37 protein-coding genes and 1 pseudogene are annotated in these 50,165 nt (G+C 64.9%); 17 read left to right on the plus strand and 21 right to left on the minus strand.

Translation table 11 applies throughout. From position 1 onward, the window contains the following. Both K8I61_10085 and K8I61_10090 read right to left on the minus strand, forming a co-directional pair. A partial coding sequence (locus K8I61_10085; GenBank protein MBZ0272376.1) for a transglycosylase domain-containing protein occupies nt 1-2,149 on the minus strand: 2,149 nt, incomplete at its 3' end. 30 nt (nt 2,150-2,179) lie between these two features. Beyond that, nucleotides 2,180-2,674, minus strand: a complete 495-nt coding sequence (locus K8I61_10090) for a hypothetical protein (GenBank protein ID MBZ0272377.1) — start codon at nt 2,672-2,674, stop codon at nt 2,180-2,182. 209 nt (nt 2,675-2,883) lie between these two features. On the opposite strand from K8I61_10090, the gene K8I61_10095 reads away from it, so the two are divergent. Beyond that, nucleotides 2,884-5,847 carry a histidine kinase gene (locus tag K8I61_10095; GenBank protein ID MBZ0272378.1) on the plus strand — a complete coding sequence of 988 codons (2,964 nt, stop codon included), beginning with the start codon at nt 2,884-2,886 and terminating at the stop codon, nt 5,845-5,847. Between the two features lie 94 nt (nt 5,848-5,941). Here the strand turns inward: K8I61_10095 and K8I61_10100 are convergent, their stop codons facing one another. The 4 genes from K8I61_10100 to K8I61_10115 form a co-directional block, all read right to left on the minus strand. Further along, nucleotides 5,942-8,467, minus strand: a complete 2,526-nt coding sequence (locus K8I61_10100) for a thioredoxin family protein (protein ID MBZ0272379.1) — start codon at nt 8,465-8,467, stop codon at nt 5,942-5,944. Between the two features lie 132 nt (nt 8,468-8,599). Continuing rightward, a complete protein-coding gene (locus tag K8I61_10105; GenBank protein ID MBZ0272380.1) occupies nt 8,600-10,942 on the minus strand; it encodes a polysaccharide biosynthesis tyrosine autokinase in 2,343 nt (780 codons plus the stop codon). A 1-nt stretch (nt 10,943) separates the two neighbouring features. Beyond that, entirely contained in the window at nt 10,944-11,966 is a 1,023-nt protein-coding gene (locus K8I61_10110) for an SLBB domain-containing protein (protein ID MBZ0272381.1), read from the minus strand. Nucleotides 11,967-12,091: 125 nt separating this feature from the next. After that, on the minus strand, nt 12,092-13,168 hold the full coding sequence (locus K8I61_10115) for a hypothetical protein (protein MBZ0272382.1): 1,077 nt from the start codon (nt 13,166-13,168) through the stop codon (nt 12,092-12,094). A 263-nt stretch (nt 13,169-13,431) separates the two neighbouring features. Here K8I61_10115 and K8I61_10120 point away from each other — a divergent pair, with 263 nt between their 5' ends. Together K8I61_10120 and K8I61_10125 are read left to right on the plus strand one after the other, a co-directional pair. Next, nucleotides 13,432-14,349 (plus strand): hypothetical protein, encoded by a 918-nt coding sequence (locus K8I61_10120; protein MBZ0272383.1) that lies wholly within the window; start codon nt 13,432-13,434, stop codon nt 14,347-14,349. Continuing rightward, a complete protein-coding gene (locus K8I61_10125; protein ID MBZ0272384.1) occupies nt 14,339-14,707 on the plus strand; it encodes a hypothetical protein in 369 nt (122 codons plus the stop codon). The genes K8I61_10120 and K8I61_10125 overlap by 11 nt, the downstream gene beginning before the upstream one ends. Nucleotides 14,708-14,959: 252 nt before the next feature. Here K8I61_10125 and K8I61_10130 read toward each other — a convergent pair. After that, a pseudogene (locus K8I61_10130) lies at nt 14,960-15,085 on the minus strand (helix-turn-helix domain-containing protein). Nucleotides 15,086-15,176: 91 nt separating this feature from the next. Here K8I61_10130 and K8I61_10135 point away from each other — a divergent pair. From K8I61_10135 to K8I61_10145, 3 genes are read left to right on the plus strand one after another with little or no spacing between them, the layout of a single operon-like run. Further along, nucleotides 15,177-15,569, plus strand: coding sequence for a hypothetical protein (locus tag K8I61_10135; GenBank protein ID MBZ0272385.1), 393 nt, complete (start codon nt 15,177-15,179; stop codon nt 15,567-15,569). Continuing rightward, entirely contained in the window at nt 15,556-16,332 is a 777-nt protein-coding gene (locus K8I61_10140; GenBank protein ID MBZ0272386.1) for a hypothetical protein, read from the plus strand. Before K8I61_10135 ends, K8I61_10140 begins: the two co-directional genes overlap by 14 nt. Nucleotides 16,333-16,367: 35 nt before the next feature. After that, nucleotides 16,368-16,697 carry a hypothetical protein gene (locus K8I61_10145; protein MBZ0272387.1) on the plus strand — a complete coding sequence of 110 codons (330 nt, stop codon included), beginning with the start codon at nt 16,368-16,370 and terminating at the stop codon, nt 16,695-16,697. A gap of 123 nt (nt 16,698-16,820) precedes the next feature. Here the strand turns inward: K8I61_10145 and K8I61_10150 are convergent, their stop codons facing one another. The 10 genes from K8I61_10150 to K8I61_10195 form a co-directional block, all read right to left on the minus strand. Further along, complete coding sequence (locus K8I61_10150; GenBank protein ID MBZ0272388.1) at nt 16,821-18,176, minus strand: sigma-54 dependent transcriptional regulator; 1,356 nt, start codon at nt 18,174-18,176, stop codon at nt 16,821-16,823. Further along, nucleotides 18,173-20,053 carry a PAS domain-containing protein gene (locus K8I61_10155; GenBank protein MBZ0272389.1) on the minus strand — a complete coding sequence of 627 codons (1,881 nt, stop codon included), beginning with the start codon at nt 20,051-20,053 and terminating at the stop codon, nt 18,173-18,175. Before K8I61_10155 ends, K8I61_10150 begins: the two co-directional genes overlap by 4 nt. Before the next feature lie 91 nt (nt 20,054-20,144). Further along, nucleotides 20,145-21,404: a polysulfide reductase NrfD gene (gene nrfD, locus K8I61_10160; protein MBZ0272390.1), complete on the minus strand. Its 1,260-nt coding sequence runs from the start codon at nt 21,402-21,404 to the stop codon at nt 20,145-20,147. An 8-nt stretch (nt 21,405-21,412) separates the two neighbouring features. After that, nucleotides 21,413-22,336, minus strand: a complete 924-nt coding sequence (locus tag K8I61_10165) for a 4Fe-4S dicluster domain-containing protein (GenBank protein ID MBZ0272391.1) — start codon at nt 22,334-22,336, stop codon at nt 21,413-21,415. Then, nucleotides 22,333-22,947: a hypothetical protein gene (locus K8I61_10170; protein MBZ0272392.1), complete on the minus strand. Its 615-nt coding sequence runs from the start codon at nt 22,945-22,947 to the stop codon at nt 22,333-22,335. Before K8I61_10170 ends, K8I61_10165 begins: the two co-directional genes overlap by 4 nt. Continuing rightward, the gene (locus K8I61_10175) at nt 22,944-23,429 is read right to left on the minus strand and encodes a cyclic nucleotide-binding domain-containing protein (protein ID MBZ0272393.1); all 486 of its coding nucleotides are present in this window, start codon (nt 23,427-23,429) and stop codon (nt 22,944-22,946) included. Before K8I61_10175 ends, K8I61_10170 begins: the two co-directional genes overlap by 4 nt. Nucleotides 23,430-23,443: 14 nt before the next feature. Then, on the minus strand, nt 23,444-23,752 hold the full coding sequence (locus K8I61_10180) for a hypothetical protein (protein MBZ0272394.1): 309 nt from the start codon (nt 23,750-23,752) through the stop codon (nt 23,444-23,446). A gap of 222 nt (nt 23,753-23,974) precedes the next feature. Beyond that, nucleotides 23,975-25,465 carry a hypothetical protein gene (locus K8I61_10185; GenBank protein ID MBZ0272395.1) on the minus strand — a complete coding sequence of 497 codons (1,491 nt, stop codon included), beginning with the start codon at nt 25,463-25,465 and terminating at the stop codon, nt 23,975-23,977. After that, entirely contained in the window at nt 25,462-26,841 is a 1,380-nt protein-coding gene (locus K8I61_10190; protein MBZ0272396.1) for an oxidoreductase, read from the minus strand. The genes K8I61_10185 and K8I61_10190 overlap by 4 nt, the downstream gene beginning before the upstream one ends. Next, a complete protein-coding gene (locus K8I61_10195; GenBank protein MBZ0272397.1) occupies nt 26,838-29,924 on the minus strand; it encodes a DUF2309 domain-containing protein in 3,087 nt (1,028 codons plus the stop codon). Before K8I61_10195 ends, K8I61_10190 begins: the two co-directional genes overlap by 4 nt. Before the next feature lie 326 nt (nt 29,925-30,250). Between K8I61_10195 and K8I61_10200 the strand changes: the two genes are divergently transcribed. From K8I61_10200 to pdxA, 7 genes are all read left to right on the plus strand, one after another. Next, nucleotides 30,251-30,583 (plus strand): hypothetical protein, encoded by a 333-nt coding sequence (locus K8I61_10200; GenBank protein ID MBZ0272398.1) that lies wholly within the window; start codon nt 30,251-30,253, stop codon nt 30,581-30,583. A 285-nt stretch (nt 30,584-30,868) separates the two neighbouring features. Beyond that, nucleotides 30,869-34,327 carry a glycosyltransferase family 39 protein gene (locus K8I61_10205; GenBank protein ID MBZ0272399.1) on the plus strand — a complete coding sequence of 1,153 codons (3,459 nt, stop codon included), beginning with the start codon at nt 30,869-30,871 and terminating at the stop codon, nt 34,325-34,327. A 99-nt stretch (nt 34,328-34,426) separates the two neighbouring features. Next, nucleotides 34,427-35,209 carry a glycosyltransferase family 2 protein gene (locus K8I61_10210; GenBank protein ID MBZ0272400.1) on the plus strand — a complete coding sequence of 261 codons (783 nt, stop codon included), beginning with the start codon at nt 34,427-34,429 and terminating at the stop codon, nt 35,207-35,209. A gap of 127 nt (nt 35,210-35,336) precedes the next feature. Continuing rightward, complete coding sequence (locus K8I61_10215) at nt 35,337-36,164, plus strand: ChbG/HpnK family deacetylase (protein MBZ0272401.1); 828 nt, start codon at nt 35,337-35,339, stop codon at nt 36,162-36,164. A 625-nt stretch (nt 36,165-36,789) separates the two neighbouring features. Beyond that, the gene (locus tag K8I61_10220) at nt 36,790-38,121 is read left to right on the plus strand and encodes an AAA family ATPase (GenBank protein MBZ0272402.1); all 1,332 of its coding nucleotides are present in this window, start codon (nt 36,790-36,792) and stop codon (nt 38,119-38,121) included. A gap of 99 nt (nt 38,122-38,220) precedes the next feature. Beyond that, the gene (locus tag K8I61_10225) at nt 38,221-39,225 is read left to right on the plus strand and encodes a SurA N-terminal domain-containing protein (protein MBZ0272403.1); all 1,005 of its coding nucleotides are present in this window, start codon (nt 38,221-38,223) and stop codon (nt 39,223-39,225) included. Nucleotides 39,226-39,438: 213 nt separating this feature from the next. After that, complete coding sequence (pdxA, locus tag K8I61_10230; protein MBZ0272404.1) at nt 39,439-40,416, plus strand: 4-hydroxythreonine-4-phosphate dehydrogenase PdxA; 978 nt, start codon at nt 39,439-39,441, stop codon at nt 40,414-40,416. Between the two features lie 249 nt (nt 40,417-40,665). On the opposite strand, the gene K8I61_10235 is transcribed toward pdxA, so the two are convergent. After that, nucleotides 40,666-40,953 carry a hypothetical protein gene (locus tag K8I61_10235; protein ID MBZ0272405.1) on the minus strand — a complete coding sequence of 96 codons (288 nt, stop codon included), beginning with the start codon at nt 40,951-40,953 and terminating at the stop codon, nt 40,666-40,668. Between the two features lie 181 nt (nt 40,954-41,134). On the opposite strand from K8I61_10235, the gene K8I61_10240 reads away from it, so the two are divergent. From K8I61_10240 to gyrB, 3 genes are all read left to right on the plus strand, one after another. Further along, entirely contained in the window at nt 41,135-41,557 is a 423-nt protein-coding gene (locus tag K8I61_10240) for a hypothetical protein (protein MBZ0272406.1), read from the plus strand. Between the two features lie 112 nt (nt 41,558-41,669). Beyond that, nucleotides 41,670-42,191, plus strand: coding sequence for a hypothetical protein (locus K8I61_10245; protein ID MBZ0272407.1), 522 nt, complete (start codon nt 41,670-41,672; stop codon nt 42,189-42,191). Nucleotides 42,192-42,419: 228 nt separating this feature from the next. Then, nucleotides 42,420-44,903, plus strand: a complete 2,484-nt coding sequence (gene gyrB / locus K8I61_10250; GenBank protein MBZ0272408.1) for a DNA topoisomerase (ATP-hydrolyzing) subunit B — start codon at nt 42,420-42,422, stop codon at nt 44,901-44,903. A gap of 175 nt (nt 44,904-45,078) precedes the next feature. On the opposite strand, the gene K8I61_10255 is transcribed toward gyrB, so the two are convergent. From K8I61_10255 to K8I61_10265, 3 genes are read right to left on the minus strand one after another with little or no spacing between them, the layout of a single operon-like run. Continuing rightward, nucleotides 45,079-45,732 carry a hemolysin III family protein gene (locus K8I61_10255; GenBank protein ID MBZ0272409.1) on the minus strand — a complete coding sequence of 218 codons (654 nt, stop codon included), beginning with the start codon at nt 45,730-45,732 and terminating at the stop codon, nt 45,079-45,081. A gap of 47 nt (nt 45,733-45,779) precedes the next feature. Then, on the minus strand, nt 45,780-48,104 hold the full coding sequence (locus K8I61_10260; GenBank protein MBZ0272410.1) for a DUF2961 domain-containing protein: 2,325 nt from the start codon (nt 48,102-48,104) through the stop codon (nt 45,780-45,782). A gap of 17 nt (nt 48,105-48,121) precedes the next feature. After that, nucleotides 48,122-49,645, minus strand: coding sequence for an AAA family ATPase (locus K8I61_10265; protein MBZ0272411.1), 1,524 nt, complete (start codon nt 49,643-49,645; stop codon nt 48,122-48,124). A 159-nt stretch (nt 49,646-49,804) separates the two neighbouring features. On the opposite strand from K8I61_10265, the gene K8I61_10270 reads away from it, so the two are divergent. Further along, nucleotides 49,805-50,165: hypothetical protein (locus K8I61_10270; GenBank protein ID MBZ0272412.1), on the plus strand; the 361-nt coding region annotated here is incomplete at its 3' end.

A 50,165-nucleotide genomic window follows, 5' to 3' on the forward strand; every position in this document is an offset into this window, starting at 1 on the left:
GGGGCGGCGGGATGAGCTTGACGGGATCTCGTGGCGCGGCCGGCGGCGCACTCTCGCCAGGCGACAGGACGACGGGTTGGTCCTTCGGAGCGCCGTCCGCGCCGGCGACGGTCTTTTCGAGCGCTTCCTGTTCGGCGAGGATCGCGGCCTGGCGTTCCTCCCAATCCTCCGGCTTGACGCATCCGCCCGGCGCGGGCTTGCCGTCTTTCGAAAACACCGGCTGATACGGCTCGCACCAGGCGGCGATGTCGGCGGTGATCGTGCCGCGTTCGGCCATCTTGCCGAGGATGAACGCGAGCAGCGTCGAGTGCCCGCCGACGTAGCCGCGATCGTAGAAGCGGTGGAAATAGACGGGGTTCGAGATGATGCTGCCGAGAAACGCGGCTTGCAGCGCCGACAGATCGGACGGGTGCTTGCCGAAATAGTGCCTGGCGGCGGGGCCGATTCCGTAGATTCCCGGACCCCATTCGATGATGTTCAGGTAAATTTCGAGGATCCGCTCCTTGGGAATTTCCTCTTCCATCCACCAGGTCAGCAGCATTTCCTGAAATTTGCGCGACGCGGTTTTTTCTTGCGAGAGAAAAAGGTTTTTTGTCGTCTGCATGGACACGGTGCTGGCGCCGCGCGCGAAGCGCTCCTTTTTCAGATTCGTGACGATGCTGTCTTGCACGTGTTTGAGCACGAATCCGTGGTGGCGGAAGAAGCGGCCGTCCTCGCAGGTCAGCACCGCGCCGACGACGGTGCGGCCGATCGATTCGTAGGGCACGAAGTCGGGATTCTCCGGACCGACGACAAACGTCTTGACCGCCTGGCCCTTCTTGAACGCGGTGTGCGTGAACGGTCCCTTGAGTTTGAAAACGTTCGCCTCGCCGGGCGGCGTCGTCACGCGGAAATTGCGCACCTCGACCGCGGGCGTGATGCGCGCGGTGCGGGGATTCGCGAAATCCAGAAACAGCGCAAGGCTCGCGTCGATCGCGCCGTCGGCGCGCGCGCCCACGATCTTCGGCGCGAAATCGCGCGGCAGGGCGTCCAATAGCGCTTGAACCGGCAAGGCGTCGGCGCGCGCGGTGATATCGACAACCGGCTTTTCGCCCTGGGGCAGGGACGCGGAGCCGGCCAGGTCCATGAACGCGGGGCCAAGGTAAACGCGCGCGCCGGGAATCTCGACGCGGCGGGTGGCGTGATCGACGCGCAAATCGCCGGTCGCCTTCAGGCGCACGCCGGTGATCGGCCGCGGGGCGAGACGCGGGTCTTCCACGGTGAGGTTTCGCAATTCGCCGTCGAACCGGACGGGCAGGACGGCGTCGCCGTTGCGGCGGGTGACGGTCACATCGCCGTCGAGGCGGCTGTCGTCGCCGACGCGGACGCCTTCGGGAAGATACGGCGCGAGGAACGCAAGCGAGAGGCCGCGTCCGGACAGTTCCACGCGCTGCGCGTCGCCCGACGCGGACATCACGATCTCAAACGATCCCCCGTCCGGCCCGACGCCGCCTACCGCGCGGCCGGTGACGCGCCGGCCGACGAGATCAACGAATACGCCGGCGTCGACGTTGTTCATCGTGACGCGGCCGGGCGGCGTGCGCGCGAAACGCTCGTCCACGAATTCGACGCGCCCGCGCTTGATCGCCAGCTCCACGCCCATAAGCGAGCCGAGGATGCGATCGGCGACGGAATCGCCGGCGGGCGTTTCCGGCGATTTGTTCACGCGCACATTCCCCGATTCGGAGAGCAGCTCCAGGGGAATATTCGGCTTGCCGCCGGAGTCGATCGCGAGTCGAATGTCGGTGTCCTCGAGCGATACGCCGGTCAGCTTTACCGGAACGGCGAGCGACGGAGCGAGTTCGAACGTAAGCTGTGCGTTCGCCGCGCGGAGGATTTCCGGACCGCCGCCCGAGGGCGACAGGCGCAGATCGGTCAGGCGGACATTGGTCGTCATGTCCGTCGTGATCGCGCCGTAGCTGAAGGTCAGGCCGGCGCGCCGGGCGAGCGCCGCGCGGCCGGCATCGATTTTCGCGGCGAGGTAGCCGTCGCGCGCCTCGCGCAGGCGATCGAAAGCGAAGCCCGCGCCGACACCGACGGCGACGAGGACGAGAAGAACGATGCGCGCGCGCCGTTTGCGTCGCCGGATGATTTCGAGATCGAGTGCCATGGCGGGCGCGCCATCGCCGCGCGCGGCGGACTAAACCCGCGCGCGGGGCGTCGCGAGATCGCCGCCGGGGGGCGTCAGCCGGGAAGCGGCCTGCGTCGTGTCGTCGTCGGCATCATCATCCGCGATGGTGTCGTCGTCATCCGCCGTGTCGTCGTCGGAAGTGTCGTCGTCCGCCGAATCGTCGTCGAGGCCTTGTTCCTCGGGCGTCCAGAAACCGTGGTCGGGCAGACATTCGACGAACTCGTCGCAACTGTCTTCGACGTACCGAAACTTCTTGTAGCAGCGGTACATCTCGCGCCAGAGATTTCCCTTGGCGAACTGGCAGGACTCGTAGGCGTCGGCGCCGGAGGTCTCGGACTTGTCGTCGAGCGAAATGAGGACGCCGCACTCGGCGACGCGTTCGAGCACGGGCCGGCAGTTGAACCAATGAACCTCGTCGCCTCCGGTGTCGCCGGCGCAGGATACCGCGACGGCGCCCATCGCGGCGGCGGCCGTAAGCAACGCAAACACAATCACGCGACGCATCGTCAAATTATCCCCCGAACGCACGCGCGGTTATAGGCGGGAGGGGAAAGGCGTGTCAACGCAATGGAGAAACGTCCGGAAGTCCGGAAGTCCGGAAGGTCATCGCATTCCACGACGCATCGCGCCATGGCCTTCCTGCCTTACGTCTATTTGGTCGGGCATGGGCACGGGCGCGGGATGCGAGTCGATATCGGGTACAATCGAAATCGATGTCCGAGCGCTTTCCCCGCAAGCTCGCCGCGCTGTCGCCGTTTCGCGTGCGCGACATCCTGCTCGTATCGACGCCGTACGACGCGTTCATGATCGAGGAGGACGGCCCGCTGTTCGAGCGATTGTGGGCCGAGTTCATGAAGCGCGATCTCACGGCGCCGCCGCGGCTGACGCACGCGCGCACGGGCGAGGAGGCGCTGGCGCAGCTTGGCAAGCGGCGGTTCGACCTCGTGCTGACGATGGCGCGTTTATCCGACATGGAGCTTTCGCGCTTCGCGCGCGAGAAGGCGAAGGTGGCGCCGGATGTGCCGCTCGTGTTGCTCGCGTCGGACATCACGCGGACGGGCGGCGAGGAGGAGGCGCGCCGGCCCGAGGGCGTGGATGACCTTTTTTTGTGGCGCGGCGACGCGAGGATCCTCGTGCCGATCATCCACCTCGTCGAGGACCGGCGGAACGTCGAGCACGACGTGGCGCTCGCGGGGGTGCGCGTCATCATCGTCGCGGAGGATTCCGCGGCGTTCGCCTCGACGCTTTTGGTCGCGGTGTACGAGGAACTGGCGCGACAGGCGGCCGCCCTTTTCGCCGAGGGCGCGAACGTCGGCGAGCGCATCCTCGCGACGCAGACGCGCCCCAAGATGCTTCACGCCACGAGCTATGAAGCGGCGTGGGCGCTGTACGAACGCTATCGCGCGAACGTGCTCGCCGTCATCAGCGACATCGCGATGCCTCGCGGCGGGCGGGTCGATCCGCGCGCGGGATTCGCGCTCGCCGAGGCGGTGCGCGAGACCGATCCGCTGGTGCCGATGTTGCTGACCTCGAGCGAGACGGAAAACGAGGCCGAGGCGGATCGCGCGCGCCTGCACTTTGTAGACAAGAACTCGCCGCGATTCGCCGAAGCGCTTCGCGAATTCATGCTCGAAGAGTTGGGATTCGGCGATTTCGTTTTCCGCACGCCCGATGGACAGGTGGTCGGCCGCGCGCGGGAGCTTCGCCGGCTCGCCGGCGTCATCGAGAAAATGCCGGACGAGTCGATCGTCTTCCACGCGCGCCGAAATCATTTTTCCAACTGGCTCATGGCCCGAAGCGAATTCGCGCTCGCCGAGCGCCTGCGCCCCCGGCGCATCGAGGAATTCGCGGACGCCGCGGAACTGCGGCGCTTTCTCGTCGAGACGCTGCGCGCGGCACGCACCGCCGCGAGCGCCGGCGTCATCATGGATTATTCGCCGGAGGATTTTTCGCGCCACCGCTTCGTGCGGCTGTCGTCCGGTTCCATCGGCGGCAAGGCTCGCGGCCTCGCGTTCCTGAACCAGATGCTCGCCGAGCGCGGCGACGACGTGTTTGGGGGGCTCACCGTGCGCCTGCCGCAAACGTTCGCGCTCGGCATCGAGACGTATGACGAATTTCTCGCGGCTAACCATCTGCACGACCTGGTCGACGATCCGCCGGACGACGACGAGATCGCGAAGCGGTTTTACCGCGCGTCGCTGCCGGCCGATCTGCGCCGCCGGCTCCTTGCGATCGTCGAGGCGATCGAGCGGCCGATCGCCGTGCGTTCATCGAGCCTGCTCGAGGACTCGCTGTATCACCCCTTCGCGGGCGTGTACCTGACACACGTCGTGCCAAACGCCGGCGCGTCCGCGCCGCGCCGCGCGGCGGCGCTCGAGGGCGCGATTCGCCTGGTGTACGCGTCGGCGCTATCGCAACACGCGCGCGACTACTACGAGGCGTCGGGTTTGTCGGGCGAACGCGAGCGCATGGGCATCGTCATCCAGCCCCTTGTCGGACGCGCGCGGGGCGAGCGGTTTTATCCGACGGCGTCCGGCGTCGCGCAGTCGTTCAATCATTATTCCACCGGCCGGCAAAAGCCCGAGGAAGGCGCCGCAAACATCGCGCTTGGCCTGGGGCGCCTGGTGATGGAGGGCGGCGCGGGGTTGCGCTTTTCGCCGCGTCACCCGGACGCGCTCGTTGAATTCGCGTCGCCCGAGGCGATCGTCGAGCGAACGCAACGGGAGTTCTACGCGGTCGATCTGGCCGCGAAAATCAAGCGCCGCGAGGACTTCGATCGCATCGTGCGGCGGTTCGCGCTCGAGGCCGCGGAGGCCGACGGGGTGCTCCCGCTTGTCGGCGGCGTGTACGACGCGGACGATCGGCGCATCCGCGCGGATTTTTCGCGGGCCGGCGCGCGCGTGGTGGATTTCGAGAACATCCTTCGACATCGCGCGATACCGCTGGCGGACGCGTTGTGCGAGCTGCTGGAGCTTGCGCGCCGGGGAACGGGCACGGACGTGGAGATCGAATTCGCGATGGAGATGGGCGATTTCGGCCGCATGACGCCGCCGGGCGAGGAGCGCCGGCCGCCGATCCTGTATCTCACGCAGCTTCGCCCGCAGGCGGCCGCGCCGGGACTCGACGACATCGGCGCGCGGCTTCCGGCGCGCGAGCGGTGCGTCGTGGCGAGCGACGCCGCGCTTGGACATGGCGTGCTGCGCGACATCGGCGATGTCATTTTCGTCGATCCGGTCGCGTGGTCGGCCGGCGCGCACAAGGAGATCGCGAAGGAACTTGGCGCGTTGAACGACGATCTCGCGAGCGAAAATCGGCCGTACATTCTGATCGGCCCGGGCCGCTGGGGTTCGCGCGATCCGTGGCTCGGCATTCCCGTTCGTTTTCGGGAGATTTCGATGGCGCGCGTCATCGTGGAGGCATCGCCCGCGGGCTACGACGTGGAGCCGTCGCAGGGCACGCACTTTTTTCAGAACCTCGTCGCCTTGAAAATCGGCTACCTGTTCCTGCCGCCGGGCACGGGGCCGGACAATGATGCGTCGAATCGCCTCGATTGGCCGTGGCTGCTCGAACAAACGCCGCTCAAACGCACGCCACACCTGCGCAGCCTGCGTTTTGAATCGCCGCTCAAGGTGACGCTGGACGGGCGGGCGAGGCGGGGGTTCGTGGAGAAGACGTGAGCGCGGCTTGTGATTTCAGTGCCGCAGATGTAGCCAAGCGGAGTGCGCGGGTGGCCCTTTTCGCCGATCTTGCGATCGGCGGTCCCAGCACCTCTTACGACGCGCTTTCGGCCGCGCGTTTCACCGCCTCGACCACCATGTCGCGCGTGACGATCTCCGGCAGCAGCACGGGCGCGTCGGCGCGGCCGGGCGCGATGACGACGTAAAGCGGCACGCCGGCCTTGCCGTGGCGCTTGAGATACGCGGTGATCGCGGGATCGCGGCTTGTCCAGTCGCCTTTCACCGCCGCGACGTTGTAGGTCTTGAACGCCTCGCGAATCTCGTCGGTGTTGATCACGGCGCCTTCGTTGACCTTGCACGTCCAGCACCACGCGGCGGTGAAGTCGATGAAAACCGTCCGGCCGGAGTCGGCCAGCTCGCGCACGCGATCCTCGGAAAACGCCTCCCACGCGTGTCCGCCCGACTGATCGACCCCGGCGGCGCTCGCGGGCGCGGGGGTGAAGCGCAGCGTCATCGCGGCTCCGGCAAGAGCGATGATCAGCGCGACGGTGTAGGCGACGGCGCGCACGCGCGCCGCGCGCATGATGCTTCCGAAGCGGCCGGCGATGAACGCGGCGACCGCGAGGACGCCGAGGAAGATCAGCATGCGCGTCAGCCCCGCGGCGCCGACCTGTTGGCCGAGGACATCCAGCAGCCAGATGACCGTCGCGACAAGCAAAAAGCCCATGATCGCGCGGAAGGTGTCCATCCAGTCGCCGGGCTTCGGCAAGGAGCGCGCCCACGCGGGCACGAACGCCAGCGCCAGAAACGGAAACGCGAGGCCAAGGCCGATCGTCATGAAGACGAGCAACGTCGTGATCAATGGTTGCGAAAACGCGAATCCGAGCGCGGTGCCGAGAAAAGGCGCGGTGCACGGCGTGGCCAATAGCGTGGCGAACGCGCCGCTCGCGAGCGACCCCGCGATGCCCTCGCGCGAGGAGGCCTCGGCGAACAGGCCGCTCGACGGCGCCTGAATTTCGAACACGCCGAACAGCGAGAGCGCGAAGACGAACACCACCGCCGCGAGCAGCGATACGAAAAGCGGCGACTGAAACTGAAATCCCCAGCCGACCGCCTCGCCGCCGGCCTTCAGGACGCCGACGAGCCCCGCCAGAAGCGCGAAGCTCGCCACGATGCCGACGGTGTACGCGACGCCGTGGACGCGGATCTGGCGCGGCGTCAATTCCGCGTGGCGCATCAGCGTCATGATCTTGATCGACACGACCGGCAGAACGCACGGCATGAAATTCAGGATGACGCCGCCGAAAAATCCGAACACGAGCATCAGCAAAAACGGCGGCGCCGCGGCGGGCGTGCCGAGCGCGCCTTTCATGGGATCGGGTCCGGCCGATCCGCGCGAAATGTCCGTGGACGACAGCGCGTTTTTGGTGACCGCGGCACCGGCGGGCACGCGCGGCAGCGCCGTTTCAAACGACACGGCCAGCGGCGTCGATTCCTCGCCGCGCACGAGCGATAGCTGAAAGACGCCGCCGACCTTCTCCGATGCGGCGTCGCCCGGGAAAGTGCGCCCGGTCAGTTTCACGGCGAGCTCCTCGGCCGGGCCCGCCTCGAGCGTCGTGACCGAATCGACCTCGTAGTTTTGCGGCGCGGACGGGATCAACAACGGCATGTGCGCATCGCGGCGCGCGGCGATCTTCGAATCGCCCGCCGCGCGCACGACAAACAGCGCCGTGAATTCCTCCTCCGGGCGCACGGCGCTTGCCGACAGCGTCGCGGCGACATTCACCTGCGTCGCATCGGCGTCGGACACGGGGACGAGCGCCGCGTATCGATCGAAAAGGCTCGCGTGAACGCCCGCGGTTTCCGCCGGATGCACGGGCAAGGTCAGCGAAAGCTCCTTGTCGCCCGGGATGCACTTTTCTCGGCAGACCAGCCACGCCGCCTTCGCGGTGAACGTCACGTCCCCGGGGGCGAGATCGTCGGGCGCGCGCACGTCGGCGAAAAGCAGCACCTCTTTCTCGTATCCGTACCCCGACAGCTCCTCGCCGGTTCCGCCGAAGCGGATTGGCGCGGGGTATTGCGTTTCGGAGACGGTGAAGCCCTCGGGCGCGCCCCATTCGACGGTGGTCGGAATGCCCGCGTCGCCGGGATTGGTCCAGTAGACATGCCAGCGGTCGACGAGCTTGAAACGCACGCCGACGCGGAACTCCTCGCCTGGGCCGGCGGAGCCCTGGCTTGCGATCAGTTCCGTCACGACAAGCTGGTGGACGTCCTCGCTTTCGTCGTCTTGCGCGAGCGCGGACGCCGCGAAAAGCACGATGAGCACGGCCGCGGCGGCGGCAACCCAGGGACGTTTCAAGGCGTGCGGGCGCGCGGCGGGCGCCGTGATCGCGAAATAGCGCCCCGCGACGGCGCGCGGCCAGGCGGCAATCGCGAGCGTGGCCGCATCGAGACGGCGCGCGATCGACCGGGCCGGGGCGCATTTCAGTACGCGATGGCGAAGGAGCGCGCGCGCCTCGTGGCGGACATACGCCCGCACCACGCGCGGATGCAGCAGCACGCGCCGCGCCAACGGTCTGCGCAAAAGGCGGAGGAATCGCCGGCGAACGGCGGATTTCATGCGGGCGTCAAACGACAATGGCTTTCTCGCTGGTTCCGGCGTCCACGAATCCGGACGCAAACGTACCGCGTGGGGATACGCCTGTCACGCGGGGAGCGTTGCGGGGCCAGGCGATTCCGAACCCGTCCTTCGTCAGTACCCGTACCGTCCGCGGCGGCGTTTTCGGCGCTTTTTCTCCTGGCCGTCGCCGCCGTAATAATAATAGTACTGGTAGTAGCCGTAGTCGTAGCGATAGCCGGCGGAGATGTTGTTGGTGACGAGGCCGAGCAGGTTGGCGTTGACCTTGTCGAGCAGGTCGATCGCGCGGTTGACGCCGGAGGCGCGCGAGCGGCCGAGTTCGACGACAAGCAGCGTCGCGCGGACGAAGCTTGCCAGGATCGCGGCGTCGGTCACGGGCACGACAGGCGGCGAGTCGAGCAGCACCATGTCGAATTCCGCGCGCAGGGTGTCGACAAGCTCTTTCATCGCGTTCGACGACAGCATCTCCGTGGGGTTCGGCGGAATCGGCCCGGAGGGGATCACCCACATATTTTCGATGGCCGTCGGCCGCGCGACCTCGCTCCAGGGCGTGTCTCCCGAAAGGATCGTGGTGACGCCCGGGTCGCGCGAGACGTCGAAGAAATTGTGCACGTTCGGCTTGCGCAGGTCGCAATCGACGATAACGGTCCTTTTGCCCGTGTTGGCGAACGTCAGCGCGAGGTTCGAGACGATCGTGCTTTTTCCCTCCGACGGCCCGGCGCTCGTGACGAGAATTTCGCGGATCGAGTGATCCGGATCGGCGAAGTGGATGTTCGTGCGCAGCGTGCGGAACGCCTCGGAGATCGGCGATTTCGGCGCGTGGTGCGTTACGAGGTTCGCGGAAATCGGCGTCGGCGGCGCCTCCGGCTCGGGCGCGCGCTTTTCGGGGATGCGCGGGATGATCCCGTAGATCGGCCGGGTGATGAACCGCTCGACCTCCTCGGTCGATTTCAGCGAATCGTCGATGAACTCCAGGAAAAACGCGACGGCGATGGCGAGCAGGATTCCGGAAACGAAGCCGAGCATCAGGTTCAGGCGCACGTTGGGCTTGATCGGGCGCAGCGGCATCTCGGCGTCGTCGATGACGCGGATGTTGCCGATGGTCGCCGCCTCGGTGATGCGCGCCTCTTCCCGCTTTTGCAGCAGGAAGGTGTAGATTTCCTGGTTCACCTCGCGCGCGCGGATCAGCTCCGCGAGGCGCCGCTCCTTGTCGGGCAGCGCTTTCAGCTCCTCGCCGAGGTCATCGAGCACGCGGTCGATCTCGCCCTTGCGCGCCGCGAGCGTCTTGAGCGTGTTTTGCACGACCTCGCGGATTTTTTCGCCGAGCTCCTCGATCTGCGTCCGCACGGTGACGACCGCGGGGTGACTCTCGGTGTATTGCGAAAGCAGTTCCTGCTTTTTCGTCTGCAATTCCGAAAGACGCAGGCCGAGGTTGGCGAGCATCGTGTTTTCCATGTTGAGCGACGGCAGGCCGAACGCGGGTTCGCTGCCGCCCGTGAGCGCGGCGAGGATCGCCTGGTATTGCCGCTCATCGATCTCGATGCGGCTGCGCTCGAGCGCGAACTGCGCGTACGTGTCGATGAGCGCGCTCGTTTCCTCGCCGAGGCTCGTCGTGTTCTCGCCCATCTTGTAGTCGCGAAGATTCTCCTCGGCGCCGGTGAGATTTTCCTGCACGAGCGAAAGTTGCGAGTTGATGAACTTCAGCGTCTCGCGCGCCTCCTTCGCGTTTTCGTCGATGTTGCGCGTCTGATAGGTCTCGACGACCGCGTTGACGACCTCGCGGGCGACCCAGGGGCTCGGGTCGACGTAATACACGCGCAGGATCTGCGTCTTGTCGCCGACCTGCGCGACGTCCGTCTTGGTCATGACGTTCTGCACGGCGAGGCGGAAGGGCTGTTGCGCGAAGCGGAAATACGCGCCCTTCACGTATCCCTTGCCCGTCAGAAGGAACGCGACGCGGCGCTTTTCGTCGTCCTCGTCCGCGGCGAACGGTTTGCCGACCTGCCCCGTGCCGAGCGCGCCGTCCTTCGAGCTGACCTCGAACGCGCCGTCGTCGCCGGTGATGGTGACGGTGAAGACGTTGCCCTGCCGCCCGGCGCCGACGTCGGCGTCCTTGAACTTGAGGCCGACGCCGTAAGGAAAGCCCATCAGCACGGTATCGAGACGCAGATTCCTGACGACCTGTTCGGCCACCGAGCGGCTCTTGATGATCTCGATCTCCGCGGCGACGGTGTTGGTCTGGTCGAGCTGCACGAGCTCCGAGAGCAGGCTCTTTTTGGTCTGGTCCTTGATCTGGATCGTCGAGGACGCCTGGTAGATCGGCGTCGCGAGGAAGGTGTGGATCGCGACGGAGACGAATACGGCCAGGAACGCGAGCAGCGCGACGAACCGCCGCCGGTAGAGGATGGAGAGGTAGTCCCCGATGTGGATTTCGTCGGAGCGCTGCGGTACGGGCATTTCAGCGGGACATCGCGTCGATCGCGGCGGCGTCCACCACGATACGGGAGAGGTTCGGCAGGATCTGGTTCAACGCGCGGTCCCACTTGGCAAGGCCCGTCGCGGGAACGAACACGATATCGCCGGCCTCGAGCGCGGGCCCGGCGTTTTCCCCCTTCAGCACGTCGGCGTAGTTCACCTCGACGGCGCGCGCGGCGCCAAGCCCGCCGCGGATGATCTTGATCGCGCGCTTGTTGGCGGTGATCTCGTTGAAGCCGCCGGCCTCGGCGATCGCCTGCGCGAGCGGAATGCGCCCGCGGCGCACCGGCACCGCCGTCGGCCGCAGCACCTCGCCGAGCACGTACACGCGCGCGAGATTGATGTTCGGCACGTAGAGCAGGTCGCCGTCGGAAAGCGGCAGGTTTTGCGCCATGCGCCCCTGCGTGAACAGGGCGATGAAGTCGATCGGCACCACCGCGCCGTCGCGCACGAGATACGCGCCGGCGAGGTTCGCATCCGGTGTCATGCCGCCGGCGTAGCCCATCGCTTCAAGCACGGTGGTCGTCCCCTTGATGGGATAGGCGCCGGGCGTGCGGAATTCGCCGTTGGCGAAAAACACCTGGCTGCGATATTCGACGATCTCGAGCCCCACCTGCGGATCGCGCACGAAGCCCGCGAGCGCGTCGCGCACGGCGTCCTGGGCGCCGGCGACGGATTTCCCGCCCACCGGCACGTTGCCCGCCAGCGGCACAAAGAAGGTGCCGTCGTCGCGCACGACGCCTTCCTTGGAGATGTCGTCGCGCTGCCAGACGGAAACGCGCAGCAGATCGTCCGGCCCGATGAGGTAGGTGTAGCGCTCGCGCCGGGCCTGCATCACCACGCTGTCGAGATTGGCGGCGAGGTCTTCGTCAAACGCGGGGCGCGGCAGTTCCAGAACGGCGGGGTCCTCGACGGCCTCGGCCTTCGAACGAGCGCAGCCGCTTGCGGCCGCGAGGGCAAGCGCAATCGCGCCTATCGCGGCGGCGGTTCGAATGGTCAAGGACATGCGTGCGCTCGGACCCCGGAAAATCAAGGCGGGAAATGTTAGGAAGATTCGCAACTTCGGGCAAGGCGCCCCGGTATCCGGAAAAAGGCGCACCTTCGGCCAGCCGTCGGCCGGGAAAGGTGTGCTCAATCGGCGGCCAAACCCGGCGCGTAGAAACCGAACGGATAAACCGCTCCGGGGCCGGGAGTGGGCGCCTCGTCGATCACCACGCCGCCGAGCGCGTCGAAGATGATGTCGGCGTAAACCTGCGCGCCGAGCGGCGAGGGATGCACCTCGTCGATCAGGTAGTCGTCGAGCCACACCCAGGACAGCGCGCCGAGCGTGTCGGCGACGATGATGTCATCGAGCGCCGCGGAGCGCTCGCGCAGCCAGTCCATCGCGCCGGCGCCCCACCAGGCGATCATGGGGCCAAGGCCAAGCGCCGGGCCGTACCAGTAATTGCTGTATGGGAAGTTGGGATAGACGATGTACACGATGTCGGCCTGGGGCGCGGCGTCGCGCACGGCGTCGAGCACCTGAACGACGCGGTCGGGGATTTCGAGCGCGTACTCCGGATGCGCGAAGAAGTTTTTCAGGATTCCGATGACGTCGTAGGGGTCGTCGGGGGGCAGAAAGACCTGCATGTCGTTGCCGCCGATCGTCACGGTGATGAGATCGGCGTCCGCGGCCAGGGGCAAGAACCGGTCTTCGAAGTGCCCGCGCTCGGAGCCGGGCAGCCAGTCGAAGGTCGTGCTCCCGCCATAATGGATGTTGTGCAACGTCACGTCCGCGAGCCCGGACAGGTGCGCGGCGAGGCGATCGGGATACGGCGGCGATCCTTCGCGGCCGATCGAATCGCCAAGCGAGACGACCGTCACGTGCCCCTCGCGCACCGCCTCCGGAAGGCGGCGCGGGCGGTTGTTGGTCGTCGATTCGTACACGCGATCAAGCGAGGTTTCGAGCAGGTACGTGCCCGGGGGCGCGACGAAGGCGAACGAGCCGTCCGCGACGGTGAATTCCACCGGCAGGCCCGCGCCAAGAAGACGCACGGCCGCGCCGCCGATCGGTGCGTCGCTTGCGTCGATGGCCTGCTTGAAAGCGGTGCGCGAGCTTTTGTCCGCGTCGTGATAGACGACGCCGGTCACGCTCGCGCCCGACGCGGGCGCGACGAATAGCGCCGCGACGACGGACAGCGCCGTCGGTATTCGAGCGAATTTCCCCATCGAGATCTCAGAAGTTCGCGTACAAAAACGACAGGTCCGACGCGGAGGCCAGCGCGAGCGCGAGTGCCGCGATCGCGAACAACAAGGCGCCTTTCGCCGCCGTCACGAGAAAGCGTTGCACGTCGCGCATTGTAGCGCGCGCCTGGCGCGCGGGAAAAGGGGGCGGCGGCGGATTGCTTCTTGTCCGATGTGAACGAAGATTTCCGGTCTCTGAAATTGGTGAAATCGGTGTAATCTGTGGATCCCGTTGTGACGGAGGCGTGATGGCCGGTCTGTCCGATAACGCGCGGGCGCTTTTGGTGGCGCTTTGCGTGGAGCGGCCGCTTGTGCCGCTTGCCGCGCGGATCGCCGCCGAGGACGGCGGGCGCGTGTGGCTTGTCGGCGGCGCGGTGCGCGATGCGTGCCTGGGCCGCCCGCGGACGGACGCCGATCTTGCCTGTACCGGCGACGCGCGCGATCTGGCGCGCAAGATCGCGGACGCCTCGGGCGGGCGTTTCGTGCCGCTTCACGACGATCCGCCGACGGCGCGCGTCGTGCTCGAAGGCGGCGAGCACGACATCACCACGCTGCGCGCGCCGACGATCGAGGAAGACCTCGCGGCACGCGACCTTGCGCTGAATTCCCTGGCCGTCGCGGTGTTCGACGACGGTCTGGGCGATCTGATCGACCCGGCCGGCGGCCTTGCGGATATCGACGCGCGTCTTATCCGCACCGTCGGCGCGGAAAATCTACGTTCCGATCCGCTTCGCGCGCTGCGGGTGTATCGGTTCGCCGCGGAGCTCGATTTTTCCATCGACGCGGCGACGCGCGACTGGGCGGGCATCGCGGCAGCCGGCCTTTCGCGCGTGGCGGGCGAGCGCGTGTTTACCGAGATGACGCGCCTTTTGGAGACACCGCGCGCCGCCGCGGCGATGCGGCTCGCGCTCGACGATGGTGCGCTCGCGCCTGTCGCGCGGGAGATCGTTGAGGCCGGGGCGGAGGCGACCGAACGCGCAGGCCGGCGACGCGGTGTCGGAAAAATTCGCCGCGTTGTTTTGCGCGTTGAGCACCGACGACGACGGCCGCGCGCCCGCGCTGACGGCGCTGCTGTCGCGCTTGAAGGCGCCGACGCGCGTGTCGCGCAAGGCGTCGGCAACGATCGCGCATCGTTTCGAGTCGGAATCGGCTCGTGTGCGCGTTGATGCCGGCGGCGATTTCGCGCGCATCGTCGCGAGCTACACGGCCCAGGCCGGCGAGGCGCGCCTGTCCGCGCCGCTGCTCGCGGTGTTCGACTCCGCGGCGGGCGGGGCGCATCGCGGTGCGCTGGCCGAACGCGTGGCGTGGCTTTCGCGCCTTTCGCGTTTCGATCGCGATGTCGTGCGCCCGATCGAAAACGAATCGCTCGTGACAGGCCACGACCTTACCGAAATCGGCATCTCGCCGGGGCCGGAGATGGGGCGTATTCTGGAGGCGATCCGGGTCGAGCGCATCGCCGGCGCGATCGCAACGCGCGAGGAAGCGCTGGCGTTCGCGCGTGAGGCGAGTGCGACGGGAGGTTGAGGCCGTATGGACCTGGTCCGAATATGCAAGCTCATCGTCGTGGCGGCCGTGGTTTTTGTCGTCGTGGCATCGATCGCGCTGTTTCTTTATTGACCGGGAGCGATCGTGAGTCTGGATGACCGCGCTATTTACATTGGCTGGGTAATTCTCGAGATCGCGACGTTTGTCGGCATCGCTGCGCTGGCGGTGCTGACGGCGTAGCGCGTCCCCGCTTGCCCAGGGCCGCACCTCCGGCTTTTCGTCCAGTCCGAGTTCGTTGATGCGGCGACAGAGCGTGCGTTCGCTGACGCCGAGGATCGCGGCGGCGCGCGCGCGGTTTCCTTCCACGTCAGTGAACACGCGGCAGCTATGCCGCCGCTCAGGAAAAACCTGATCCAGAAAATCGGTATAAGCCCGTCTATACGTTCCCCATCTTTACCGCCTAGGCTTAATTTCGCCGCGAAGTCGCGCTAGCGCAAACGAGCTCGAAATGCTTGAAAAAAATACGGGTTCCGTAAAATTACTTTTTGCCAACATCCCGTTCGTGGCGGCGTTGCTGATCATTCTGGATGTCGCCACGGTCGATCTGAACATCGTCGGCAACGCGCGTTTGCTGATGCTGAAGATCGGTTTCGCGCAAGTGCTTCTGATGGCCGTGAACCCGAGGCCCGTATTTTTCAACGCCGTCATGCTCGCGGCCATCATTTTCGCGAGCCGCTCCGCGGGCGACTACCGCGTCCTTTTTTACAGCTATCCCGTCGTTGCCATAACATTGCTTTGGGCGCTGTCGTCGTTTGCCGCCCTGGCGCGACGAAGCCCCGCGAAAAGCGCGTTGGTTCCGATGGAGTCGAGCGCCAAGGCGGGGGCGCATGGACACCTATAAGTTCATGCTCACGGGCCCCGCGGCCCTGATGCTCCTCATCTGCATCTACCATTCCTGGAGAACCAGGGGTGCGCGTTTCACCCTGATCTTTTTCGGGCTGGGAATCGTCATGTTCTGGCTGCGGGAATACCTGGGGTCTAACCACGACCACTACAAGGGAATGCCACAGTATTTCCATCCTCGGGCGGGATTCAAGATCGCCGGCGTCCCCGCGCCGGTGATCGGCGGGTGGTTGCTCAACTGCTACATCGGCTGGTCCATATCCGAACGGATCGTTGACCGCGTCGCGGTCTGGCGAGGACGCCTGATGCCGGTGATCGTGGTCGCGGGTATCGTCATTTCGTCGATGGCGCTGGCGATCGAGGCGACGGGAATCGAACTCGGCTGGTGGGTCTGGGCGTACCAGGACCTCTACCAATCGACGGATCCTTTCCGGGAGTTCCTGCAGCGCACACCGCTCGTCGCACTGCAGGGCTGGCCGGTGGTGGCCTTGTGGTTCCTGATCCCGGTGCTGAGTCTCGAATGTTCGCCGTTGAAGAATCTGTCCGCGTACCGCTGGCTGCTCGCCGTTCCCTGGTGGGTGATCTATTACGTCACGTTGCATTACTTCTTTCTGGAAGTGCGGTTTTTCCTGTTGCTCGCCTTGGTGCTTCTGACGATCTTCCTGAAAACCGCTTATCTCCCGCCGACAAACCCGTACAAAACGCGACGGCCGATCCGGCTTGCCGCCGGCGTCCCGGCCTTGCAGATATCGCGCGACTGATCCAGTCGTGGCGTGTTTTCGCATCCGCCGCTGTAGTGCGCGAGGGTGACGCGCTCGCGGCGTTTTCGGTGGCGGACGGATGGTTCGGGTGCCGGAGCGCCGTGCGCGGCGCGTTCGAGGCGGAGGTGGTAACCGTGGAAGACATCCTCGCCGCCTGGTCGATCGTCAAACCGTTTTGCGTCGTCGCCGTGGTCGCGATCATCGTCGGTATCGTGGCGCATCTACTTTCGCTCGTGCGGACGCGGCGTCGGGATGTCTTCGACGTGTCGCGGGTGGAACTTTCGAGCGGATGGATCGTCCTGGCGGCCATCGGGGCGCTGTTCGTCTGCCTCGTTCTCGCCGGCGGTATATTCATGCTCTATTGAACGGGGAAGGCGATGCGTTTGGATGACCGCTTTTATTTCGCCGGCTGGGTAATTCTCGAGATCGCGACGTTTGTCGGCATCGCGGTTCTGGTGTTGATGACGGGATAGTGCGTACCCGCTCGCTCAGGGCCGCACGTCCGGCTTTTCGTCCAGTCCGAGTTCCTTGATGCGGCGGTAGAGGGTGCGTTCGCTGATGCCGAGCATCGCGGCGGCGCGGGCGCGGTTGCCTTCGACCGCCGACAGCACGCGGCGGATGTGCCGGCGCTCCACCGTTTCGAGCGTGGCGAAGGGGCCGCCCGCGTCGTCCGATTCGCGAATCTCCGAAGGCAACATCGACTCGTCGATCGTCTCGCCCGTCGCGAGGATTACCGAGCGTTCCACCACGTGCAGCAGCTCGCGCACGTTGCCCGGCCAGCGATAGGCGGAAAGGCGCGCCATCGCGCCCGCGGAAAATCGGCGCCGCTGCCCGAAGCGCTCGTTGGCGCGCGAAAGGAAATGCTCGACGAGCACCGGGATGTCCGCGGGGCGCTCGCGCAGCGGCGGAACGTCGACGCGGATCGTGGACAGACGAAAGTAAAGATCCTTGCGGAAATAGCCCTTCTCCATCATGTCGGCGAGGTCGCGATTGGTCGCCGCGACGACGCGCGTGTCGACCGCGATCTCGCGCGTGCCGCCCACGTGCCGGAAGCGCCCGGTCTCCAGCACGCGCAGCATTTTGACCTGCGTTTCCAGGTTTACGTCCCCGATTTCGTCGAGGAAAATCGTGCCCTTGTCGGCCACCTCGAACAGGCCGTGCTTGGCCGCGGTCGCGCCGGTATACGCGCCCTTCTCGTGGCCGAACAGTTCGTTGTGCAGAAGATCGCCGTGCAGCGCCGCGCACTCCACGACGACAAACGGGCTCGCGCGCCGCTTGCTTCGCGCGTGGATGAGCTTGGCGACGACGTCCTTGCCGACGCCCGTCTCGCCGAGGATCAGCACCGAAGAGTCGGTCGTCGCGACGCGGTCGATCATCTCGATCACCCTGCGAAACGGCTCGCTCTTGCCGACAAACTCTCCCGCCAGGTCCGGCGGCGCGAATCCGCCGGAGAGGATTTCGTTGCGTTCGATGAGCAGCTGCCGCTCGCGCGCCTTTTGCAGCGTGACCTCGAGCTCGTCCGTGGGGCACGGCTTGCGCAGGTAGTCGAACGCGCCAAGGCGCATCGCCTCGATGGCGGTTTCGATGTCGCCCTGGCCGGAGAGCACGATGACCTCGACCGACGGCGCGTGCTCACGCGCGTGACGCAGCACGTCGAGCCCGCTGCCGTCGCCAAGGCGCAGATCGAGCAGCACGAGGTCGTGTTCGCCGCGCGCCAGTTCCATCTTGGCGGCTTGCACCCCGGCCGCGGGCGTCGGCGCGAAACCGCGCGAGCGCAACTCCGCGATGGTCAGTCCACGAAAGGTATCGTCGTCGTCAACGACGAGCACGCGGGCGGGATTCATGCGTCTCCGTTTGTCGGGATCGGGAAATGAACGGTGAAAGTCGTGCCCTCGCCGGGCGCGCTCTCGAGAGTGATGTCTCCGTTCCAGCTATGCGCGAGATTGAGCGAGACGAAAAGCCCAAGCCCGGTGCCGGCGGCGCGCCGCGAAAAGAACGGCTCGAACACGCGCGGAAGGTCCCCGGGCGCGATGCCGCGCCCGTCGTCGGCGACGCGCGCAAGCAAGCGGCCGGGCTCGACGGCGAACGTTACCGCGATATGGTGCCCGGACTCGCAGGCGTCGATCGCGTTGAGGATGAGATTCAGGAAAACCTGCTGCACGGCGGACTCGTCGGCCACCACCGACGGTCGAGCGGCCGGCTCGACCACCTTAAGCTCCACGCCCGCCGCACGCGTCTTTTGGCGGCAAAGCGCGGCCACCGAATCCGCGCACGCCACCGGATCGACCGACGAGGCCGAAAGCGACTGCCCCCGCGCCAGGCGAAGGAACTGCTCGGTGATCGCGCCCGCGCGCCGCACCTGCTTGCTGGCCACGCCGACGTACTCCGCGATCTGCGCGCGCACGCCGTCGTCGAGTTCGGAGTTCGTCGAGGCCACGCGGCCGATGCCATCCAGGCACATGCCGATCGACCCGAGCGGCGTGTTGACCTCGTGCGAGAATCCGGAGGCCAGCATGCCAAGCGACACCATGCGCTCGGTGTCGGCCAGCTTGGCCTCCTCGCTGCGCCGATCCGTGATGTCACGCCACACCTCGACGACGTGGCTCACCTGCCCGTCCTCGCCGAACACCGGAGATGCGCGCACCTCCTCATGACGCACGCTTCCGTCCGGTTGCACGCGGCGTTTGATGGCGGTTTGAACGTGGCCCGCGCCGAAGCAATGCAACGTCGGGCAGAAGCCGTCGTCGTGGCAGCCCAGGCCCCCGCGTTCGCGATCGCCGCAGCAACGCACGCCGATGAGCGTCGCGTCGCCGATCGGGAAGCGGCGCGCGAACGCCTCGTTCGCGGCGACGACCGTGCGTTCGCGGTCCAGCACCACCATGCCGTCGTCCACGGAGTTCATGACGCGCTCCAGGTCGGCGCGCTGCTCGCGCACGCGGCCGAGCAGCGCCGCGACCGCGTCAGCCATGGAATTGAACTGCGTCTCTACGCGGGTGAGTGCGTCGTCGCTTTGGACCACCGGTACGCGGCTTGAAAAATCGCCTTTCGCGATGGCGCGCGCGGTCTTTTCGAACCGGCGCAGCCGGCGCACCAGCAAGCGCCGGAAGACGAGGCCCGTACCGGCCAGCAGCGAGAGCCCGATGGCGCTTGACGCGGCGGCCAGCGGCCCCATCGCCTGGCGAAGATCGTCGAGCGCGCCTTCGAGCGGCACGTCCACGACGACGAGGCCGTTGATGCGGTGGCTCTCGTCGTGGCATCCGTAGCAGGCCACGCGGTTCGGCACCGGATCGACGACGCGCAGCGTGCGGCCGCCCTCGATCTCGAGCATCGCACTGCGTTCGCGCGACTCGGCGGGATTCTGGTGGCAGACCAGGCACGTCGCCGAGTTCTGCTCGAAGTGACGCGCCTCGACGGACGGGTCGCTGGAAAAGCGCACCTCGCCCTCGCGGTCGATGATCATCACGCGCTGCAGATCGCCGGCGCCGCCGAACGCCTTCACCATGCGGCGGACGAGGTGGTCGTCCTTTTGCGTCATGCCGTCTTCGAGCGCCAGGTGGACAAGGCGCGTGGCGAGCGCCGCCTGCTGGCGGCTGGCCTCGACCATGCGGTTTTCCGCGTACTGGTACATGACGAAAAAGCCCGCAGCCTGACTGCAGAGAATCAGGATCGCCACGCTCAAAAAAAAGCGCAGGCTGAGTCGATCGATCCGGGCAAACGCCACGCGAAACTTCCTTTAGGGGCACGCTCATCGTAGCACGAACCGCCCCGCCGCGCGCCGGGCGTGACAGGCGCGTGATAGGCGCGCGCGGCCTCTATCCCGCCGCCGCCGGCGCCGGCTTCGCCCGATCGCGCGCACGCGCGGGCACGGGCTGGTCGATATCGAACTCGCCGAGCATCAGCGGCAGGGCCACCTTCAGCATCAGCGTGAAGATCAGAAAGCCGATACCGAACACGCCGACGGCGACCTTGATCTCCACGGGGCTTGGGGAATATTCGTAGATCTCGCCGAGCGTGGACGGCGTGAAGCCGGGAATGACAAGCGCGATACCCTTTTCGATGTACACGCCGGCGTAGATGAGAAGCGCGCCGAGGTTCAGCGTCACCGGGTTTTTGCGCGTCGCGGGGATGAGGAAGATGAGGAACGCCGCGACGCTCGCGAATACGGAGAACCAGGCGTACGGAACGAGCGCCGTCTTGCCGTCGATTCCCGTGAACAGATATTCGAAAAACAGCAGGTGGTGCGTTCCGGAGTAATATTCCCGGAAGATCTCCGCGCCGAGCAGGAACAGGTTGATGAACATCGCGTAGGCCATCAACTCCGCGATCTTCCAGATCGCCTCGTTCTTGATCTCCAGGCGCGTGTATTTTTTGAGAAGCTGCAACAGCACCAGGATGATCGCGGGCCCGGAGCAAAACGCCGAAGCGAGAAAGCGCGGCGCCAGGATCGCGCTGTTCCAGAACGGGCGCGCGGGCAGACCGTTGTACACGAACGCCGTCACCGTGTGGATGCTGACCGCGAACGGAATCGACATCAGGATGAGCGGCGTGACGAAGCTCGCCGACGCTTCGCGTTTCACGAACGCGCAATAGAGCAGATACGTCACGACAACGAGGTTCAGCACGGCGTAGCCGTTCAGCACCAGCACGTCCCACGCGAGGATCGACGATGGGAAGTTCAGGTGCCCGATGCCGGGGATGAGATGCCAGAAGCGGTCGGGCCGGCCGATATCCACCGCCACGAAGAGCAGGCACATGATGACCGCGCTCACCGCGAGCAGCTCGCCGATGATCACGATCTCCTTGATGGGCTTCCAGTGATAGATGTAGGCGGGGATGACAAGCACTACGGCCGCGGCGGCGACGCCGACGAGGAACGTGAAGTTGCCGATGTAAAAGCCCCAGCTCACCGGGTCGCGCATCGACGTGGTGACCAGGCCGCGCTGGAGCTGCTCGGCGTATCCGAACGCGCCCACCATGACGCACATGCCGAGAAACGCAAGCCACGACCAGTAACCCTTGCCGCCGCTTGTCCAGATCCGGAAGCTTCCCTTGACGAATTCCAGAAAATGCATGAGCCCTCTCACACGCCGTAGAAGTAGTAGAACTTCGGCTGCGTATTGATTTCTTCCTTCAGGATGAACACGCGCTTGTTCTCGATGACGTAGCGGATCTCGCTGTCCTTATCGAGGATATTTCCGAACTTGCGCGCGCCGACCGGGCACGCCTCGACGCACGCCGGGTATCGGCCGTTGCGCGTGCGCTGGATGCAGAAGGTGCACTTCTCGACGACGCCTTTGTAGCGCGGGCGGTTGCCGAGGTAATGCGTGTCGCGGTTGACCTCGTCATCCGGGATATTCGGTTCCGCCCAGTTGAAATGGCGCGCGCCGTAGGGGCAGGCGGCCATGCACAGGCGGCAGCCGATGCACCAGTTGTAGTCGATGACGACAATGCCGTCGGGCTCCTGCCACGTCGCGCCGACCGGGCAGACCGTGACGCACTGAGGCCGCCGGCACTGCTGGCAGGCAACGGGCACGTAGAAATGGCCCTCTTCGGGAACCTGCTTCGGATTGTAGTAAGCCGTCGCGTGGGAGAGGTCGATGCCCTTTTCCTTGTCCATTTGCAGCACGGTGATCCAGTGCATTTCCGGATCGCGCGACTGGTTATTCTCCTTCACACACGCGTGCACGCAGCGGCGGCAGCCGACGCAGCGCGACAGATCGAGCGCGTAGGCGAACTGCACTCCCTCGGCAGCGGGGGCGGCGTCGACTGTGAACTCGCCGCCGTACTTGCGGCCGTATTCCGCCTCCAAGCGGTCGAGGATCCGTTCCTTGTCGTCTTGCGTCAGTTCGCGGAAGTGCCGTTGAAAAAAGGCCTCGCGCGCGGCCGGGCTGCACGAGGCGAGAAGGCCGGTCGCCGCGGCGGCGAGCGCGCCCTTGACGAAACCGCGGCGCGAGAGACCGGTTTCGCGATTGTCGCTGATCGTGACTTGCGCTTTCGCCGTCATCGGATATCTCCCGGCCGGGCCGGCGCGGACAGGGGCTCGATCGGCGCGAAATGCGGCGTATGAGGGTTGTGGCAATGCGCGCAAAGCAGGTACTGGCGCTTGCCGTTCCATTCGCCGGTGCGTTTGCCGTGAACGCCGACCTTCCAGTCGCGCAACTTTTCGCCGTGGCACTGTCCGCAGAGCCGATACGATTCCGTGAACGGCACCTCGCGGCCGCCGGCCAGGCGCAGCACGTCGCGGTTGTCGGGGTCGTGGCAGTCAAAGCACCAGCGATCGCGCGGGCCGTGGTTGAGCTCGATGTCCTCGTGCATCTCGGTCAGTTCGCGGCGCTCCCTGTTTGTTTCCATGTCCGCGTGGCATTCCGTGCACGGGAAATAGCCCTCGGTGAACGGCGGCGGGGGCACCGGGAACTCGTCTTCCGACGCTGGAGGATCGTGGGTTTCGTCGAGTTCCGCGGTCGCCGCCGCGCTTTTTGGGTTCGAGTCGTGAACGGATGCCTCGCCGGCCGGAGCGGAGCGGGCCGCGCCGGCCGCCGCAAAGGCGATAAGCGCGAGCGCGCCGATCGCCAGGGATACCGCGCCGGGTAATTTCGATGGCGCCGGCCGCGTCATTGGTACCTCTCCGCCACCCATCGCTGGAGATTGCGGGCCACCAGCGCCTCGAGCAGCGTGACGCGGCTTGCGATCACGCGGTTGAGGTTGCCGATGATGACGGGGTGCAGATGCGGGCGCTCGGCAAACAGCCGCTCGATCGCCTCGCGGTCAAAGCAGTGAAGCTCGGCGGCCGTTTTCGACGTGGCGCCGAGCGTGAACTTGTGAGGCGGCACGAGAGCCGACCACGCGATCACCGAGCCCGGGCCTTTTTCCTCGAGGGCGATATCGTCGAGCGCGTCCTTGAGCATGATCGGTATCGTCAGCGCGATCGTGCCCGCGGTGACGACAAGCAACGTGCGCGCGTCGTCGCCCAGGCTGAACACGCGCTCGCCGGCGGTGTATTGGCGAACGAGCGCGATCTTTCGGACGACCTCGAGGTCGTCGTCGGAGATGCCGGCGAACAGCTCGATGACGCGCAGGTCGTTGATCGTCGCGGTCATGGGCGCCTCCCTGCTCAGTTGAGCCACAGCGTCCGCATGGACGGGTTACGCGAAAATTCCTGCGCCGCCTGGCGCTCCTGACGCACGTGCTCCTCGACCGCGGCGACCAGTTCCTCGAGCGAGAGTTCGCGGATCTCGCGACCCGCATTTCCGCTTGGCGCGAACAGCGACGAGTTCGGCTGCACGGCCAGAAGGATGCGCTCGCGGACGACGTCCGCCTGGACAGTCTCCTCGCCGGGCGAACGCGCGAACGAAAGCGCGGCCAAGGTCCCGACAATCAGAAAAAGAACGGGAACTCCAATCAAAACCAGCGTCGAAAACATGGGTGTACCTCCTTGGACGGGGAAGCGGCCCCCGTCCGCGCGACCGGCGCGCGTTGCTGTTCGATTCGCTCTGTTGAAAAAGCAACACGCGTGCCAGGTTCGATGCACGGATGCAAGCGACTGATTTTGTTGCTTATTTTTGAATTGCCGGGAATTTTGGTGCTGCAAGCGTGCCTGCCAGATTGTCAGGCTCATGCACGGTCGAAATGCGAATTGCTGAGTCTATTCAGGCTGTTGGGGCGTGCTCCGCCAATTTGTCAGCACGTCAGGGTTGGCAGCTCGAACCGGACCGGCACGACGGCGGGGTGCGCGCTCGCCCAGGGACGACAATCGAAACGCCGGCGCCGGATCGTCCGGCGACCGGACAACGTGCGCGGCCTTCACGCGCGAAGCGAGAATCGGCTGCGGCCACAGTCCAAGAAGCGCAAGTGCGAAGACAAGGGCCATGAAACCCAGGTCCTCGCGCCGGCGCAATGCGAGCCGCGGATTGACCGGCACGCGTTCGCCGCAGAACAGGCGAAAATACATCCGCACGACGGCCAGACCGTTCAACACCGTCGCGACGACGATCGCCATGCCAAGGCCGGGGCGCGTCGTGACGGCGTCCGCGACGAGCAGCTCGGTACCGACAAATCCGAGCGTGCCTGGAAAGCCGACGGAACACAGGCCGAGCAAAAGGAAGCCCGCCGCCAGGCGTGGCGTGTTCTCGTATCCGCCGCTGTAGCGCGCAAGGGTGACGCGGCCGCGGCGCGCCTCCAGGGCGGCGAGCGTCATGCCAAGACCGGCGAGCGCCAGGCCGCTTGAAAGGAAAAGGAGAAGACCGCCGGCGAGGCCGGTCTCCGATGCGCCGGCGAGCGACGCGAAGACGATCGCCGTTTCGCTTACGAACAACCACCCGAACGCGCGGCGCGCGTCAGTCTGCACAAGCGCGATGCCCGCGCCGTAAACGCACGTCGCGGCCGTCGCGACGGCGAGCACGGATCCCATGACGACGGGCGCCGCGGGGACCACGAGGCGAAGCGCGGCGAAAGTCCCCCACTGCGGCACGGCGAACATCAAAACGGCCGGGAGGGGGGCCCGCGCGAATAGATGCGGCAGCCAGGACTGAAACGGCGCCACGCCCTGGCGCACCATCGCGGCGGCGAGGATGAGCCCCGCGCCGAACGCCGACGCCGAGCGCGCAAGCGCGACGCCCGCGACAAACAGCGACGCGGCGATAAGGGCGTTGATGCGAAAGCTCGGGCGCACGCGCGCGGCGTTCGGAAACGCGCCAAGCTCGAGATCGAGCGGAAGAAACGAAAGCACGAAAAACGCGGCCAGGCCGATGTCGGTCGCGGAGGCGAAACCGCCGGCGATGAACGCCTCGGCCAGCATCATCCGCGCGGCGCTGCCCTCGCTCCATTTGCGCATCGGCGCGACAACCGCGACAAACAGCGCCACCGTTGCGGCGAAAACGAACAGCGTCGCGTTGAGTTCGTCCAGGACGAACACCGCCCGCGCACCGAACATCGGGCCGGGATCGAGCGGATCAAGCCACGCACCCCTCGCGCCGCGCGCACCGCGTTCGATGAGCGCGCCGGCCGACGCCGCGAGAACGAGCAGGTTCACGACAAGCACGACGCGGCGCTGCCGCGCGGGAATCGCGCGCGCGACGATCGCGCCCGCGACGGGCGCGAGGACCATGATCGCGATCCACGGGACAAAAAACGTCATCGCGCGCCCCCGGAGGGCGGGCGCGGGGCGGATTTTCGCGCCGCGCCGTCGAGCGATATCGCGAAATTCTTCTCGAACCGGTCGAATGCGCGAAACGTTCCGACGAACGGACGCACGACGAAGCGGTCGAGGAAATCGTCCAGATGCGCGCGCTCGAGCGCGAAGCGATACAACCGCCGGCGCACGGACGCGGACAGCAGGCGCTCGTAATGCAGCCCGGTGTGGGCCAGATGGCCGCCAACGGCGTTTTCGACGTTATGAAAATCGTGCAGCAGGCTCGGTGCGCGGAGAAACTGGAGCGAACGAACGCACGCATGCCCGACGGTGTGCAAGATGGCGAGCCAATACAGGCCGAGCCCGACCTCGACGAGGATGAGGCTCACCTGCGTCAGCGTGGCGAAAGCAAGGGCGGTCTTGATGTCCGTCTGAACGCGGCCGACGGTCGTCGCGACCAGCGAGGTGACGAGCGCCATGACGACGATGACCGCCGCCGCGACGGCCGTTTCCTCTAACAGCGGCGCGAAACGCAAAAGCAGATACACGCCCGCGTGGACCGAGAGCGCGCCGTAGAAAATGGCGCTGGAGGGCGTGGGGCCTTCCATCGCGCGCGGCAGCCAGCCGGAAAACGGCACCTGCGCGCATTTGCCCATCACCGCGACGACGACAAGCAACATGACGATCGTCGCCTGCGTGCCGGTCAGCGCCGCGCCGGCGCCGGGCCAGGGCGCGTCACCGAAGATGTGTCCGTATTCGCCGGAGCCCGTCCAGGTGCGCAACAAGATGGCCGCGACAAGGAAGCCCGCGTCGCAAACGCGATAGACGACAAGCGCGCGGAAGCCATTTTCGACCGCCGCGCGCCGGTCGTGGAAGAACGCGACGAGCAGGCCGGCGGACAGACCGACAAGCTCCCATCCCGCGAACGCCAACTCGACGCCGCCCGCGAGAACGATGAGGTTCATGCCGGTCGCGAACAGGGCGAGCAGGGTGAAGAAGCGGTTGTAGCCGCGCTCCTTGTGCACGTAACGATGCGCGAACGCGCCGACGACGCCGAGCAGCGCGGTCGAAAACAGCGCGAACGGGACGGAGAGACGATCGAAGATGAATTCGATCTCGAAGCGGTAATCGCCGACGTGAAACCAATCGGGCAGGCGCAGCGCGACAAGGGTCCGGCCGCCGGCGATCATCATCCCCGCGACGAGCGCGTGGCATAAAAACGCGAAGACGAACGTCCCGCGCGTCATTCGCCCGACGGCGGTTTCGCCAAACGGGCGGCGCAAGAACCCCGCGCCGCCGAGCACGAGGAAGAGCGCGGGCGGCGCGGCCGCGGCGGCGAGGGCCAGGCTCTCGGTGATGCCCCATTCCGCGCCGGCGCTCATCGTGCGCCTCCCGCGGGCGCGATCGTCGCGCAGGCGATGGGGTCGCGCCGGCCGGCGTACCAGCGCGCCGATGACGCGACGATCGGCAGTTCGTCCGATTCGATCTCGTGCGGCACGAAGGCTCCGCTCGCGGCTTCGAAGAGACGGATGTCCACGCCGCCGGGCGCGAGCGTCGCGAGCGTGATCCAGCGATGACGCACGAGGCGGTCGATCGCGGGCAGGCGCGCAAGCACCGCCAGAAGCGTATCCGGATCCGTCTCGACGACAATGACAAGGCGGACGGGCTCGTGGATTTCGACCATCTGCCAGGGCAGGCCCGTGCGCAGGTCGCTCGCGTGCCCGTCCATGACGCCGAGCATCGCGCTGATGTTATGCGGCAGCTTCGTTCCGCAGCCGTAGCCAATCGGATCGACGAACGAAAAGTAGTATTCAAGGCTGATGCCCGCGCACACCGGCACGACCGCCGCGAGCACGCGCTCGAGGATCGCCCCGTCGGCGCCGTCCGTGGACGGATCATACGAAACGAGAAAGGCGCGGCGATCAAGGAACAGCCCGCGCGTCCTTTCGCGCCGGCCGACGACGCACACCGCGTTCGTGGCGTGGCCGTACTCCGGGCGCGGCTGCGCGAGATCCTCCGTGCGCATTTCCACGTGCTCAAGCGCCATCGCGGGCGAAATCGCGTCGCCCGCGTGATCGAAGCGCCGGCAGCGCTCGTGCGCGTTTCGCTCGCGGGCCGCATCGAACGCGACGCGCACGGCCTCGAAATCGGCGCGGTGCGTCGTGGGGACTTCGTCGTCGAAAAAGCTCACGGCGTCGTTGCAACTGTTGTGCTCCGCGCCGACAAATCGCGCCGCCGGCGGAATTGAAACGCCACGCCGGGCCAGCTCCTCGCGGACGGCCGGGTTGTTGGCCATCAGCGCGAACGCGCGCGCGTTCGGGCCGCCGCGCCCGCCACCGCACGCGCCGCAATCGTGCGCCGACTCGTGGGGGTTGTTCAGACTCGACGATCCATGTCCGACGATGACGACGAGGCGCGAAAGCCGCGCGGCAAGCCCTGTTTCCCGAAGCACGGCCGCGACAATCGACGCCATCTCGGCGATATCGTAGCCCGCGCGTTCGCCGAGCATGGGCGCCGCGTTTTCGTCGCGCTCGACGGACAGTTGCGTGCGCGCGGGAAGCCGCGTCAGGCGGCCGATCCGATGGCGCACGCGGGCGGCGGTGCGCGGAAACAGAACGCGGGCAATCAGCGGAAACGCGGCAAGCGCGCCGAGCATCGCGGTGAGGACGGCGCCGCGCGTGAAGGTTCGGCTGCCTACGTCGTAGGAGCGGCGCATGCGGCCGATGCGGCGAAGTAGCGCGCGGCGCACGCGAGCCTCGGTTTCGTGCGTCTCGAGGATGCGTTCGGTCACTTCGTGCGCGGGACGGATGACGACGGGGCATAACGGGCGCGGGTGCGCGTCCGATGCGCCGCGGTAATACATGGCGACGCCGAAAAAACCGGCGTAGCCGAAGGTCTCGCACGCGGGCTCGACCTCCTCGAGATGACGGCGGATCGATTCCTCGCGCTCGTCGATGCAGAACATCGCCTGAAAACGCGGGGGGTCCGCCTGGATTCGCGGCGCGCGATCGTGGTGCGCGGCGAGCGCGTCGAGGATGCCGATCCGATGCCGCCGCTCGTACGCGAGATGCCAGAGCCGGCGGCGCTCGATGTCGCCGAACGCCTCGATGTCGTCGAGCACGTCGCGGACCGCCCTGGCGTCGAGCGCGCCGACCTCGCGCGCGGATCGGCCGGCGAGTTGCGCGACCTGATAAAGCACGTACGCATCGCGAATCGGCGGGCTTGCGGCGTCCCGGGGCGCATCGTCCGCCGGAATCGCGCCGGCGGCGTCGCGCAGATCGGCGAGCGGCAGGTCGAATCGCTCTTCCAGCAGCACGTGCGCGCAGGCCGCGCGATCGGCCAGAAGCCGGAGCGCGAGGAAATCGACGAGCCTCGCGGGCGGCGCGAAGGACGGAACGCGATCCGGGCGCTCCTCGACCTGACGGATCATGCCGGCCCATCCGCGCAGCGCCAGAAGCGAAGCGGCGACAAACGCATCCCATTCGTCCGCGCCGACACCAAGCACCGAAAGCGAATGCACGGCGGATGCCTCGGCGGATCGCCCGGCCTCGCGATCGAACGCAAGCAGGCGGGCAAACTCCGCGGGAAAGCCCGGTCCGCGATCGGGCTCGCGGCCATAGAGATCGCGCGTGCCCGCGTACAGGCCCGCGTCGCGATCGGGCATGGGCCAATAGGCGATGCCTTGATCCAGGAACGCGGCGCAAACGCGGATGAGTATCGGATGCGCGAGGGCGTCCGCGTCGCGGCCGGTCAGCACAAGCAGCGCGTCGCGGTGACGCGGTGACGAGGATTGAGGATTGAGGATTGAGGATTGAGGATTGAGGATTGAGGATTGAGTGGAACGCAAATTCGCCGAGGCATCATATCCGTCCGTCGCGCGTTCGGCGGCGTGGACGCAAGCGCTCCAGAGGGCGCGAAGGGCGGCGGGTTCGTCGCCGCGCGACAGGGCGCGCGCGGCGCCGCGATGCGCGTCGATGACGCGCCCACGCGCCTCGTGCGGGGCGTCGTCGCGGAAGCGGCGAAGCAGCGCCGTTTCCTCGATCAGCCAGCGAAGTTCGGTTTCGGCGGGCGCGTCGATGCCGCGCGCGAGCGCGGCGAAACGCAGATCGAAGCGCGCGATGAAATCGCCAAGACAGGTATCGGCGGTGTCGCCGAGGTCGCGGGCGAGAACATCGCGCAGGTCGATTTCGCGGATGCGGCCGGCGGCGAATTCGTTTCGATAGTGTCCTTCGGGCAGAAAGGGCTCACAGCCGAACAGGCGCCCGGCGGCGACGACGGCATCTTCGAACGGGCGATCCTCGAAGGCGTGCAGCGTATTGTGATGAATGAAGATCGAGATGGGGCCCTGAGCGGGCAGGAGATGGGCGGCGTGTCCGATGGCTTCGTGGAGGCGGCGGGCGCGGACTTCCGGCCCGCCTTGATCAGGTCCCGGTTCCGGCTCCCGCGTTTGATTATCACCCGACAATGTGCGGACCCTTTCGATCTCGCGCGGCTTATAGCGCCAAGACGGGCGCGCGTCGAGGGTTGCGTTGACGCGCGCGGGATTTCGCGTGGTAATTCAACCTGGCCTAGAATCGACCCGCTCCCTAACGGTCGCGGTTCGTATCCGGGAACGGGAGACCCGCTCCCTTACGGTAGCGGTTCGTATCCGGGAACGGGAGACCCGCTCCCTAACGGTCGCGGTTCGTATCCGGGAGACCCGCTCCCTTACGGTCGCGGTTCGTGTTCAGCGGTTCGTATTCAAAGGTGGCCGGGCGCGGGCACGGGCACGGAAAAGGGAAAGGAATCGCCATGATCGTGATGTGGTCGAACGACCTGATGTTCAAAAGCAAGGTTCGCGAATCCGCGGGCTCGGCGGCAATCGAGTTTGCCGGCACGCTCGATCAGCTCCTGGAGAGGCTGGCGGAGGGCGGCGTCAGGCGCGTGCTCGTCGATATGGACGTGCGCTCCGAGGATCTTCCCGCGGATCTGGCGCGCATCGCGGCGGGCGCGGGCGGCGCCCAGCTTGTGATATTCGGTTCGCACAAGAACGTGGAGATGATGACGATCGCCCGCGAGGCCGGTTTTCACAAAACGCTCGCGCGCAGTCAGTTCGTCAGCCGATTGTCCGAGTATCTCGGATAATCGGTATTAAGATCGCGCCCTTGCGTGACGCGGGATGGCGCCAAGACCCCCGGCGTCGAGACCGATTGATCCGGCACGGCGAAATTCAATTGATCTCGCGGCACGCTTGGCGGATAATCCGCGCGGTTCGCATTGAAAATGAGATTCGATTGTCATTGCGATGTCATCCGCCATTGTTGCGGGTTTGTAATCAACTGATATAGCCGCGGGGCCGGGAAGCGGAACCGTTTGTTCCGCCGTCGTTTGAGGGAGGGACCATGTCGATTCTTGCGGCACGGCGGATTCATGCCGCCTGACGTCCCGCCATCCGATCCGCGGATCATCGATTCGCGACGCACGGCGGCGCTGGCGTTCGCCGTCTTTCTCGCGTCGTTCGCGTTTTTTGCGTCCAACCTTTCCGGGCGCGAGCCCACGCTCATGGAGTCGCAGGATCTGGACATCGCCCATCGGCTGACCTGGCCGAAGGCGCTGCCCATCGACCAGTCGCCGATCTATTACAAGTTCCTGAAATTCTGGCTCCACTTTCACGGGACGCCGATCTCCAATCCGCGCCTCCCGTCGGCGATCCTCGTTGCGATGGGCGCCGCCGCGCTGTTCCTTCTCGGCCGCAAGTCCATCGGCCTTGCCGGCGGTTTGGCCGCGGCGCTGATCTTCACCACCAACGCGGTGGTTCTCGAGAACGCCCGGCTGGCGCGCGCCTACCCGGTGGTGCTGATGTTCGCGTGCGTCTCGATGCTGTTTGGCGCGCAATACGTCACCTATCGGCGCGCACGCGATCTGCTGGGCTTTCTCGCCGCGACGGTCGCGGGCATCTACACGCACTTCTTTTTTCTTCTGTTCGCCGGGTCGCTCGGTCTCGTGGTCATCGCCGATCTCGTGGCGCATTTTCGCTCGCGCCGGCCGCGCTGGTGGTTTTTCGCGATGGGCGCGGCAGCGATGCTGGCGATCGTTCCGCAACTGTTACGCGTGGAAAAAGCCATTCGCTACTCGGAGGCGCGGCACGGGCTCTATGGCGGCATGTCTGCGGAGCCGCTCGCGTTTTTCAAGCAGCTTGGCGCCGACTATTTCCTTCTCGGCACGAAAAACCCGGTCGCGCCGGAATGGGTGCTGATCGCGCTCGCGGCGGCGATGGTGATGGGGGCGATCGCCCTGCGTTGGCGCGGGACGATCGCCCTTGTCCTTCTTGCGGGGCCGACGCTGTTTGCCGGGTGGCATCTTTCGAAGACCAACCCGATGCACACGCGGTACGTGCTGTTCCTGCTGCCCGTGTTCGCGTTTTTTCTCGCGGCGGTTTTGCGCGCCCGGCCTCGATGGGTCATCGGCGTCCCGATCGTCGCGGGCATCCTGGCGGTGAACGCGCTGGCGCTCGCGAAAAAGCTCGACGAGCCGAACACCGACTGGGGCGATGCCGCCGCGTACGTGCGCGAGATGCAGCGCGCGGGCGATGTCGTCGCGGTTTTTCCGCACCACTGGGATCTGACGTTCCGGGAATTTTATGAAGGGGATACGACGGATTTCACGTTTGTCGAACAACTCGACCGCGTTTTCGCGCGCGGCCGGCGGGTGATCCTCGTTCAGGGGCCGGGACGGCCGTTCGATAACGTCGGGCGGTTCATGCGCAAACGGGCGCGGGTGACGGGGTCGTTCGGAACGAAGCAGCGTTTCCGGATTCAGGTACACATTCTCGAACCGCACCCGGCGGACCCCGTCGCCATCACCGATTTGGGCGCGCCATCGATGTTGTTCGGCGGCATCGTCGGTTCGGGCGGTTACGGGTGGCAACTTGCGCCCGAACCGGAAAATCCGTTCGCGGGTCTTTCCGATCTCATCGGCGCCGCGGACATGACGATCTTCGCGTATATGCCGCTTCGGCCTCCCAAACCGCTCAGGGACATGGTCGGACGGCCGCTCTATCGCGCGCTCGGCAACCGCAGCCAGGTGATCGATTTCCTGCGGGAAGCCGGGGTCGATGCCCTCGCGCCCGTGCCGATGATTTCGCGCCGCGTGCGCCCGGGCGTGAGTGCGATCGGCGGCATCGACGCGGTGCCGGTGAACGCGACGTGGCGGGACGCGGCGGCGCGCGTGTTCGATGTCGCCGGTACGAAGGTGGGTGTTCTTTATTCGCGGCAACAAGTTTTTTCCGACAAGCCGCAATACAAGCGCCAGCGCGACGCGACGATCGCCGAGTTCGAAGGCGCGGTGGCGCGTGCACGCACGGTCGCCGGCGAAAACGGCCGACTCGTGGTGCTTCTGCCGCAGCCGCCGGATTTCGACATGCTGTTCACGCCGGAAGATCAATATCTCGCGCGCCGCGCGATCGATCTTGGCGCGGACGCCGCGATCGGACTTGGCGGCTTCGCGTCCAAGGAGATCGAGGAGTACCGCGACGGAGTCATCGCGCACGGGCTCGGCACGCTCGTGCGCCCGCGGGCGATGGCGGGGGCGGATCGATACTCCACCGGGCTTTTATTACGGCTGGCGTTTGGCGGCCGCGAAGGCGCGGCGTATCAGGCGATCCCGGTGACGTTTGACGACGCCGAGCGGCCCATCCCGGCGGATCGCGAGGCGGCGCGAAACGTGGTGTACGCCCAAAGCAGCGCGGCGCGCGAGCGCCTTGCCGACGGTCTGCTGTACGCGCGCGCGGGCTACGAAACGAAAGGCGGCGAGCGGCGCGATATCAAACGCTGGAGATCGGCGCCGTCGATGAAACACGTGCCGGCGAAGATCGAGGACTGGCTGCCCGGCGGCGGCGCGGGCTACGTCGTTCACGATCGCTGGGCCGAGGGCGGCGCGGCCGTGGGCGCGGAAGGCATCGTTTCGCATGGAATCTTCCGAAGGGCGCTGACACTCGCGCCCGGCGAGCACGGCGCGGTGTCGGTCACGTTTCCGAAGGTGCTGCTTGGCGAGACGATCGAGCTTGCCTTCGGCGTTGCGGACAAGACGTTCACCGCCCGCGCGCGCCGCCTGAAGGTCCAGCATCTGCGCGTGCAAATCGGCGAGAAGGTCCGCTTCAGGCGCAAGGTCGAGCACCTCTCCGGCTGGCAGGACGTGTCGGTTCATACGGGGGACCTGGCGGGCACGACGCAGGACGTCACGTTCGTTCTCGAAACGCGGGAAAAGTCGCGTTTCGCGGTCGCGATCGATCCGGTCGCCGTGCGCGGGCCCGAGACGCTCGCGAAGATCGCCGAGATGCCGTTCGCGTTCGAGGAACATCTGTCGGAGGCGCGCGTGTTCGTGCGCGATCGCGGGCGCGACGCGCCCTGCCACGGGCCGGACGAGACGCATCGCTACCTCTACGGAGGCCCGCATCGCGCGGAAGAGCACGGTCCATTCGGCGAGGGACTTTTGCGCACGCGATGGGTTTGCGGCGCGATGCCGTGGGATTCCGCCGCGCGAACGGTGCAAAAGGCGGGCGGCGAATTGCGCCGCGCGATCTGGCTGCATCCGCCCGACGCGGGAGAGCGCCACATCGTGTACGGCCCGATGACGGCGCGGCGGCGCATTCATGGCCATGTCGCGCTGACGGACCTCGCGCTCAAAAAGAACAAGTTGCCGGTGACGTTTTCGATCCTCGTCAACGGCACGCCGATCCTCGTAAAGACCGCGGGCGACACGCCCGGGTGGCTGCCGTTTGAGGCGAGCATCCCGGACGAGCTGCGCGGGCAGGACGTGGAGATCGCGTTTGTCGCGTCGGCCCAAAAGGCGACGTGGCGGCATCTTGTTTTCGACGCCGTTATGGATTGAGGGAATGTTGTTTTACCGCAAAGACGCAAAGGCACGCGCAAAGACGCAAAGAATGAATTTTCTTTGCGCCTTCGCGGTGAAATGTGTGGGAGGTGTCGCATGGTGATGATCCCCGTACCGCACGCGAGAAGCCTGTCGGTCGTGATTCCGTATTACAACGAGGAGGCGAACATCGAGCCGTCGCTGCATGGCGCGCTCGATTATCTGCGCCGGCGCTTCGACGATTTCGAGATCGTCGCGGTGGACGACAAAAGCACCGACGCCACGCTTTCGATCGCGCGGCGAATCGCGGCGGGGGAGCCGCGCGTGCGCGTCGTGGCGCTCGATACGAACACGCGTTTTGCCGGCGCACTGAAGGCGGGCTTCGCGGCGGCGACGAAGGAGTACGTGTTTTACACCGACGGCGACTGCCCGATCTGCTGGGATGACCTGGATCGCGCGATCGTGGAGTTGATCCGCTACGACGCGGTTGTCGGATACCGCACGACGCGCGACAAGGAGGGGTGGATCCGCAAGCTCTACACGACGGCGTATCGCCTGACCCTGCGCGCGGCGCTCGGGCTTTCGTTTCGCGATGTGAATTTCAGCTTCAAGCTGTTTTCGCGCAACGCGCTGGCGGCGGTGATGCCGATCGCGTCGACCGGCTCGTTCATCGACGCGGAAATCCTGTGCCGCCTGCTCGACCGGGGGCTGGCGATCCGCGAGATACCCGTGCAGTACCGCTCGCGCGTGCGCGGCACCTCCACGCTCGCGACGCCGGCGGTGATCGTGAAGCTGCTCGGCGAACTGGCCTCGTTCTGGAACGCGCGGCGCAAGACGCGCGGCCTGCGCGGCGTGCGACGGCCGCGCCACGAGCTTCCGGATCTGGTCGATCAGGGATGAAACGCAAAGAGTTCACCACAGAGAACACGGAGAACACGGAGATTTTTTCCATGCATGACTCCGTGCCCTCTGTGTTCTCCGTGGTGCAATATTTTTCGGGCACACGCCGTCCATTCGGCGTCGCGTCATGACGCATACGCTCCTCATCGTCAACGCGGACGACTTCGGCATCGCGGCCGGCGTCAACCAGGCGGTCGCGAAGGCGTTCGACGCGGGTATCCTGCGCTCGGCGACGATCATGGCGGGCGGCGCGCACTTCGACGAAGCGGTGTGCATCGCGAAAGATCGGCCCGCGCTTGGCGTCGGCGTGCACATGACGCTTACGCAGCTTGCGCCCGTCGCGCCAATCGACGACGTGCCGAACCTCGCGCCCGGCGGAATATTCGCGCCAACGCACGTCTCATTCGCGCGACGACTTCTCTCCGGCAAAATCCCGCGCCGCGAAATCGAGATCGAATTTTCCGCCCAGATCGAACGCGTGCTCGCGGCGGGCATCGACATCACGCACCTGGACAGCAACGGGCATCTGCACGTGCTGCCGCGCGTGCGCGCGGCGTTCGCGGCGGTCGCGAAGAAATTCGGCGTCGCGAAGATGCGCGTGCCGATGCTCGGCGGGCCAAGCCGAAGCGCCGAGGAATACGTGAAGGCGATCGCGATCGCGGCGACGGCGCGTGCCGCGCGTCCGGCGTTTCGCGGGCTCGCGCATCCGGATCACTTATGGGGTCTCGCCGCGTCCGGCGACATGAACCGGACGCGCGTGCTCGCGATCATCGAGCGCCTTGTCCCCGGCACGCACGAGTTGATGACGCACCCCGCCGATCACGATCCGGATTTTACGCGCGCGTTCCCCTGGGGCTACCACGGCGAGGCGGAGCTGGCGGCGCTGTGCGATCTGGAGGTGAACGCGATGGTAGAGAGGCGGGGGGTCGTGCTGGGCAATTATCGGGATATTTGATCGCAGGCCTCACGCGGAGACGCGGAGAGCGCGGAACGCGTTGCGATGTCAGGGCCGCAAACGGAGCGAAGCGGAGTGCGCGGTCGGCCACGCCCCGGCAAATTCACCACGTGGTGGCGCGGAATTGAGTCCGTATTTTAAATCGATCCAAAGCAGGTGAGGACACCTGCGGTCCCGGGGAGCGGCCGTCGCGGGAAAAAGCGATGGTGGTTTTTGGGGGCGCTTCGGGAAGACGTAATTTTTTCGAAGCGGGCGAGCCGCCTACGGTCCCGGGAAAGGTCCTTGCAAATTTGCATTTGAAATGCAAATTTGCACGCTTCACGAGGTATCTAGGCGTAATTACGTGTATTTTTTGAATCCAATTTCTTGGATACTACGAATGACAAGCTCACCGCCACGCCGAGGCCGGAGATGGCGGCGGGGATTCGGTCATTTCGCGAGGATCTTGGGAAAAAGGCGGGGGCGGGGTACGTCGTGCATTCGGCGGCCGCGGGCCTTTCGCTTACACCGTTTGACGGGAATTAATAGCTGCCGATTGGCGCAATGTCACCGTATGGCGCCTTTTCGACGCGTTTGAATTTCGCGGCGAAGCGTTGTATTAAGGTCGTGCTCGTGGGAGTCAATTATGAAAAAGCGAAGAAATCATAAACAAGAACGCCTTTCGAAAAAGCTCGCTTCGGAGCATCCCAGAAGTAGTTTCGACAAACAATTGCTCGATTTTGTTACGGAACAATTCTTGATCTCCGGCGATTTTAATGGATTGCCGGTTGCTGCTATTGACCGGGAATTAGATGACGGGATCGATTCGATTAAAAAAGATATCCGATTGCTAGTTGAATCTGGTAAAGTTGAAATTGTGTACGATGACCGCCATCCAAACCCGCATATACGCGCGTTGCCCGCGATTCCCATTGAAAATCAAATCGCAAAAATGGAAACGCCGGGGTTCACAAATGCGTGCTTGTATCCAACGCCATCCGTGCTGACAAAAGTTGTAGATAGATCCGAATACGCGTCGCAGCCCTACACTCTTTGCAGGGCTTTAGGTGAACCGGATCTATCTTTTAAGGCGTTCGATGTGTCAATACTGGAGTGGTACCGCAATGACCCTAGATATTATTATATAAATGACGACGTCGAAGGCCACATAGCAATAAGCGATACCTTTTACGACAAAGTACGAGATCACGACCAAATCATGTTGCAGACTTTCGGTTTTTGCTACGACAAAGATGATTATCGTTTTGTCGCAGTATTTACTGTGTATTTGTCGAAATTGAGCGCTGAACACCAAATTATATGGAAAGCTAGAGAGATGAGCGGCGAATACATAATTCATCCCGTTTACCTCGAACAATCTTATGGGAATTTTCCTGACAAGATACCGTTGACGGCGGCTTTCGTTGAAGAGCTTCACGTAATAAATCTTATGTGTGCAGCGATGGGTCGCATTGGTTTGTTTCGGAACACATTTTATGAAAATCCGCCGAAAAAATTTTCGTTTCTAGTCCGCCCAACGCTAGCCGAATTTAATGAATTTGTATTATTGATTGACAAGATGATTTCGGACAATATTGACAAGAGATTTTTTCGAGACGATATTTCTTTAGAGATAAGAAACGAACTTGACGGCGGCGAAGTAAAAATTGATCAAAAGGGAACGCTGGCCGCGCTAGAAGAGTGGATTGGCTATAGATACCGTCCGAAAGATCCAGTCCCTTTAAAACAAGCATTTGCAACATTTCGTCGAATTCGCAAACTTCGGCAAAAACCAGCCCATTCAATAGACGAAGACGTATTCGATCAAAAATTATTTAAAGATCAGCGTCAACTATTATTGGATAGTTATATAGCGATTCGTACAATTAGGTTGTTGTTTGCAAATCATTCTGCGGTTAAGTCGGCAAAAATTCCTATTTCAACGGAATTACGAGATGGCCAAATTCGCACTTACTGAATTGTCGAGGTTCTCTAGAGAAACGATTTGCGATGCATTCGCCTTTTCCCTAGAATGCCGCGCCTGCCCGGCGTGGGGCGTTCGGGGGGTGGGAGATCCATGCTGAATCGAAAGACCAAATTCGCGCTTGCCGCGCTTTTCGTTTTCGCGTTTGCCGCGCCGGCGTTCGCCGAGACGATCAACCGCATCGTGGCGATCGTGGATGACGAGATCGTCACGGAGTTCGAGCTCGAGATCAAGAGCCGGCCGCTCGTGCAGGCGTATCTGGCGGGCGTGGGGGATCTTTCCGCGGCCGAGCGCGAGAGCGCGATTCTGGAGATCAAGAAGCGCGTGCTGCGCGATACGATCGAGCAAAAGCTGCTCGAGACGGAAGTGCGCCGGTTGGGGCTGCCCGTCGAGGAGACGGACGTGGATGCGTATATCGACCGCCTGATCGCGAGCAACCGCATGACGCGCGCGGACCTGACCGACGTGCTCGCGCGCGAAGGCAAGACGATGACCGATCTGCGCGACCAGATCCGCAAGCAGATCCTTCGCGAGCAATACGTGAGCTTTCGCCTGAAGGACAAGGTGAAGGTGTCCGACGAGGATGTGCGTATCCATTATCAGCAGCACGAATCGGACTTCCTCGGCGAGGCGAAGGTGACGCTCTCGGAGATCCGCTTCAATCTCCCGGCGGAGGCGTCGCCGGATGTCGTGCGCGAGACGTTCGACCGCGCGGCGACGACTTACGAGCAGCTTCTGGCGGGCGCGGATTTCGACGAGACGGCGCGCGCGGTGTCGGAAGGGCCGACGGCGAAGAACGGCGGGTTCCTCGGCACGTTCGCGATCGACAAGGACCTGCGCGAGGATTACCGCCGCGCGGCGGGCGATCTGAAGGCGGGCGAGGTTTCCACCGTGTTTCGCGACGCGGCGGGATTTTTCATCCTGAAGTGCCTGGCCCGCGAGACGGCGGATGTGCGTCCGCTCGAGGAGGTCGAGGACCAGATCCGCATGGACCTGCGCAAGGAGACGATCGACACGGAAATGCGGCGGCTGGCGCGTGAGCTGTACACGAAGAGCTACGTCGATATCAAGGTGCCGGAACTCGACCCAAGAGACTGAAAGACTGGAAGGCTGAAAGGCTGGAAGGTCATTCCGGAACGCGGAATGCGGAATAAATCGCAGAATCGCTGGCCAACACAAAGCCACAAATGACACAAATTTTGGACGCGATGCGTTTTCTTTGTGCACTTCGTGCTTTTGTGTTGAATTGCGATTCTGTGATGACCTCCCAGACTTTCAGACTTTCAGCCTTCCAGACTATTCTGCACGTCGATGTCTGACACGCTCCCCCGCATCGCGATCACAATGGGCGATCCGGCCGGGATCGGGCCGGAGGTGATCGTCAAGGCGCTGCCCGAGGCGCTTTCGTTTTGCCGGCCGATTCTGGTGGCCGATCCGCAGGTGATGCGCCGCGCGGTCGCGCGATTTTCCCCCGACAACGTGCAACTATTCGCGGAAAAGGCGCCGCTTGTCGCGCCCCCGGGCGCGTCGGCCGCGTCGCCCGTGGTGTTCAACGCAAATCCGGAGATTCGCGGCGCGATCCAGCGGGCGTGCGTCGAGAAGGCGGTATCCCTGGCGATGGCGGGCGAGGCGGAGGCAATCGTCACCGCGCCGGCGAGCAAGGAGGCGTTCGCGGCGGCGGGCACTCATGCCGGGCACACGGAACTGTTGGCCGAACTCACGAACACGCACCCGCCGGTCATGATGCTGACGGGGCCTTCGCTTTCCGTCGTGCCGCTGACGATCCACGTCGCGCTCGCGGACGTGCCGCATCTGCTGACGCGCGAATTGATCGAGGTGCAGGCGATCATCGTCGATCGCGAGCTGCGCGCGCGATTTGGTATCGCGAAGCCGCGCCTGGCGCTCGCGGCGCTGAATCCGCACGCGGGCGAGGGAGGGCTGTTCGGGCGCGAAGACGACGACATCCTTGCGCCGGCGGTGGCGGCGCTGCGTGCGCGGGGCATCGACATCACCGGGCCGCATTCCGCGGACACGGTTTTCGTTAAAGCGGTGCGCGGCGCGTTCGATGTCGTGCTCGCGCCGACGCACGACCAGGCGCTGATACCGCTGAAGCTGTTGCACTTCGACGAGGGCGTGAACATCACGCTCGGCTTGCCGATCATCCGCACTTCGCCGGACCACGGCACCGCGCCGGATATCGCGTGGAAGGGCGAGGCGAATCCGGCGAGCATGGTGGCGGCCATGCGCATGGCGGCGCAAATCGCGGAGACTGAAAGGCTGAAAGACTGAAAGGTCATCGCGAAGGCAAAAAGAGAAAAAGAGTCTGAGAGTCTGGAAGTCTGGGAGTCTGAAAGGTCATCGCAAACGCGAAAATTAGCTCGGCGCAATTCACGGCGTCATCGACACGCCAATTTGTGACGACCTTCCAGACTTCCAGACTTTCAGGCTTCCAGACTTCCAGACTTTCAGACTTCCAGGCTTCCAGACTTCCAGACTTTCAGCCTTCCAGACTTTCAGCCTTCCAGCCTATTCGGCGATTCATTCGTATCCGGGCGCGAAGACGCGATGCGCGGGGAGGACCTTCACCACGGGCTCGCCGGGAATGCCGACTTTCTGAACGCCGGGCATCAGGCGGTTGTTCACGAACGAATCGAAATCCTCCGCCGATTCCCACACGTCCGTGATGTGCATCGTGTCGCCCTCGAACGCGCAGACATGGTAGACGCCTCCGTTCGGCGCCTCGCGCTCCCATCCCACTTCCTCGCGCACGGCGTCGTACTGCTCCGGCGTCACGTCGTTCCATTGCATGATCATCATGACGGGCATCGCGCACCCCCTTTTCGAGTTGTAAACGGGCGATATCACGATCGCGCGGCGGCGGCGCCAAAAAGGCGCGAATTCGTTTGCGATCTCGCGAACGCGAAAAAGCGCATCGGAACCGTCCGGGCGAAGTGCTACACTCCGCGCTTCATTTTTCCGCCGGGTCCGGCGGATGAAGGAGGCATTCATGCGCGGGTTTCGATGGTTCGGCTTGATGGCGTCCGTGATTCTTGCCTTGAGCGTCGTGGCCTTCGGCTGCGGCGACGACGACGACGATGATGACGACGCCTACGGCGATGATGACGACGATGACGACGACGACGATGGCGGCGATATCGCGGTTGACGCGGAGATCTTCGAGTTCGATGTCGATCCGGCGGTCATCGATGTGTTGGTCGGCGAATCCGTGCGCTGGACGAACACGGGCGACGTCGCCCACACCGTGACGAGCGGCGATCCCGGCGACGGCGATGCGGGATCGGAGTTCGACGGCGAGATGTCGCCCGGCGAAAGTTTCACGCACACCTTCGATACGGTTGGTGAGTTCAGCTATTTCTGCGGGTTTCACCCCGACCAGATGAGTGGATTCACGGTGAACGTGAGCGAGTGATCGCGTTGTTCGCGTCCCGCCGCGCCGAACGGGGTGCCGGGCGGTATCGCGCCGGGTAAGTCCGGCTAAGTTCCCCGCGCCCATCGCGGGACGCGGAATCGAAGGAGGAAATATGCGCGGATGGAAGCGTTTTGGAGTTTTGATTCTGGCAATCGGGCTGGCGTGCGTTTCGTGGATGACGGCCTGCGGGGACGACGACGATGACGACGATGACGACGCGACAGGCGACGACGATGCGGATGACGACGACGCCGATGACGACGACGCAAATGACGACGACGCCGATGACGACGACGATGCCGACGACGACGATGCCGATGACGACGATGCGGGTGACGACGATGCGGGTGACGACGACGGTCCGCTCGATGTGGATATCTTCGATTTTGACGTGTCGATCGACCCCGTGATGATCAGCGCCGGCGACACGGTGCGTTGGACGAATACGGGCACGGAGGAGCACTCGGTGACGAGCGGGAATCCGGGCGATGGGGATCTGGGATCGCTCTTCGACGAGTTCCTGTCGCCGGGGGAGGATTTCGAGTTCACATTCGACACGGCGGGCACCTACGACTACCACTGCCAGCCGCACTCGGACACGATGTTCGGCTACAGCGTGGTGGTGAGCGAGTAGTCAAAAACGACCCAAAAAGACGCCGCGCGGCGGGGGATATTCCGGCTCCCGCCGCGGGCGTTTTTCGGCATGGGCTCGATTGACGAAAACGCAGAAAAATTGTAGATTTACGTATGCTTCAACGGGGATTTTCCGGTCTTCGGAAAGGCCCTGTTTTTGTTCGTTTTTTCACCGGCCTTGCGCGAGCGGATTATCGCCGCGGGGCGTTTTCGCGGATCGTTTGACACCATGTCCGAAGACAAGACGCTGACCGCCGCCGAAGAGGTGGCGATTCTGGAAAATCTGGTCCCTCGCGAACATGCGAACGGCAACGGCGGCGCGGGCAAGGCTGTGCCGACCGACGACTATTCGGCCAAAAACATCGTCGTTTTGGAAGGACTGTCCGCGGTGCGAAAGCGCCCGGCGATGTACATCGGCTCGACCGGTTCGGTCGGCCTGCATCATCTGGTGTACGAGGTCGTGGACAACTCGATCGACGAGGCGATGGCCAATCATTGCGACGCGATCGACGTTATCATCCACATCGACAATTCGATCACCGTCGAGGACAACGGCCGCGGCATTCCCGTCGACTGGCACGACAAGGAAGGCAAGTCCGCGGCCGAGGTCGTGATGACCGTGCTGCACGCGGGCGGCAAGTTCGACAAGGGCGCGTACAAGGTGTCCGGCGGCCTGCACGGCGTGGGTGTTTCGTGCGTCAATGCGTTGTCCGAGACGCTCGATCTGGAGATCAAGCGCGAGGGCAAGGTGCACCGCATGTCGTTCACGCGCGGGCACGCGGTGGCGCCGCTCGAGGTTGTCGGCACGACCGACAAGCGCGGCACGCGCGTGACGTTCAAGCCCGACGCCGAGATTTTCACCGAGCTTGAATATTCGTTCGACATCCTGTCGACGCGCCTTCGCGAGCTGTCGTTCCTGAATCCGGGCACGAAAATCACGATCCGTGACGAGCGCGAGGATAAGGAACACACGTTCATCTACGAAGGCGGCATCGTCTCCTTCGTGGAATACCTGAACCGCAACAAGAGCGCGATCCACGAGAAGCCGGTGTTTTTCGAGGGCGACCGTGACGGCGTGATCGTCCAGGTGGCGCTGCAATACAACGACGGCTTCGTCGAGCAGGAATACTCGTTCGTGAACAACATCAACACGCACGAGGGCGGCACGCACCTGTCCGGCTTCCGCGCGGCGCTGACGCGAACGATCAACGCGTACGGTCAGTCGAGCAACCTGTTCAAGGACCAGAAGAGCAACCTCTCGGGCGACGACGTGCGCGAGGGGCTGACGCTCGTGCTCTCGTGCAAGGTGCCGGAGCCGCAGTTCGAGGGCCAGACGAAGACCAAGCTCGGCAACGGCGAGGTTCGCGGGATCGTGGAGAGCCTCGTCAACGAGAAGCTTGCGGAGTTTTTCGACGAAAATCCGGCGGTGGCCAAGCGCGTGGTGATGAAGGCGGTGGACGCCGCCCGCGCGCGCGACGCGGCCCGCAAGGCGCGCGACCTGGCGCGGCGCAAGAACGCGCTGGAGTTTTCGAGCCTGCCGGGCAAGCTCGCGGACTGCCAGGAGCGCGATCCGTCGCTGTCCGAGCTTTTCATCGTCGAGGGCGATTCGGCCGGCGGCTCGGCCAAACAGGGGCGCGACCGCCGCACGCAGGCGGTGCTGCCGTTGCGCGGCAAGTTCCTGAACGTGGAGCGCGCGCGTTTTGACAAGATGCTCGGCAACGCCGAGGTCGGCACGATGATCCAGGCGCTCGGGACGGGCATCGGGCGCGAGGATTTCGATCTGGCCAAGCTGCGCTACCACAAGATCATCATCATGACGGACGCGGACGTGGACGGATCGCACATCCGCACGCTGCTTTTGACGTTTTTCTACCGGCAGATGCCGTCGCTCGTCGAGGCGGGTCATCTGTATATCGCGCAGCCGCCGCTTTATCGGGTAACGCGCGGCAAGAGCGCGGAATACAAAAAGACGCAAGGCGAGCTGGATGCGTACCTGCTCGCGCGCGCGGCGGACGAGACGAGCATTCTGGCCGGCGACGCGAAGATCACCGGCGACGCGCTGGTGACGATCGCCCATGCGCTGATGCGCCGCGGCCGGCTTCTGGAGCATCTGGAGAAGCGCTCGGTGCGGGGCGAGGTGGCCGAGGTCATGCTGCGCGAAGGCGTGGCCGAGCGCGGGTTTTTCCGCGATCGCGCATCTGTCGCGCGATTGGCGCGCGCGCTCGCGGACGCCGGCGTGCACACCGGCGAGGTCGTCGAGGACAAGGAATACAGCACATTCAGCATCACGACGAACGGCGATAACGGCGATCGCGCGCCGCGCCGGCTCGACGCGGGGGTCGTGGAGACGGTGGAGTACCGCCGGTTGCTGGAACTTTCGGGCGAGTTGTCGGCGCTTGGCGCGGGGCCGTGGATGGTCATCGACGGCAAGGGGGAGACAACGTCGGCGACGCACTCCGAACTGCTCGCGCGCATCATCGAGATCGGCAATCGCGGCCTGGTGATCCAGCGGTTCAAGGGTCTTGGCGAGATGAACCCGGATCAGCTCTGGGAGACGACGCTGGATCCGGCGAACCGCGCGATGCTCCAGGTGCGCGTGGAGGACGCCGTCGCGGCGGACGACATCTTCACGATCCTCATGGGCGAGCATGTGGAGGCGCGGCGCAAGTTCATCGAGGAAAACGCGCTCGACGTATCGAATCTCGACGTCTGATTCAATTGAGAATTGGGAATTGGGAATTGCGAATGGGGAATTCCGTCGCAATTCCATCGCCGTTCAACACGAAGGCACAAAGACACGAAGGCCACAAATTGAACTTTGTGCTCTTTGTGTTGTTCGGTTTTTTGTGTTGAAAAATTCCGCCGGCCCCGGCCGGTGGAAATTGCGTTTACGCGAGAGGCGTCGCGGGCGGCAGGACGTAGTAAAGCACGCCGAAGAAGTGACAGGCGCTGCCGCCGAGAACGCACAGGTGCCAGACCATGTGGCCGTAGGGCAGGCGGCGCCACAGGTAGAACACGACGCCGAATATGTAGAAAAGCCCGCCGGCGACAACCCACGCAAGGCCCGCGGCGGACAGCGACGCGACGAGCGGTTTGACGGCGATGACGCCGATCGAGCCCATACCGACGTACAGGGCGGTGAACAGGACGCGCGCGCGCCCCAGATAAAGAAGCGTCAGCACGATGCCCACGACGGCGATGCCCCACACGATTCCGAACAGGGTCCATCCCCACGCGCCGCGCAGGCTGATGAGCGTGAATGGCGTGTACGTACCGGCGATCAGTAGATAGATCGCGGCGTGGTCGATCATTCGGAACAGGCGCTTGACGCCGGGCGACTGGAAGCCGTGATACAGCGTGGAGGCGAGGTAGAGAAGCACGAGCGTCACGCCAAAAACGGTGACGCCGGCCACGTGCAGCGCGTCGCCTCTTAAGGAGGCGAGCGTCGCCAGGATCGCGAGCGCGGCGACGGATAGCGCGGCGCCGATTCCGTGCGTCACGCTGTTGGCGATTTCCTCGCCGATGGTCTGTTCGCGAGCCATATTCGACCTCGAATTATCGCATTTTTGCGCGCATCAACGCAAATGCGTCAGCACCCGCACCCGTCGTCATCGTCGTCCCCCTCCAACGCATCGTCGTCATCGAGCGCGTCGTCGTCCCCCGCATCGGGGGGGCCGTCATCGTCGTCGTCGCCGAGATCGTCATCGAAATCGTCGTCGTCCTCGCCGCCGCAATCCACCGAAACGGTCAGGGGAGCCGCGTCGAGGCCGCCGGCCGATGCGCCGATGACGTACGCACCACAATCGAACGGCGTAAAATACCCGTGATTCATTTCGTGGCCGGCACCGGCCGCGCTCCAGTCGGCCACGGCGGATACGTCCTCGATCGTTCCGTCCAGGTAGGCGCCGAGCAAGGAAAGCCGCACGGTCTCGCCGACCGCCGCCGGCGCGTCGCCGTCTTCGCGCGTCAACTCGATGGAGACAAGACGCGACGGCAGCGGCGTGACGACGCTGTGGACCCACAATTGATAAATCGTCCACGGCGTGGGGCCGGTGCGGACAAAGCGCAGTTCGACCTGCGTTTTTCCGGCCGTCAGTTCCGGGGCGATGAGAAATCGCTCGTCGCGCCAGCGCTTGGAGACGTTTCGCCCGCGCGTCTGCCACGCGCCGGCGTCAACGCCGTCCACGTAAACCTGCGCGCGCTGGGCGTTGATCGCCGCATCCATCCGGCGGCGAAGGAGAAGCCCTTCGTTGCGCGGGTTGATCGTCACGACGACGGAGATTTCGCCCTCGACGTTGTAACCATCGTCGGTGAAGGGGATGTCGTCCGCGTCGCCCTCGAAGAATGCGGTCAATGCGACCGGTTCGCCGTCGATGACCTCGCCCTCGAATGCGCGTGCGTTCTTTGCCGTGCCTTCGCCGATATCCACCTCGGCGTCGAGACGGATCGCGGGGTCGGGCGCGCCGTACCAGAAGGCCGTCGAGAAATAGACGTCGTCGGGCACGAGGTTGTTGTAGTCGTGCTCGATGCCGAAGCGGAATCCGTCGTGGAACGGGAGCGGATCGGCGACGTGCAACCGGTAGGCGACGGAGGTGTCGGTCGTCGCCCCGGGGCGGTGCGTCACGAATCCGTGCGCCGGCAGCGTGAAGACGCCGTGCTCGAAGTACCAGCCGGCGTTGAAGTAGTCCTCGGTTCCCGTGCCGTAAAGCGACGGCGAGCGCGAACCGTCGATATGAACGCGCTCATCGCCTTCCAGGTAGTAGCGAAGGTGCGTGCCGGTCATGTCCAGAACAAGGCCGACGAAATGCCCGCGGCCGGTCGCGTCAAGCGCGATGTAGTCGCTTCCGGATGCCGTCAGCGCGCCCTGCGCCGTCACTTGGAAATACGGCGTGTGGATCTCCGGCGCGGCGGAGTCGATAGGGATGGCGATATCGAACGAGACGGGCGTGTCGCCGATATTCGTGATCGAAAATTCGGCGCCGAGGAAAAACGGCATCGGGAAACGGATGTACAGATCGCCGGTCTCATCCACGCCCGCGAGCAAGGCGCGCGTGTCGGCCTCGGCGTATGGCACGGCGAACAAACCGCCGAGCGGCGCCAGGATCTGCGGCTGGGCCGCGCCGTCAAAGGTGACGGACAAGACGGTCTTGCGCAGGAAGTCGTCGGTCAGCACGAGCGGGGGCGTCACGCGAATTTCGCGAATGACGCCCGCGCCGTCGTAGGTGAAAAACGCAACGTGATCGTCGCCGGGATCGGCGGTGACCGTACCGTTGAACGCGGGCGGCGGGAGATCGGGCGCCGCCTGCGCCGGCGTCTCCCAGAGCGCGATCGCGTTTGAAAAATCCTCGAGGCCGGTGAACGATTCGCTCACCGTGCCGGGCGCGAATCGCTCGTATGTGATGTTGTTGAAATGGGGCAGGCCGGTCGTCGCGATGCGGACCGCCTGTTTGAAACAGATCGGCACGTAGTTGTAGAAGCCGCCGGAGGAGACCTGGTTGTCGCCGGTGAGCGGAGACAGAAACGGCGGGACCGCGCCGGACAGAAATTCCTCGATCGGCATGGCGACGACGGGCGCGGGCGCGTCGTCGATGTAGATGCGGATATCGCCCGACGTGGCGAGCAGCGTGAACCACATCCTCGAAACGCACCCTTCGCCTTTTTCGTCGAGCAACGTGAATTCACCGGAGATCTGGTCGTAATACAAGAACGCATAAGTTCCGAGGAAGCCGTCCTCGTTTCCGCCGGTGCGGTCGTGCGAGGAAACCTGGCGCGCGAGCGAGGGGATGCGCGGCTCGGGAAGGCGGCCCGGATTTTGGAGGAGTTCGAGGCCGATCGGAAACGCGCCGGCCGGCGACGCGGCGAGCGCCGCGACGAACGCGCCCATCAACACGCATGCAAACAGGATGCGTTTCATGAAGCCTCGCCGAAAAATCACTTGTTGGCGCGCACGGCGCGGTTGTCGGCCCAACGTTTGGTCTTCGTGATCTGCTCTTTCATCGTGATCGACAGCGGCACGGTGCGGTCGATGTTGCGATAGATATCCATGAGATCGAGCGACCGATTTTCGGCGAAGCATTCGTACAACGCGGAGATGAGGATCTGTTCGATCTCCGCGCCGGTGAAGCCCTTGGTGGAGCGCGCGAGGTTTTCGATGGACGTGCGCGTCGGATCCTGTTTCCGCTTTTTCAGGTGGATGCGGAAGATCTCGGCGCGCTCGTCTTCCTCGGGCAGATCGACGAAAAACACCTCGTCAAAGCGCCCCTTGCGGATAAACTCGGGCGGCAGGCGATCGATGTCGTTGGCGGTCGCGGCGATGAAGACGGGCTGCGTCTTTTCCTGCATCCACGTGAGGAACGAGGCGAAGATGCGGCTTGTCGAGCCGGACTCGACGGAGTCGGAAAATACGGACACGCCCATCTCGATCTCGTCTACCCAGAGGATGCAGGGCGAGACGGCCTCCGCGGTCAGGATCGCGCGCCGCAGCGATTCCTCCGGGCCGCCGGCGATGCCCGAGAAGATGCGCCCCATATCCAGGCGCAGGAGCGGCAGGTTCCAGTCCTTGGCCAGCGCGGTGATGGCGAGGCTCTTGCCGCAACCGGAGATTCCGGTGAGCAGGATGCCCTTGGGGATCGGCAGGCCGAAATCGCGCGCCTCGCGCGAGAATCCGCGCTCGCGTACGCGGCACCACTGCTTGAAGCGGTCGAGCCCGCCGACCTGGGAGAGATCGTCGCGCGGGCGGATGAAATCGAGGATTTCCGTCTTGCGGAGGATCTGCCGCTTTTCCTCGATGACGAAGTCGGCCTGTTTTTGCGATAGCTCGCGCGAGGCCAGCAGCATCTTGCGCACGGTGCGCCGGATTTCCGCGCGCGTCAGGCCAAGGAACATGCGCAGGAACGCCTCGCGGTCGCGCTCGACGATTGTCGCGGGCGATCCGCCGCCGTGCGCGTGCGTCCATGCCTCGTTCTCCACGATCGACGCGATCTCGGTCACGTCCGGCAACGCGTAGTCGTGCACCACGACGTCCTTGACGAGCTCCGGCGGAATTTGGGTGATCGGCGCGAGAAAGACGACCGCGCGATCCGTGCCGCGAAGCGCGGCCGCGGCGTCGCGGATGCGGCGCACGACATCCGCGCTCTCGCGGATGGGAACGTGAAAATCCTTCAGGACGAACAGCGACGGGGTCGCGTCGTGGATGGCGCGGTCGAGCGCGGCGATGGGGTCGTTCCGGGCTTGTTCGGGGCCGTCGGGCCGGTCGGAAAAGCCCTCCGTCGCGGACCACGTCACGAACGAGCGCGGCGGATCGAGCGCAAGCGTGCAAAGTAGGCCGAGGTGTTCGCAAACGCGCTCTTCTTCCCAGGAGACGATGTAAATGATGGGAAATCCCGCGTCGAAGTACTCCTTCGCGGCGAGCGCCGGCGGCGGAAGCTGTTCGACAAGCGATTCGGCGGTGGTCATCCGGCGATAATATCACGAAGAGGCCGGAAGTCTGAAAGTCCGGAACTCCGAAAGGTCATCGCAAATCCCCATCGCCATTCCGGTTCGCGACGCGCGTCGCTGTCCCTGCTGTTTCCCCTTCTGGCGCGCCCAACCCGCGTGTGCTATCCCGAACGCCGAATGTTCTCGTGGATTTACGCCTCTTCGACGCCTGCCATCATCGCGTTACTCGCGGCGGCGCTTTTTGTCGCGCCGCCGATGGCCTTCGCGGATGATGATCCGCCATCCGCATTCGTCGCCGAGATCGACGACCGGGGAGGCCGGTCGATCGCCTGGAACGGCGAGACGATCGCGTTCGCGATCGATCGCGACGGCGACGGCCTTGCGGAAATCGGCGCGTGGATATTCGCCGGGCGCGTGCAGCGCGCGACGGTTGACCTGAATCGCGACGGCTCGGCCGATCTGCTCGCGCGTGTCGACGAGGACGGCCGCGCGACCTGGCACGCGCGGGCGGAGGGGGCGTGGCGGCCGATTCCCGACC

The sequence above is a fragment of the bacterium genome (assembly GCA_019912885.1).
Classification (GTDB): Bacteria; Lernaellota; Lernaellaia; order JACKCT01; family JACKCT01; genus JAIOHV01.

Excerpts from the sequence above, each read along its gene's own strand:
- K8I61_10090 (MBZ0272377.1), bottom strand. The coding sequence starts at position 2,674 with ATGCGTCGCGTGATTGTGTTTGCGTTGCTTACGGCCGCCGCCGCGATG.
- K8I61_10095 (MBZ0272378.1), top strand. The coding sequence starts at position 2,884 with ATGTCCGAGCGCTTTCCCCGCAAGCTCGCCGCGCTGTCGCCGTTTCGC.
- K8I61_10100 (MBZ0272379.1), bottom strand. The coding sequence starts at position 8,467 with ATGAAATCCGCCGTTCGCCGGCGATTCCTCCGCCTTTTGCGCAGACCG.
- K8I61_10105 (MBZ0272380.1), bottom strand. The coding sequence starts at position 10,942 with ATGCCCGTACCGCAGCGCTCCGACGAAATCCACATCGGGGACTACCTC.
- K8I61_10110 (MBZ0272381.1), bottom strand. The coding sequence starts at position 11,966 with ATGTCCTTGACCATTCGAACCGCCGCCGCGATAGGCGCGATTGCGCTT.
- K8I61_10115 (MBZ0272382.1), bottom strand. The coding sequence starts at position 13,168 with ATGGGGAAATTCGCTCGAATACCGACGGCGCTGTCCGTCGTCGCGGCG.
- K8I61_10120 (MBZ0272383.1), top strand. The coding sequence starts at position 13,432 with ATGGCCGGTCTGTCCGATAACGCGCGGGCGCTTTTGGTGGCGCTTTGC.
- K8I61_10135 (MBZ0272385.1), top strand. The coding sequence starts at position 15,177 with ATGCTTGAAAAAAATACGGGTTCCGTAAAATTACTTTTTGCCAACATC.
- K8I61_10140 (MBZ0272386.1), top strand. The coding sequence starts at position 15,556 with ATGGACACCTATAAGTTCATGCTCACGGGCCCCGCGGCCCTGATGCTC.
- K8I61_10150 (MBZ0272388.1), bottom strand. The coding sequence starts at position 18,176 with ATGAATCCCGCCCGCGTGCTCGTCGTTGACGACGACGATACCTTTCGT.
- nrfD (MBZ0272390.1), bottom strand. The coding sequence starts at position 21,404 with ATGCATTTTCTGGAATTCGTCAAGGGAAGCTTCCGGATCTGGACAAGC.
- K8I61_10165 (MBZ0272391.1), bottom strand. The coding sequence starts at position 22,336 with ATGACGGCGAAAGCGCAAGTCACGATCAGCGACAATCGCGAAACCGGT.
- K8I61_10170 (MBZ0272392.1), bottom strand. The coding sequence starts at position 22,947 with ATGACGCGGCCGGCGCCATCGAAATTACCCGGCGCGGTATCCCTGGCG.
- K8I61_10175 (MBZ0272393.1), bottom strand. The coding sequence starts at position 23,429 with ATGACCGCGACGATCAACGACCTGCGCGTCATCGAGCTGTTCGCCGGC.
- K8I61_10180 (MBZ0272394.1), bottom strand. The coding sequence starts at position 23,752 with ATGTTTTCGACGCTGGTTTTGATTGGAGTTCCCGTTCTTTTTCTGATT.
- K8I61_10185 (MBZ0272395.1), bottom strand. The coding sequence starts at position 25,465 with ATGACGTTTTTTGTCCCGTGGATCGCGATCATGGTCCTCGCGCCCGTC.
- K8I61_10190 (MBZ0272396.1), bottom strand. The coding sequence starts at position 26,841 with ATGAGCGCCGGCGCGGAATGGGGCATCACCGAGAGCCTGGCCCTCGCC.
- K8I61_10200 (MBZ0272398.1), top strand. The coding sequence starts at position 30,251 with ATGATCGTGATGTGGTCGAACGACCTGATGTTCAAAAGCAAGGTTCGC.
- K8I61_10205 (MBZ0272399.1), top strand. The coding sequence starts at position 30,869 with ATGCCGCCTGACGTCCCGCCATCCGATCCGCGGATCATCGATTCGCGA.
- K8I61_10210 (MBZ0272400.1), top strand. The coding sequence starts at position 34,427 with ATGGTGATGATCCCCGTACCGCACGCGAGAAGCCTGTCGGTCGTGATT.
- K8I61_10215 (MBZ0272401.1), top strand. The coding sequence starts at position 35,337 with ATGACGCATACGCTCCTCATCGTCAACGCGGACGACTTCGGCATCGCG.
- K8I61_10220 (MBZ0272402.1), top strand. The coding sequence starts at position 36,790 with ATGAAAAAGCGAAGAAATCATAAACAAGAACGCCTTTCGAAAAAGCTC.
- K8I61_10225 (MBZ0272403.1), top strand. The coding sequence starts at position 38,221 with ATGCTGAATCGAAAGACCAAATTCGCGCTTGCCGCGCTTTTCGTTTTC.
- pdxA (MBZ0272404.1), top strand. The coding sequence starts at position 39,439 with ATGTCTGACACGCTCCCCCGCATCGCGATCACAATGGGCGATCCGGCC.
- K8I61_10235 (MBZ0272405.1), bottom strand. The coding sequence starts at position 40,953 with ATGCCCGTCATGATGATCATGCAATGGAACGACGTGACGCCGGAGCAG.
- K8I61_10240 (MBZ0272406.1), top strand. The coding sequence starts at position 41,135 with ATGCGCGGGTTTCGATGGTTCGGCTTGATGGCGTCCGTGATTCTTGCC.
- K8I61_10245 (MBZ0272407.1), top strand. The coding sequence starts at position 41,670 with ATGCGCGGATGGAAGCGTTTTGGAGTTTTGATTCTGGCAATCGGGCTG.
- gyrB (MBZ0272408.1), top strand. The coding sequence starts at position 42,420 with ATGTCCGAAGACAAGACGCTGACCGCCGCCGAAGAGGTGGCGATTCTG.
- K8I61_10255 (MBZ0272409.1), bottom strand. The coding sequence starts at position 45,732 with ATGGCTCGCGAACAGACCATCGGCGAGGAAATCGCCAACAGCGTGACG.
- K8I61_10260 (MBZ0272410.1), bottom strand. The coding sequence starts at position 48,104 with ATGAAACGCATCCTGTTTGCATGCGTGTTGATGGGCGCGTTCGTCGCG.
- K8I61_10265 (MBZ0272411.1), bottom strand. The coding sequence starts at position 49,645 with ATGACCACCGCCGAATCGCTTGTCGAACAGCTTCCGCCGCCGGCGCTC.